General features: G+C 65.7%; 51 protein-coding genes (2 of these 51 only partly in view). 15 read left to right on the top strand and 36 right to left on the bottom strand.

The features are described from left to right. On the top strand, positions 1 to 244 hold the 3' portion of the coding sequence (locus tag ACNFBT_RS02340; protein ID WP_416746109.1) for a hypothetical protein. It extends 128 nt beyond the left edge of the window; the window shows 244 of its 372 coding nt (coding positions 129-372); its start codon lies beyond the left edge, outside the window; it ends in the stop codon at positions 242 to 244. A 67-nt stretch (positions 245 to 311) separates the two neighbouring features. Here ACNFBT_RS02340 and ACNFBT_RS02335 read toward each other — a convergent pair whose 3' ends face one another. Continuing rightward, positions 312 to 521, bottom strand: a complete 210-nt coding sequence (locus tag ACNFBT_RS02335) for a cold-shock protein (protein ID WP_015476243.1) — start codon at positions 519 to 521, stop codon at positions 312 to 314. Positions 522 to 985: 464 nt separating this feature from the next. Continuing rightward, positions 986 to 1,435 carry a hypothetical protein gene (locus ACNFBT_RS02330; protein ID WP_416746107.1) on the bottom strand — a complete coding sequence of 150 codons (450 nt, stop codon included), beginning with the start codon at positions 1,433 to 1,435 and terminating at the stop codon, positions 986 to 988. Positions 1,436 to 1,603: 168 nt separating this feature from the next. On the opposite strand from ACNFBT_RS02330, the gene plsB reads away from it, so the two are divergent. The 5 genes from plsB (at position 1,604) to ACNFBT_RS02305 (ending at position 8,044) form a co-directional block, all read left to right on the top strand. Next, positions 1,604 to 4,111, top strand: coding sequence for a glycerol-3-phosphate 1-O-acyltransferase PlsB (gene plsB, locus ACNFBT_RS02325; RefSeq protein ID WP_416746105.1), 2,508 nt, complete (start codon positions 1,604 to 1,606; stop codon positions 4,109 to 4,111). 98 nt (positions 4,112 to 4,209) lie between these two features. Further along, a complete protein-coding gene (locus tag ACNFBT_RS02320) occupies positions 4,210 to 4,656 on the top strand; it encodes a low molecular weight protein-tyrosine-phosphatase (protein WP_416746103.1) in 447 nt (148 codons plus the stop codon). Positions 4,657 to 4,946: 290 nt separating this feature from the next. Then, positions 4,947 to 6,107: a glycosyltransferase gene (locus tag ACNFBT_RS02315; RefSeq protein WP_416746101.1), complete on the top strand. Its 1,161-nt coding sequence runs from the start codon at positions 4,947 to 4,949 to the stop codon at positions 6,105 to 6,107. Positions 6,108 to 6,183: 76 nt separating this feature from the next. Continuing rightward, a complete protein-coding gene (locus ACNFBT_RS02310) occupies positions 6,184 to 7,203 on the top strand; it encodes an NAD-dependent epimerase/dehydratase family protein (RefSeq protein ID WP_416746099.1) in 1,020 nt (339 codons plus the stop codon). Between the two features lie 163 nt (positions 7,204 to 7,366). Then, a complete protein-coding gene (locus tag ACNFBT_RS02305) occupies positions 7,367 to 8,044 on the top strand; it encodes a DUF4197 domain-containing protein (RefSeq protein WP_416746097.1) in 678 nt (225 codons plus the stop codon). A gap of 413 nt (positions 8,045 to 8,457) precedes the next feature. Here the strand turns inward: ACNFBT_RS02305 and ACNFBT_RS02300 are convergent, their stop codons facing one another. Then, complete coding sequence (locus tag ACNFBT_RS02300) at positions 8,458 to 11,526, bottom strand: efflux RND transporter permease subunit (protein WP_416746095.1); 3,069 nt, start codon at positions 11,524 to 11,526, stop codon at positions 8,458 to 8,460. A 6-nt stretch (positions 11,527 to 11,532) separates the two neighbouring features. After that, positions 11,533 to 12,636, bottom strand: coding sequence for an efflux RND transporter periplasmic adaptor subunit (locus ACNFBT_RS02295; protein ID WP_416746093.1), 1,104 nt, complete (start codon positions 12,634 to 12,636; stop codon positions 11,533 to 11,535). Between the two features lie 96 nt (positions 12,637 to 12,732). On the opposite strand from ACNFBT_RS02295, the gene ACNFBT_RS02290 reads away from it, so the two are divergent. Continuing rightward, positions 12,733 to 13,365 (top strand): TetR/AcrR family transcriptional regulator, encoded by a 633-nt coding sequence (locus tag ACNFBT_RS02290; protein ID WP_416746091.1) that lies wholly within the window; start codon positions 12,733 to 12,735, stop codon positions 13,363 to 13,365. 164 nt (positions 13,366 to 13,529) lie between these two features. Here ACNFBT_RS02290 and ACNFBT_RS02285 read toward each other — a convergent pair whose 3' ends face one another. From ACNFBT_RS02285 to ppc, 7 genes are all read right to left on the bottom strand, one after another. Next, positions 13,530 to 14,315, bottom strand: a complete 786-nt coding sequence (locus ACNFBT_RS02285; protein ID WP_416746089.1) for a class I SAM-dependent methyltransferase — start codon at positions 14,313 to 14,315, stop codon at positions 13,530 to 13,532. Positions 14,316 to 14,382: 67 nt separating this feature from the next. Next, a complete protein-coding gene (locus ACNFBT_RS02280) occupies positions 14,383 to 15,225 on the bottom strand; it encodes an isocitrate lyase/PEP mutase family protein (protein WP_416746087.1) in 843 nt (280 codons plus the stop codon). Between the two features lie 75 nt (positions 15,226 to 15,300). After that, the gene (locus ACNFBT_RS02275; RefSeq protein ID WP_416746085.1) at positions 15,301 to 16,158 is read right to left on the bottom strand and encodes a DUF72 domain-containing protein; all 858 of its coding nucleotides are present in this window, start codon (positions 16,156 to 16,158) and stop codon (positions 15,301 to 15,303) included. Positions 16,159 to 16,162: 4 nt separating this feature from the next. Then, positions 16,163 to 16,510: a hypothetical protein gene (locus ACNFBT_RS02270; RefSeq protein WP_416746083.1), complete on the bottom strand. Its 348-nt coding sequence runs from the start codon at positions 16,508 to 16,510 to the stop codon at positions 16,163 to 16,165. A 66-nt stretch (positions 16,511 to 16,576) separates the two neighbouring features. Beyond that, a complete protein-coding gene (gene tsaB / locus ACNFBT_RS02265) occupies positions 16,577 to 17,251 on the bottom strand; it encodes a tRNA (adenosine(37)-N6)-threonylcarbamoyltransferase complex dimerization subunit type 1 TsaB (RefSeq protein WP_416746082.1) in 675 nt (224 codons plus the stop codon). Between the two features lie 102 nt (positions 17,252 to 17,353). After that, on the bottom strand, positions 17,354 to 18,001 hold the full coding sequence (gene adk / locus ACNFBT_RS02260; protein WP_152225102.1) for an adenylate kinase: 648 nt from the start codon (positions 17,999 to 18,001) through the stop codon (positions 17,354 to 17,356). 248 nt (positions 18,002 to 18,249) lie between these two features. Further along, complete coding sequence (gene ppc / locus ACNFBT_RS02255) at positions 18,250 to 20,886, bottom strand: phosphoenolpyruvate carboxylase (RefSeq protein ID WP_416746079.1); 2,637 nt, start codon at positions 20,884 to 20,886, stop codon at positions 18,250 to 18,252. Between the two features lie 192 nt (positions 20,887 to 21,078). Between ppc and ACNFBT_RS02250 the strand changes: the two genes are divergently transcribed. Next, a complete protein-coding gene (locus tag ACNFBT_RS02250; RefSeq protein ID WP_416746078.1) occupies positions 21,079 to 21,423 on the top strand; it encodes a pilin assembly protein in 345 nt (114 codons plus the stop codon). A gap of 150 nt (positions 21,424 to 21,573) precedes the next feature. Here the strand turns inward: ACNFBT_RS02250 and cadR are convergent, their stop codons facing one another. Then, positions 21,574 to 22,041 (bottom strand): Cd(II)/Pb(II)-responsive transcriptional regulator, encoded by a 468-nt coding sequence (cadR, locus tag ACNFBT_RS02245; protein ID WP_416746076.1) that lies wholly within the window; start codon positions 22,039 to 22,041, stop codon positions 21,574 to 21,576. 89 nt (positions 22,042 to 22,130) lie between these two features. Between cadR and ACNFBT_RS02240 the strand changes: the two genes are divergently transcribed. Next, entirely contained in the window at positions 22,131 to 24,485 is a 2,355-nt protein-coding gene (locus ACNFBT_RS02240) for a heavy metal translocating P-type ATPase (protein WP_416746074.1), read from the top strand. A 267-nt stretch (positions 24,486 to 24,752) separates the two neighbouring features. Here ACNFBT_RS02240 and ACNFBT_RS02235 read toward each other — a convergent pair whose 3' ends face one another. From ACNFBT_RS02235 to ACNFBT_RS02160, 16 genes are all read right to left on the bottom strand, one after another. Beyond that, on the bottom strand, positions 24,753 to 25,262 hold the full coding sequence (locus ACNFBT_RS02235; RefSeq protein ID WP_416746072.1) for an O-acetyl-ADP-ribose deacetylase: 510 nt from the start codon (positions 25,260 to 25,262) through the stop codon (positions 24,753 to 24,755). 39 nt (positions 25,263 to 25,301) lie between these two features. Continuing rightward, positions 25,302 to 25,625: a hypothetical protein gene (locus ACNFBT_RS02230; protein ID WP_416746070.1), complete on the bottom strand. Its 324-nt coding sequence runs from the start codon at positions 25,623 to 25,625 to the stop codon at positions 25,302 to 25,304. After that, complete coding sequence (locus ACNFBT_RS02225; protein WP_416746068.1) at positions 25,622 to 26,560, bottom strand: alpha/beta hydrolase; 939 nt, start codon at positions 26,558 to 26,560, stop codon at positions 25,622 to 25,624. The genes ACNFBT_RS02230 and ACNFBT_RS02225 overlap by 4 nt, the downstream gene beginning before the upstream one ends. After that, positions 26,557 to 27,303: a TIGR00266 family protein gene (locus tag ACNFBT_RS02220; RefSeq protein ID WP_416746066.1), complete on the bottom strand. Its 747-nt coding sequence runs from the start codon at positions 27,301 to 27,303 to the stop codon at positions 26,557 to 26,559. The genes ACNFBT_RS02225 and ACNFBT_RS02220 overlap by 4 nt, the downstream gene beginning before the upstream one ends. A gap of 46 nt (positions 27,304 to 27,349) precedes the next feature. Further along, positions 27,350 to 28,654 carry a flavohemoglobin expression-modulating QEGLA motif protein gene (locus ACNFBT_RS02215; protein ID WP_416746064.1) on the bottom strand — a complete coding sequence of 435 codons (1,305 nt, stop codon included), beginning with the start codon at positions 28,652 to 28,654 and terminating at the stop codon, positions 27,350 to 27,352. Further along, positions 28,651 to 29,214: a hypothetical protein gene (locus ACNFBT_RS02210; RefSeq protein WP_416746062.1), complete on the bottom strand. Its 564-nt coding sequence runs from the start codon at positions 29,212 to 29,214 to the stop codon at positions 28,651 to 28,653. The genes ACNFBT_RS02215 and ACNFBT_RS02210 overlap by 4 nt, the downstream gene beginning before the upstream one ends. A 105-nt stretch (positions 29,215 to 29,319) precedes the next feature. Continuing rightward, positions 29,320 to 30,036, bottom strand: a complete 717-nt coding sequence (locus tag ACNFBT_RS02205) for a TetR/AcrR family transcriptional regulator (RefSeq protein ID WP_416746060.1) — start codon at positions 30,034 to 30,036, stop codon at positions 29,320 to 29,322. A 425-nt stretch (positions 30,037 to 30,461) separates the two neighbouring features. Continuing rightward, positions 30,462 to 31,967 (bottom strand): lysine--tRNA ligase, encoded by a 1,506-nt coding sequence (gene lysS, locus ACNFBT_RS02200; protein ID WP_416746058.1) that lies wholly within the window; start codon positions 31,965 to 31,967, stop codon positions 30,462 to 30,464. Positions 31,968 to 32,083: 116 nt separating this feature from the next. Next, positions 32,084 to 33,179 (bottom strand): peptide chain release factor 2 gene (gene prfB / locus ACNFBT_RS02195; protein ID WP_416746056.1). Its coding sequence is split into 2 segments (ribosomal slippage): positions 32,084 to 33,106 and positions 33,108 to 33,179, totalling 1,095 coding nucleotides; the frame shifts between segments, so codons are not numbered across the junction. Between the two features lie 120 nt (positions 33,180 to 33,299). After that, the gene (locus ACNFBT_RS02190) at positions 33,300 to 34,310 is read right to left on the bottom strand and encodes a diguanylate cyclase domain-containing protein (protein WP_416746054.1); all 1,011 of its coding nucleotides are present in this window, start codon (positions 34,308 to 34,310) and stop codon (positions 33,300 to 33,302) included. Between the two features lie 8 nt (positions 34,311 to 34,318). Beyond that, positions 34,319 to 35,326 carry a chemotaxis response regulator protein-glutamate methylesterase gene (locus tag ACNFBT_RS02185; protein WP_416746052.1) on the bottom strand — a complete coding sequence of 336 codons (1,008 nt, stop codon included), beginning with the start codon at positions 35,324 to 35,326 and terminating at the stop codon, positions 34,319 to 34,321. Next, complete coding sequence (locus ACNFBT_RS02180) at positions 35,326 to 37,602, bottom strand: hybrid sensor histidine kinase/response regulator (protein WP_416746050.1); 2,277 nt, start codon at positions 37,600 to 37,602, stop codon at positions 35,326 to 35,328. Before ACNFBT_RS02180 ends, ACNFBT_RS02185 begins: the two co-directional genes overlap by 1 nt. After that, positions 37,599 to 38,285 (bottom strand): chemotaxis protein CheW, encoded by a 687-nt coding sequence (locus tag ACNFBT_RS02175; RefSeq protein WP_416746048.1) that lies wholly within the window; start codon positions 38,283 to 38,285, stop codon positions 37,599 to 37,601. The genes ACNFBT_RS02180 and ACNFBT_RS02175 overlap by 4 nt, the downstream gene beginning before the upstream one ends. Beyond that, positions 38,278 to 39,549: a CheR family methyltransferase gene (locus ACNFBT_RS02170; protein WP_416746046.1), complete on the bottom strand. Its 1,272-nt coding sequence runs from the start codon at positions 39,547 to 39,549 to the stop codon at positions 38,278 to 38,280. The genes ACNFBT_RS02175 and ACNFBT_RS02170 overlap by 8 nt, the downstream gene beginning before the upstream one ends. After that, positions 39,546 to 40,055 (bottom strand): chemotaxis protein CheW, encoded by a 510-nt coding sequence (locus tag ACNFBT_RS02165; RefSeq protein ID WP_416746044.1) that lies wholly within the window; start codon positions 40,053 to 40,055, stop codon positions 39,546 to 39,548. Before ACNFBT_RS02165 ends, ACNFBT_RS02170 begins: the two co-directional genes overlap by 4 nt. After that, entirely contained in the window at positions 40,030 to 41,649 is a 1,620-nt protein-coding gene (locus ACNFBT_RS02160) for a methyl-accepting chemotaxis protein (RefSeq protein ID WP_416746042.1), read from the bottom strand. Before ACNFBT_RS02160 ends, ACNFBT_RS02165 begins: the two co-directional genes overlap by 26 nt. A 190-nt stretch (positions 41,650 to 41,839) precedes the next feature. On the opposite strand from ACNFBT_RS02160, the gene ACNFBT_RS02155 reads away from it, so the two are divergent. The 3 genes from ACNFBT_RS02155 to ACNFBT_RS02145 all read left to right on the top strand — a co-directional run bounded on the left by ACNFBT_RS02155 (position 41,840) and on the right by ACNFBT_RS02145 (position 44,497). Continuing rightward, positions 41,840 to 42,277, top strand: coding sequence for a YqaA family protein (locus ACNFBT_RS02155; RefSeq protein ID WP_416746040.1), 438 nt, complete (start codon positions 41,840 to 41,842; stop codon positions 42,275 to 42,277). Between the two features lie 153 nt (positions 42,278 to 42,430). After that, positions 42,431 to 44,041 (top strand): methyl-accepting chemotaxis protein, encoded by a 1,611-nt coding sequence (locus ACNFBT_RS02150; RefSeq protein ID WP_416746038.1) that lies wholly within the window; start codon positions 42,431 to 42,433, stop codon positions 44,039 to 44,041. 63 nt (positions 44,042 to 44,104) lie between these two features. Continuing rightward, positions 44,105 to 44,497: a hypothetical protein gene (locus ACNFBT_RS02145; RefSeq protein WP_416746036.1), complete on the top strand. Its 393-nt coding sequence runs from the start codon at positions 44,105 to 44,107 to the stop codon at positions 44,495 to 44,497. A 536-nt stretch (positions 44,498 to 45,033) separates the two neighbouring features. Here the strand turns inward: ACNFBT_RS02145 and ACNFBT_RS02140 are convergent. The 3 genes from ACNFBT_RS02140 to ACNFBT_RS02130 form a co-directional block, all read right to left on the bottom strand. Next, positions 45,034 to 45,318 carry a hypothetical protein gene (locus ACNFBT_RS02140; protein WP_416746034.1) on the bottom strand — a complete coding sequence of 95 codons (285 nt, stop codon included), beginning with the start codon at positions 45,316 to 45,318 and terminating at the stop codon, positions 45,034 to 45,036. Positions 45,319 to 45,465: 147 nt separating this feature from the next. After that, positions 45,466 to 47,103 carry an MFS transporter gene (locus ACNFBT_RS02135; RefSeq protein WP_416746032.1) on the bottom strand — a complete coding sequence of 546 codons (1,638 nt, stop codon included), beginning with the start codon at positions 47,101 to 47,103 and terminating at the stop codon, positions 45,466 to 45,468. A gap of 113 nt (positions 47,104 to 47,216) precedes the next feature. Then, positions 47,217 to 48,881, bottom strand: coding sequence for a GMC family oxidoreductase (locus ACNFBT_RS02130; protein ID WP_416746030.1), 1,665 nt, complete (start codon positions 48,879 to 48,881; stop codon positions 47,217 to 47,219). A gap of 123 nt (positions 48,882 to 49,004) precedes the next feature. Here ACNFBT_RS02130 and ACNFBT_RS02125 point away from each other — a divergent pair, with 123 nt between their 5' ends. The 3 genes from ACNFBT_RS02125 (at position 49,005) to ACNFBT_RS02115 (ending at position 51,829) form a co-directional block, all read left to right on the top strand. Further along, entirely contained in the window at positions 49,005 to 49,910 is a 906-nt protein-coding gene (locus ACNFBT_RS02125; protein WP_416746028.1) for a LysR family transcriptional regulator, read from the top strand. A gap of 152 nt (positions 49,911 to 50,062) precedes the next feature. Beyond that, entirely contained in the window at positions 50,063 to 51,091 is a 1,029-nt protein-coding gene (locus tag ACNFBT_RS02120; RefSeq protein ID WP_416746026.1) for a hypothetical protein, read from the top strand. A 258-nt stretch (positions 51,092 to 51,349) separates the two neighbouring features. Next, positions 51,350 to 51,829 (top strand): Bro-N domain-containing protein, encoded by a 480-nt coding sequence (locus ACNFBT_RS02115; RefSeq protein ID WP_416746024.1) that lies wholly within the window; start codon positions 51,350 to 51,352, stop codon positions 51,827 to 51,829. Between the two features lie 55 nt (positions 51,830 to 51,884). Here the strand turns inward: ACNFBT_RS02115 and ACNFBT_RS02110 are convergent, their stop codons facing one another. The 5 genes from ACNFBT_RS02110 to ACNFBT_RS02090 all read right to left on the bottom strand — a co-directional run. Further along, the gene (locus tag ACNFBT_RS02110; RefSeq protein ID WP_416746022.1) at positions 51,885 to 52,550 is read right to left on the bottom strand and encodes a hypothetical protein; all 666 of its coding nucleotides are present in this window, start codon (positions 52,548 to 52,550) and stop codon (positions 51,885 to 51,887) included. A 570-nt stretch (positions 52,551 to 53,120) separates the two neighbouring features. Continuing rightward, positions 53,121 to 53,666, bottom strand: a complete 546-nt coding sequence (locus ACNFBT_RS02105) for a DUF4256 domain-containing protein (RefSeq protein WP_416746020.1) — start codon at positions 53,664 to 53,666, stop codon at positions 53,121 to 53,123. 92 nt (positions 53,667 to 53,758) lie between these two features. Continuing rightward, positions 53,759 to 54,241, bottom strand: coding sequence for a serine protease inhibitor ecotin (gene eco / locus ACNFBT_RS02100; RefSeq protein WP_416746018.1), 483 nt, complete (start codon positions 54,239 to 54,241; stop codon positions 53,759 to 53,761). Positions 54,242 to 54,351: 110 nt separating this feature from the next. After that, positions 54,352 to 55,116 (bottom strand): tellurite resistance TerB family protein, encoded by a 765-nt coding sequence (locus tag ACNFBT_RS02095; RefSeq protein ID WP_416746016.1) that lies wholly within the window; start codon positions 55,114 to 55,116, stop codon positions 54,352 to 54,354. Positions 55,117 to 55,314: 198 nt separating this feature from the next. Continuing rightward, positions 55,315 to 55,766 carry the 3' portion of a tellurite resistance TerB family protein gene (locus ACNFBT_RS02090; protein WP_416746014.1) on the bottom strand. The gene runs 265 nt beyond the window's last position, so the window shows 452 of its 717 coding nt (coding positions 266-717); the start codon falls outside the window, past its right edge; it ends in the stop codon at positions 55,315 to 55,317.

Raw genomic sequence — 55,766 nt, 5'->3', positions numbered from 1 at the left:
CGGCAGCATTCCGGTGACCTGGCTGCCCAAGGCCGTGGGCAAGTGGAACAGCCTGTTCCTGGACAGCGACGCCACGCCGTGGGACGACGATGTCGCCTGCGCCCGCGACGCCTGTGCAGCACTGGAAGTGGAAGTGCGCTGCGCACCGGGCAGCTGGAGCGAGGATCAGGGCGAGGAGGACGCGGACCGCTGGCTGAAGGTGACCGCCGCGGGCGTCGAAGAGATTACCTGGCGCACGGGCTGAAACCCGCCCTTCGCAAGGCTTGAAAAACAAAGGCCCGTCCATTGGACGGGCCTTTGTTTTCGGGGGCTCAGACCTTGGCGACGTCTTCCGCCTGGAGGCCTTTCTGACCCTGGATCACCGAGAACTCCACTTTCTGGCCTTCGACCAGGGAGCGGTGACCATCGCCACGAATGGCACGGTAGTGAACGAAAACGTCCGGACCGCTATCGCGTTGAATGAATCCATAACCTTTGGCGTCATTGAACCACTTGACGGTTCCGACCTCACGATCAGCCATTACCACACTCTCCAACTTGCCTATTATTTTTGGGTGGCCCCCGAAATGAGGACTTCAACGGTTCGTCCGACTGAACGTTTTCCTCATCATCCGACCCGGGCCAGAGGCACGTTGGAAGGTAATTCGAATAACGCCCGAAGGCGACCGCGATCCCGAGTATATAAATCAAAAGTTACAGCTGAAAAGCACTTTTTCATCAAGTCCGCGACCCTGTGACCAATCAGGCCAAAGTGCCATTTTACGGGGCTTGCAGGGCCATTTTGGTGCTCGTTACCCTGCGTAACGAAAGTGTTTCGAACTTGGACTCCCACACAACTTTGCACGATGGTTCCGGGCGTTTTCGCAACACCCGGAACCTCTTTTCCGATCAGGATTTGCATCCCTGCAAATCAGCCACACGCCTTGCCAGAATCCCGGCTTCGGCGAAACCCTCATCCAGCTGACCTGCCCGCGAGCGCGATATCTCACTGGCTGACCTGGTAGCCCCGCCCTTGCAGGCAACTGCTGTAGGCCGAACTCTGCGTAGCCTGCTGGTTACGACGGTCCTGGCGACGATCCTGGCGCTGGCGCGAGGCCCCTACCACAGCCCCGGCAGCGGCCACTTCGCCGGCGCGGTTCTGCCGGTACTGCTGCTTGGCGTCGTCGCTGGCCCGGTCGTAGATCTCATCGTGCTGCTGACCCCGTACTTCGGCGCCGACCGCCCCGGCCGCCGCGCCTCTCGCAGCGCCACGCACCCGCCCGCCGACGTTCGGGGAGCTGGAACCGCTCGCGGCATTGGCTGCAACACCGTTGCAGTAGTCCATGTCCTGTTGCATCTGCTGGCTGCTCTGGCCGTTGAGTGGCACCACCGACTGTGCTCCCGCCGGCGTCACGCAGACCAGCGCCAACAGGCATCCAAAAGTAACTTTACGCATCGCTCCACCTCCATCGAATGGAACCCTGATTAAGCAGGATAGTCCCTGCCGATACAGCGCTCGCTGCCGCCAGGCAGGCGTCCGCGGCTTTGCCGCCCGCCCCCCGATCCGGCAAACTAGCGCCCCTGAGCAATCGCTCGTTTTATTTCTGCCAGCCATAGGGCCTGTATGCCTCGTTACCCGTTCCGCCGCTTCGGTTTTGGTGCCTTGCGCCGCCTGCTTTACCTCTGTGTGCGCTCGGAAACCATCAACCAGTCGTCCTTCAGCCTGAAGATCGACCGCAGCAAACCGGTCCTCTACGTCCTGCAGCAGCCCTCGGTCAGCGACCTGGCGGTGGTCGACACCGAGTGCCGCAAGGCCGGCCTGCCGCGCCCGGTGATGCCGGTCGCCGTGGGCGAGTCCATCGAGCCCGCGGCCTTCTTCTACCTGACCCCGGAACCCGACTGGCTCGGCCGCCAGGACAAGCGCGGTGCGCCGCCAGCGCTGGTGCGCGCGCTCAACGCAATCGGCCAGAACGGCATCGATGACGTGCAGATCGTCCCCGTCAGCGTGTTCTGGGGACAATCGCCGGATAGCGAAAAGAGCGCCTGGAAGCTGCTGTTCGCCGACAACTGGGCGGTGACCGGCCGCCTGCGCAAGCTGGCGCGCATCCTGATTCTCGGCCGCAAGACCCGCGTGCAGTTCTCCGCGCCCATCCACCTGCGCGAGCTGGTCGAACAGGACAAGGGCCACGCGCGCACCCTGCGCATGGTCCAGCGCATCCTGCGGGTGCACTTCCGCAACCAGAAGACCGCGGTGATCGGCCCGGACCTCTCCCATCGCCGCACCCTGGTCAAGGGCCTGCTGCGCGCGCCGCTGGTGCGCCAGGCGATCCAGGAAGAATGCGAGGCCCAGAAGATCTCCCAGGAGAAGGCCGAGGCCACCGCGCTGCGCTACGCCAACGAGATCGCCGCTGACGTCTCCTACCCGGTGATCCGTTTCCTCGAAGTGACCCTGACCTGGTTCTGGAACAAGCTCTACGAGGGCGTGAAGGTCAACCACATCGAGCGCGTGCAGGACGTCGCCCAGGGCCATGAGATCGTCTACGTGCCCTGCCACCGCAGCCATATCGACTACCTGCTGCTGTCCTACCTGCTGTTCCGCAACGGCCTGACCCCGCCGCACATCGCCGCCGGCATCAACCTCAACATGCCCATCGTCGGCTCGATCCTGCGCCGTGGCGGCGCCTTCTTCATGCGCCGCAGCTTCAAGGGCAACCAGCTGTACACCGCGGTGTTCAACGAATACCTGCATACCCTGTTCAGCCGCGGCTTCTCCACCGAGTACTTCGTCGAAGGCGGCCGCTCGCGCACCGGGCGCATGCTGCATCCGCGCACCGGCATGCTGGCGATCACCCTGCGCAGCTTCCTGCGCGACTCGCGCCGGCCGATCGTCTTCGTCCCCGTGTACATCGGCTACGAGCGCGTGCTCGAAGGCCGTACCTACCTGGGCGAGCTGCGCGGCGCGGCGAAGAAGAAGGAGTCGATCTTCGACATCTTCAAGGTCATCGGCGCGCTGAAGCAGCGCTTCGGCCAGGTCTGGGTGAACTTCGGCGAACCGATCCACCTTGAGCAGTTCCTCGACCAGCAGCAGCCGGACTGGCGCCAGCAGGAACTCGGCCCGGAATTCCGCCCGGCCTGGCTGTCGGGCGCCACCAACCACCTGGCCCGTGACGTCGCCCGGCACCTCAATGACGCCGCCGCGATCAACCCGGTGAACCTGGTGGCCCTGGCGCTGCTCTCCACGACCCGCCTGGCGCTGGACGAAACCGCCCTGGCGCGGGTGATCGACCTCTACCTCGGCCTGCTGCGCAAGGTGCCTTACTCCCCCAGCGCCACGCTGCCCGAGGGCGACGGCCAGCAGCAGATCGAGTACGTAAAGAGCATGAACCTGCTCAGCGAGCAGAAGGACGCCCTGGGCCGCATCTGCTACCTCGACGAGCAGAACGCGGTACTGATGACCTACTACCGCAACAACGTGCTGCACATCTTCGCCCTGCCGGCGCTGATCGCCTGCTTCTTCCAGAACAGCGGACGGATCAGCCGCGAGCAGCTGCTGCGCTACACCCGTGCCCTCTACCCCTACCTGCAGGCCGAGCTGTTCATCCGCTGGAACCTGGACGAGCTGGACGCCGTGGTCGACCAGTGGCTGCAGGCCCTGGTGGCCGCCGAACTGCTCAAGCAGGAGAACGACACCTTCATTCGTCCGGCGCCCAGCTCGCGCCAGTACGTGCTGCTGACCCTGCTGGCGCGCGCCATCGCCCAGACCCTGCAGCGCTTCTACATGGCCATCTCGCTGGTGCTCAACGCCGGGCAGAAGCAGCTCACCGCCGAGGAACTGGAAAACCTCTGCACCGTCATGGCCCAGCGCCTGTCGATCCTGCATGGCCTGAATGCCCCGGAGTTCTTCGACAAGAGCCTGTTCCGCCATTTCATCCAGACGCTGCTGGACGAAGACGTGCTGCGCAAGGACGAGCACGGCAAGCTGAGCTTCCACGAGCTGCTCGGCGAGCTGGCCGAGGGCGCAGCCAAGCGGGTATTGCCGGCGGAAATCCGGCTTTCCATCCGCCAGGTGGCGCTGGAGCAGCCGAACCCAACAACGCCGGCCGAACAGCCTGCGGGCATGCCGGGGAACTGACCGGCAGCGGCCGGCTGATACCGGCCGCTTGACGCCTGCGGATCGCGGCCGATAGATTTTTGACTGTCAATCCATCGGCCCCGGTCAGGAACGCTCTCGTGTTCAACAGTATTCTGATCGTCTGCGTCGGCAACATCTGCCGTAGCCCCACCGCCGAGCATCTGCTGCGCGAGGCCCTGCAGGGCAGCGACATTGCCGTCGGCTCCGCCGGGCTTGGCGCGCTGGTCGGCTGCCCCATCGACAGCACAGCCCTGGCGACCCTCCAGAACCACGGCCATCGCCCGCAATCGCACTGCGCACGCCAACTCACTGCCGAGCTGGCCCTCGAGGCCGATCTGATCCTGACCATGGAGCAGGGCCAGATTCAGAGCCTGATCCAGCGCCTGCCCGAGGCACGCGGCAAGATCTTCCTGCTCGGCAAGTGGCAAAGCGAGCAGGAGATCCCCGACCCCTACCGCCAGGGGCCGGAGGCCTTCGAGCACAGCTACGGCTTGATCGAGCGTGCCGTGGCGAGCTGGGCAGACCGGCTACTGACGCGCCGCTAGTTACACGGCCGACAAGCGTAGCGTCGGATCTTCCACGACCGCGTAGCAAAAAGGCTACGCTGAGGTTCTGCCCGACCATATTCCGCAGTTTGGTCTCTCCAGGTAGTCGCTTAACTGACTCGGAGCCTGCGTCAGAATATGAAGCGTCCTCACATCACAGATGTCTTTCGGCAACGGTCTCCTCATCTCCGTGCCAGATGCGGCCACGCATGGGCTGCCAAGCTTCGCGGGAGCCAGTCGTGTGGCACGCCTGTTACCCGCTCAACCTCTTCGATCAAGAGGCCCGCCTGATGAAAGTCGCAATAATCCACTATTGGTGGCTGAGCAATCGTGGCGGCGAGGCTGTCTGCTCTGCTATCGCGGAACTCTATCCTGAGGCAGACATCTTCATTCACGTCTGCGATGAGCAGGTGGTGCGCCAGGCGCTGCCGGGGAACTTCCAGGGAAAGATATACACGACATTCATTTCAAGACTTCCAAAAGCGCGGAGGCACTATCAGAAATACTTGCCCTTCATGCCACTTGCGCTCGAACAGCTCGATCTCACCCAGTATGACCTGATCATCAGTAGCGAATCGGGCCCCGCCAAGGGCGTCATTACCCGCCCGGACGCCGTTCACATCTGCTATTGCCACTCCCCCATGCGCTATGTGTGGGACATGTACCATGAGTACCTGTCCGGCGCGGGACGTCTTGTTCGAACACTTTTCCCGGTCATCGCCCATTGGCTGCGGATGTGGGACAGGCTCTCGGCGGATCGGGTCGACTACTTCATCGCCAACTCGACCTTCGTTGCAGCGCGTATCCGCAAGTTCTACCGACGCGAATCAGAGATCATCTATCCCCCCGTCAACGTCTCGGACTTCAATCCGCGACTGGAGCGAAGTGATTTCTATCTATGCCTGGGGCAGTTGGTCGCTTACAAGCGCGCCGACATGGCCGTTGAAGCCTTCAACAGACTGGGGCTGCCCCTCGTCGTGGTCGGCGAAGGTGAGTTGTTCGAGTCGCTGCAGAAGATCGCCGCACCGAACGTCAAGTTGATGGGGCGCCAACCTTTTTCTGTCATCCAGGATCTCTTGCAGCGTTGCCGCGGTTTGATTTTCCCGGGGCTTGAGGATTTCGGCATCGTCCCGGTCGAAGCCATGGCGGCAGGCGCTCCCGTGGTGGCCTACGGCAAGGGCGGCGCCCTGGACACCGTCATTCACGGCAAGACCGGCATTCTGTTTCACGAGCAAAGTGTCGAGGCGTTGATCGAGGCCGTGGGTCAGCTCGAGCGCGGCGAATTCGACTTCTCGCCGGCGGAAATGCACCTGCATGCGCAGCGTTTCGCAAAGCCCGTCTTCCAGCAGCGCATCAAGGCATTCGTGAATCAAGCACTGACCATCAGCCATGCCCCCTCGACGGAAAGACACGAACCCGGTTCGCCGCACGAAGTCAGGCAGCACTCTTGAAGACGAACACGGACGGACTGACCGCCATTCCATCAACTGATCGCCCACCTCACTACTCACCCATGGCAGGCCCACTATGCGCTGCGCCGTCATCTTCGGAGGCTCCGGCTTCATAGGCGTCTTCTTTGCCAGGCACCTGCTTTCGACGGGTGCCTTTGAAAAGGTCTATCTGTTCGACAAGGAGCAGGTTTCCGACAAGCCCTTCCCCTATCGGACCAAGCTGGTGCGGGAGTCTGCCGGAATCGTCGAGATTCCCGGTGATGTTCGCCAGCCTGTGGACTGGACACCTGCGGAGTCGATTTCGCTCATTGCAAATTTCGCCGCCGTGCATCGCGAACCCGGGCACGACGATTTCGAGTATTACGAAACCAACCTCCAGGGCGCCCAGCACGTTTGCGCCTGGGCCGAGCGCGTGGGTTGCAACGAAATCATCTTCACCAGTTCGATCTCCCCCTATGGGCCGAGCGAAGAACAAAAGGATGAGCGCTCGCTGCCGGTGCCGATGACAGCCTATGGCGGATCGAAACTGGTGGCGGAGAAGATGCACCAGGCCTGGCTCGCGGCAGACCAGAACAGGCGGCATCTGGTGATTGTCCGGCCCGGCGTGGTGTTCGGCCCCGGCGAGGGCGGCAATGTCTCGCGCCTGATCAAGGCGGTGCTGCGTCATTACTTCTTCTACATGGGTAACCGCGATACGCGAAAAGCCGGCACCTACGTGAAGGAGCTGTGCAATGCCATGTGGTGGATGCTCGAACGGCAGAAGGCCCAGGGTGAACATTTCTCGCTGTTCAACATGTCGATGAATCCCGGTCCGTCGATCCAGGACTATGTCGATACCGTCTGCCAGGTGGCCGGGGTGAAACGGCGCGTACCGGAGATCCCATTCGCCGTTCTGCTCAGCGCAGCCCATTGCATCGATCTGGTCGCCCGCCCGCTGGGCATCCGCCACCCCTTCAGCCCAGTTCGCATCCGCAAGCTGGTGCGCTCCAACAACATCCATCCCGCCCGCCTCGTCGAACTAGGCTATCCCTATCAGTTCGACTTGAAGTCGGCCTTCAGCGACTGGAAAACCGCCGCACCCGAAGAATGGCGCTGACGAGGGAACCCACCTCACCCAGCATGTTCCGATGCGTCGACCCCATGCGCTGATTCACCACACCGCCGGGTTTTCTCCGGCGGCCCCAGTCCGTTACTCTCCCCGCCTCATTCTCCACCTCGACGGCCACTCCAGCCGTCGAGCTCCGCTCAAGGAAGTCTCGATGTTGCGAATTCCCGCCCTGCTGGCCGGCGCCCTGCTCTCGGTCAACGCCTTCGCCCTGTCCCTCTCCGATCTCAGCCAGAGCGATGCCTCCGCCGGCCTGAAGGATGCCCTGACCCAGGGCGCCCAGGTCGCCGTGCGCCAACTCAGCCAACCCGGCGGTTTCAGCAATGACCCGCAGCTGCGGATCGAATTGCCCGGCAAGCTCGGCAAGGCCGCCAAGACCATGAAGCAGTTCGGAATGGGCGCCCAGGTCGACCAGTTGGAAGCGAGCATGAACAAGGCTGCTGAGGCCGCCATGCCGCAGGCCCAGGCACTGCTGGTGGACGCGGTGAAGAAGATGACCGTGACCGACGCCAAGGGCATTCTCCAGGGCGGTGAGCACTCCGCCACTGATTACCTGAACCGCAGCAGCCGCGATCAGCTGCGCGCCAAGTTCCTCCCGATCATCAAGCAGGCCACCGACCAGGTCGGCGTGGCCAAGCAGTACAACGCCTTCGCCAGCCAGGCCGCCGCCTTCGGCGTGGTCGACGCGAAAAGCGCGAACATCGAGAACTACGTGACCGAGGAAGCGCTGGACGGCCTGTTCAAGATCATCGCCGAGCAGGAGCAGACCATTCGCCAGAACCCGACCGCCGCGGCCACCGGGATGGCGAAGAAGGTGTTCGGCGTACTCTGAGTTCGTCGGCGAAGGACAAAAGAAAAAGCCCGGCATCTGCCGGGCTTTTTTGTATGGCACGAATCACGACTTGTAGGAGCGGACCTTGTCCGCAAAATCCATCGCGGCGGGCTGGTTGCCACCAGGGAATCACCTCGGCATGGCGCCCGATCCGTCCAGAGCACTGATCCTTCAACGCTGACCTGGCGGCGGGACTTCGCGGACAAGGTCCGCTCCTACGAGATCAAAAGCCCCTCACCCTAACCCTCTCCCGCACGCGGGAGAGGGGACCGACTGGTACAGGATGAAACCGTCGCGTCAGCCGGTACGAACGGCGCCCTCTCCCTTGGGAGAGGGCTGGGGTGAGGGGGAATGCTCAGGCACAGACTGTCAGGAGGAAGACAGTTGTCCCCGCCGATGCATGCCGGCGTTCGTCAGGCTTCCTTCTTCACCCTGAACCACGCCGCGTAGAGCGCCGGCAGGAACAGCAGGGTCAGCGCCGTGGCGACGATCAGGCCACCCATGATGGCCACCGCCATCGGCCCGAAGAACACGCTGCGCGACAGCGGGATCATCGCCAGCACCGCCGCCAGCGCGGTCAGCACGATGGGACGGAAGCGCCGCACCGTGGCCTCGATGATCGCGTGCCAGGTGTCCAGGCCGTGGCTGCGGTCCTGCTCGATCTGGTCCACCAGGATCACCGAGTTGCGCATGATCATCCCCGCCAGCGCGATGGTGCCGAGCATCGCCACGAAGCCGAAAGGCTTCTGGAAGATCAGCAGGAACAGGGTCACGCCGATCAACCCCAGGGGCGCGGTGAGGAACACCATGATCATCCGCGAGAAGCTGCGCAGCTGGAGCATCAGCAGGCTGAGCACCACCACGATGAACAACGGGACGCCAGCGTTCACCGAATTCTGGCCCTTGGCCGAATCCTCCACCGTGCCACCGATGTCCAGCAGGTAGCCGTCGGGCAGCTCGGCGCGGATCGGGTCCAGGGTCGGCGAAATCTGCTTCACCAGGGTGGCCGGCAGCGAGTCGTCGTAGATGTCGGCACGCACGGTCACGGTGGGCAGGCGGTTACGCCGCCAGATGATGCCTTCCTCGAAGCCGTATTCCAGGGTCGCCACCTGCGACAGCGCCACGCTTCGGCCGCTGCTAGTCTGCATCGACAGGCTCGGCAGCTGCGACAGGTCATGCCGCTCGCGCTCGTCGCCGCGCAGGAGGATTTCGATCAACTCGTTGTCCTCGCGGTAGTAGCTGACGGTAGCGCCGGTCAGCGAGCCCTGCAGGAACTGCGAGATATCCGCCGTGCTCACCCCGAGGGCGCGGGCGCGCTCCTGGTCGATGTCGAGGAACACCGCCTTGCTCGGCTCCTCCCAGTCAAGGTGCACGTTCACCACGTGGGGGTTCTCGCGCATCTTCTCGGCAACCTTGCGCGCCAGCGCGCGGACTTCCGGGATGTGCTCACCGGAAACGCGGAACTGCACCGGGTAGCCCACCGGCGGGCCGTTCTCCAGGCGGCTGATGCGGGTGCGCAGCGTGGGGAAATCCTCGTTCATGTGCTTGATCAGCCACTGGCGGACTTCCTCGCGGGTCTCCAGGTTCTTCGCCAGCACCACGAACTGGGCGAAGCTCGCCGCCGGCAGTTGCTGGTCCAGCGGCAGGTAGAAACGCGGCGAGCCGGTGCCGACATAGGCCACGTAGTTATCGATGCCCGGATGCTCGGCCAGCATCTTCTCCAGGCGCTTGACCTGTTCGGTGGTGGCGGTGAGCGAATCGCCCTCGGCCAGCTTCAGGTCCACCAGCAGCTCCAGGCGCGCCGACGGCGGGAAGAATTGCTGCGGCACCAGGCGGAACAGCATGATCGAGCCGATGAAGGCCAGCACGGTGAGCAGGATCACCGTCTTGCGGTAGCGTACGCACCACTCCACCACGCGGCGGAAGCGCTGGTAGAAGGGCGTCGAGTACGGGTCGTGGCCCTTGTCGGTGCCGCCGTGTTTCTCCGCGTGGCGCTTGGCCAGATCCGGCAGCAGTTTCTCGCCCAGGTAGGGCACGAAGACCACGGCGGCAACCCACGACACCAGCAGTGCGATGGTCACCACCTGGAACAGCGAACGGGTGTATTCGCCGGTGCCCGACTGCGCGGTGGCGATGGGCAGGAAGCCGGCAGCGGTCACCAGGGTGCCGGTGAGCATCGGGAAGGCGGTGCTGGTCCAGGCGTAACTGGCCGCCTTCAGGCGGTCGTAGCCCTGCTCCATTTTCACCGCCATCATCTCCACCGCAATGATCGCGTCGTCCACCAGCAGCCCCAGCGCCAGCACCAGCGCGCCGAGGGAAATCTTGTGCAGGCCGATGCCGAAGTAGTACATGCTGGCGAAGGTCATCGCCAGCACCAGCGGAATCGACAGCGCCACCACCAGGCCGGTGCGCAGGCCGAGGGAGAAGAAGCTCACCAGCAGCACGATGATCAGTGCCTCGGCCAGCACGCGGACGAACTCGCCCACGCCCTCGCGCACCGCCGCCGGCTGGTCGGACACCTTGCGCAGCTCCATGCCCGCCGGCAGGGTCTGCTGCAGGCGTTCAAACTCGGTGTCCAGCGCCTTGCCCAGCACCAGGATGTCGCCGCCGTCCTTCATCGCCACGGCGATGCCGATGGCGTCCTCGCCCATGAAGCGCATGCGCGGCGCGGGCGGGTCGTTGAAGCCACGATGCACGTCGGCCACATCGCCGATGCGGAAGGTACGGTCACCGACGCGGATCGGGAAGGCGCGAATCTCCTCCACCGAATCGAAGCGGCCGGAGACACGCAGTTGCACGCGATCGGTGGTGGTCTCGAAGAAGCCGGTGGCGGTCACCGCGTTCTGATCTTCCAGCGCCTTCTGCACCGCCGCCAGCGGCAGGCCGAGGGTGGCGAGCTTGGTGTTGGACAGGTCGATCCAGATTTTCTCGTCCTGCAGGCCGACCAGGTCGACCTTGCCCACGTCCTTGATCCGCTGCAGCCGCAATTGCAGGCGGTCGGCGTAGTCCTTGAGCACCGCGTAGTCGAAGCCCTTGCCCGACAGCGCGTAGATATTGCCGAAGGTGGTGCCGAACTCGTCATTGAAGAACGGCCCCTGGATGCCCTGCGGCAGGGTGTAGCGGATATCGTTGACCTTCTTGCGGATCTGGTACCAGAGCTCGGGAATGTCGCGGGAGCGGAAATCCTCGCGGGCGATGAAGGTCACCTGGGATTCGCCGGGACGGGAGAAGGAGATGATGCGGTCGTAGTCGCCGGTCTCCATCAGCTTCTTCTCGATGCGTTCGGTCACCTGCCGCGAGACTTCCTCGGCAGTCGCCCCCGGCCAGTTGGTCTTCACCACCATGGCCTTGAAGGTGAACGGCGGGTCCTCGCTCTGCCCCAGCTTGGTGTACGACAGCGCACCGACTATGCCCAGCAACAGCATGAGGAACAGGACGATCTGACGGTTCTGCAGCGCCCAGGCGGAAAGGTTGAATTGCATCGGGCGTTACTCCTTCGCCACCAGCTTGACCGAACGGTTTTCCCGATCGACCGGCCGTACCTCCTGCCCTTCACGCAATACCTGCACCCCCGCGGCCACCACCCAGTCATCGCTGTTCAGCCCTTCGAGCACCGGCACGCGGTCCTCGGCGAAGGGGCCGATGCGCACCGGCCGGCGGTGCAGGGTGGAGCTCTTCGGATCGACCACCCAGACGAACGGCTGGCCGCCCTCGGCGGTCACCGCCGCCAGTGGTACCGCCAGCGGCACCGAGCCTTCGGCCTGGATGTAGACCCGCGCACTCTGGCCCAGCTCGGCGGGCACCTTGGCGTCATTGAACGCGACCCGCGCGGCAAAGGTGCGCGACTGCGGATCGGCGGCCGGCGACAGCTCACGGATCTTGCCGCTGAAGCGCTTGTCGCGCTGCGACCAGAGCTCGACGCTCACCGACTCGCCGATACGGAAACGGTCGATGGCATGTTCGGGGAAGCTGATCAGCACCTCGCGGTCGCCGTCGGCGGCGAGGGTGAAGACGGTCTGCCCGGCGGCGACCACCTGCCCCACTTCCACCCGGCGGGTGGCGATCACGCCGTCCTGGGGCGCACGCAGAATCGCGTAGTCCGCCTGGTTGCGGGCCACGTCGTACTCGGCGCGAATCTGTTTCACCCGCGCCTCGCCGGCGCGGTAGGTGTTCTCGATGTTGTCGAACTGCGACTGGCTGACCAACTGGCGTTCGAGCAGCGTCTTGTAGCGGGTGTATTCGGAGCGGACGGTCTGCAGGTTGGCCTCGGCAGCGGCCACCTGGGCGCGGGTGGCTTCAAGCTGCAGACGGACGTCTTCCGGATCGAGTTCCGCCAGGGGCTGGTCCTTCTTCACCCGCTCGCCGGTTTCCACCAGGCGCTTGCTGACCTTGCCACCGATGCGGAAGGCCAGCTCCGGCTCATGCCGGGCATGTACCTCGCCGGGATAGGCTTCGGTAACATCCCGGGCCGGCAGCGGCTGCACCACCATCGCCGGGCGCACCGCCGGCTTGGGCGGCTCGCCGGTACCGCAGGCGGTCAGGGACAGGGAAAGGACGACAGGAAGCGCGACAGACAGAGCATGGCGGAACATGATGTGTGACCTTTCGCAAAGCGCGGTTGAATTCTTATACTCCCCGGTATAGTAAAAATACAGAACCCACCAGTCCAGTATTAGAAATGTAAAATCATGTCACTCACGACTTCCTCCAATGGGCCGGGTCGCCCCAAGGACCCCGCCAAGCGCAAGGCCATCCTCGAAGCCGCGAAGGAGCTATTCATTCGCTACGGCTATGACGGCAGCAGCATGGAAGCCATCGCCGCCGAGGCAGGCGTGTCGAAACTCACCGTCTACAGCCACTTCACCGACAAGGAGACGCTGTTCGTCGAAGCGGTGCAGGCCAAGTGCGCCGAGCGCATGCCGGAGCTGTTCGCCGAACCGCCGGCCGACGAACCGCTGGAAAGCCTGCTGCTGGCCCTGGCGCGCGGTTTCAACCAACTGATCAACAGCCCCGAGGCCATCTCCCTGAGCCGGCTGATGGTTGCCCAGGGCGCGGGGAACCCGCACCTGTCGCAACTCTTCTTCGAGGCCGGTCCGCAGCGCGTGCTGGACCAGATGGAGCGCCTGCTGGAGCAGGCCCGTCAGCAGGGCAAATTGCAGATGGAGAGCCCGCGCCGGGCCGCCGAGCACTTCCTGATGCTGGTGCAGGGTTGCGTGCACTTCCGCCTGCTGATCGGCTGCGAAACGCCGCCCACGGAAGAGGAAGCCGAGGCGCACGTGCAGGAAGTGGTGGTGTTGTTCCTCAAGGCGTTCCGCCCCTGAAGGCGAACGGCGGACTACCCCTGTAGGAGCGAGCTTGCTCGCGAACGGATTTCCCGGCAGCTCCGATGCTGGGCGGGTTCGCGAGCAAGCTCGCTCCTACAAGTACGACTCGCCGGCAGGCGCGGCGCTCGTAAATCGCATTCGAAGGTCGCGCCCGAAAAGCCTCAGCCCTTCAGGCTCTTCAGCGGATAGATGTCGTAGCGGCTGGACTTGCCTTCCAGGCTGTAGCTCGGCTTCTGCCCCTCGATGATCGGCGCCTTGCGCGGGCGCTTGACCACCACGCGGTGGCTGGCCAGCTTGAGCGCGGCTTCCAGCAGCGCCGGGGCGTCGAGGTCATCGCCCACCAGCGGGCGGAACAGACGCATTTCCTTCTTCACCAGCGCACTCTTGTCGCGGTGCGGGAACATCGGGTCGAGGTAGATCACCTGTGGCGCCTCCCCTTCCCAGGCCGCCATGCGCTCGATGGCGTTGCCCTGCAACAGGCGCATGCGGGCGACGATGGCGCCCACGTCGAAATCCCCCGCCGCGCGGGCAAGGCCGTCTTCCAGCAGCGCGGCGATGATCGGCTGGCGCTCGGTCAGGTGCATCTCGCAGCCCAGGGTCGCCAGCACGAAGGCATCGCGCCCCAGCCCGGCGGTGGCGTCCAGCACATGGGGACGCACGCCCGGCTGGACACCGACGGCCTTGGCGATCATCTGCCCGCTGCCGCCGCCGAACTGCCGGCGATGGGCGGTGGCGCCTTCGAGGAAGTCCACGCGCACCGGGCCGGGCGAGTCCGGCCCCAGTTGCAGCAGTTGCAGACCGTGCTCGCCCAATTGCAGGGCGAAGTCCGCATCATCGCCCTGCCCCATCGGCAGCCCCAGGCGCTGCGCCCACTGCTCGGCGGCGGTCTGCCAGGCAGGCTCCAGTGCCTGGACGACGATACGCGGCGGAGTGAGGGTTTCGGTCATGACGGGGCGATCCTGGAAAAAACCGCGATTCTAGCGCAGCGGGCCTTCCAACGGGCTCAACGGCGGATCAGCCGCGAAACAGCTGATTGATCCGGTCGAACGGCATCGCTCCGCCCATCGGTTTCAGATCCCCCTTGGCCAGCGCCTCGGCAGCGCTGAAGAAGGCGCCGAAGGCCACGCGGGCCAGGTTGGAACCGACGCTCACACGCTTCACGCCCAGCTCGGCCAGTTCCTCCAGGGTCACCTGCAGCGCCGGCGACCCCACCAGCACGTTGACCGGGCGAGGCTTCACGGCGCTGACCACCGCGGCGATCTCCTCCCTTGTCTTCAGTCCCGGCGCGTAGAGCACATCGGCGCCGGCCTCGGCGAAGGCCACCAGGCGGCGGATGGTGTCGTCCAGGTCGTTGCGACCGTGCAACAGGTTTTCCGCCCGCGCCGCCAGGGTGAAGGGGAACGGCAGCGCGCGAGCGGCCTGCACCGCGGCGCTGATCCGCTCCACAGCCAGTTCCAGCGGGTAGATCGGCGCATCCGGGCGGCCGCTGGCATCCTCGATGGAACCGCCGACCAGCCCACAGGCGGCGGCGAGGCGGATGGTTTCGGCGCAGTCCTCCGGCGCGTCGCCGTAACCGTTTTCGAGGTCGGCGGCCACCGGCAGCGGCGTTGCCTCGATGATCGCCCGGGCGTTGGTCAGCGCCTCCTCGCGGCTTATCGCACCCTCCGCATCGGGCCGGCCGAGGCAGAACGCCAGTCCCGCACTGGTGCTGGCGAGCGCTTCGAAGCCCAGGTGAGCGAGCATCTTCGCCGAGCCGGCATCCCAGGGATTGGGCAGAACGAACAGGCCGTCGCGCTGGTGCAGCGCTCGAAACGCTTCGCCGCGCTGTTGTTGGGTGCTTGTGTGCTGGGCAAGCATGGCTATCTCCTTGCCAATTGGGGGAAGGAGCAGGTTAGTCCTGTCACCAACGGCGTGCCATGTACAGTTGGCCGCTCAGAGCAGGCCGAGCTGTTCCACTTCCGGCTTCGGTTCGACCAGCGCCGGCAAGCCCGGCAGGCGCTCGCGCAGCAGGGCGTGGAAGCGCTGCGCCTGTTCGGCGGCGCGGTGGTTGTCCGGGGTGTGCAGAAAAACGTGGGGCGTCAGACCCTGTTCGATCCACTCGGCCACCTTGGCGATCCAGGGCGTGAGGTAAGAGGCGTTGGCCTCCAGGTCCGGCCCGCCAATGAAGCGCACCTGCGGGCTGTCGCTGAAGGCCGCCGGGCGCACCGGCACCTTCGGCTTCTTCGATTGTGCATGCAGCACCGCGGGGTCATCGGAGCGGCAGGCGAACAGCGCCCGCGAATCCAGGCAGATGCGCTCGACGCCGCGATCCAGCAGCAGCCGGTTCAGCGCCCGCTCCTCCTCGCCCTTGGCGAAGAACGCCGGGTGCCGCACTTCCACCGCCAGCCGGCGTTCGGCGAAGGCATCCAGCCAGGCCGCCAGCTCGCCGAGGCGATCCGGGCCGAAGCTGGCGGAGACCTGCAGCCACAGCGGCGCGACCCGCTCGCCCAGCGGCGCCAGCAGGTCGAGGAAGTCCTGGGTGTTTTCCAGCTGTCCGCGCAGGTCGCCTTCGTGGCTGATGTCGCGGGGCAGCTTGGCGCAGAAGTGGAAGTTCGCCGGCATGGTCTGCGCCCAGCGCTTCAGGGTCTCGGCATTGGGCCGGGCATAGAAGGTGGTATTGCCTTCCACCGCGTTGAACACCTGGGAATAGAAGCCCAGCGTCTCGGCGGCGCGCAGATCGGCGGGGTAGAAAGTACCGCGCCAGGCCGGCTCGTTCCACGAGGGACAGCCCAGGTAGTACGGCAGGCTCATGGAGTCAGGCGTAGAGGTCGAGACCCAGGACTTCCTGGCCCTCGTACTGGCCGCCCATGCTGGCGGTGCTGGCATAGCTCGCAAGCGCCTGGGCAGCGCGGGAGCTCAGCGGGCGCTGGTATTCGAGGTTGTCGCGCAGGGTGGCCGGCACGCTGTAGCTGCTGGCGCTGCCGGCTTCGACGCGGCGCGCCTGCGGCTGCTGTTCGAGGCCCTGGCTGGCCGAGGTCGGCGCGGGCCGTTCGCGGCGGGATTCGACGTCACGCTGCACTTCCCGATAGGGCGTGACCGCAGTGCCCGTGCGGGCAGTGCGCTCAGGCGCCTGGGAGGTGGAAACGAGACCGTCGATACGCATGGTGAAAACTCGGTGGGAATACAATCACTCTAGCGAGCGGTTGCAATCCGGGTCAATTGGCTTGGATCAGGCTTTCTTGGGGGTCGCCACGTTGTCGCGCAGGTAAACCGGCTGGGCCTGCTCTGCGTCAACCGCCTCGCCGCGCGCCCAGGCGAATTCGGCCAGGGTCAGCAGGTCCTCGGCGTGAGGCAGCAGGCTGGCGTCGTGGGCCGCGACCTTCACCGCCAGGCGCGCTTCGAAGCCCCAGCCGGTGCCGGAGCCGAACCATTCGCCCTGGGCGTCGCGCGGCAGCTCCACGCGCTCCGGCGGCAGCACCGCCTCGGCGCCGGCCAGGCGCATCTCGCCCTGCTCCAGTCGGTAGCAACCCCAGTACACCTCGTCCATGCGCGCGTCGATGGCCGAGGCTACCTGGCTCGCGCCATGTTCGCGGTGGGCGCGCTGGGCCAGCACGGCCAGGTCGGAGATCGGCAGCACCGGTTTCTGCAGCGCGAAGGCCAGCCCCTGCACCACGCCGATGGCGATGCGCACGCCGGTGAAGGCGCCGGGGCCGCGACCGAAGGCGATGGCCTCCACGGCGGACAGCTCGATACCGGCTTCGCCGAGGATGTCCTGCACCATCGGCAGCAGGCGCTGGGCGTGCAAGCGCGGGATCACCTCGTGGCGAACATACCGGCGGCCGTCATGCAGCAGCGCGACGGAACAGGCTTCGGTCGAGGTATCCAGGGCCAGCAGCGTGGGCATGGTGCTTTCCTTAAACGATAAAAAGCAGGGGCGATGAAAAAGGCGGGCATTATAAACGCCAAAGGCCCGCATTGTGCGGGCCTTTGGCATTGCGCGGGGCAATCAGCTGAGGGCGGCGAGCACCTTGGCGGTGATCTGCTCCACCGAGCCGACACCTTCGACGCAGGTGTACTTCGGGGTGCCTTCGACGGCGGCCAGCTTCTGGTAGAAATCGACCAGCGGCTTGGTCTGCGAATGGTAGACCGACAGGCGGTGACGCACGGTTTCTTCCTTGTCGTCTTCGCGCTGCAGCAGGTCTTCGCCGGTCACGTCATCCTTGCCTTCCACCTTCGGCGGATTGTGCTGGATGTGGTAGACGCGGCCCGAAGCGGCGTGTACGCGGCGACCAGCCATGCGGCCGACGATTTCCTCGTCGTCCACGGCGATCTCGACCACGTTGTCGATGGTGACACCGGCTTCCTTCATGGCTTCAGCCTGGGGAATGGTGCGCGGGAAGCCATCGAACAGGAAACCCTTGGCGCAGTCGGGTTGAGCGATGCGCTCTTTCACCAGGTTGATGATCAGGTCATCGGAGACCAGACCGCCGGCGTCCATCACGCTCTTGGCCTTCAGGCCCAGTTCGGTGCCGGCCTTGACCGCCGCACGCAGCATGTCGCCGGTGGAGATCTGCGGAATGCCGAACTTCTCAGTGATGAAGCGAGCCTGGGTACCTTTTCCGGCACCGGGCGCCCCGAGCAGAATCACACGCATCGATATGCTCCTTAATACTTGTTAAGCGAAATCACGGATCCGCCTCTTGGGGCCAATCTCATCATGCTTTGAATGGCGCAGATGCGCGCCGAAAGGTTGCCAACGATACACAGCGGCCCCCCACCATACAAGCCGCCCTCGGCGACCGTACAGGCCGATCGCGGGCCAACAAATCACCCCCGATCAGCCTTCAAATTACCCCTATTTCGCCCTCGCGCAATCCGCCATTGGTGGGGGGTGGCAGAGCCTCAGCCGGTGTTGCGAAGGCCGGCGGCGATACCCGCCACCGTGACCAGCATGGCCTGCTCCAGACCGCCGCAGGCGTCGCCCGTGCAGCGTCGTGAGCGGGACAGGAGTTCGGCCTGGAGCAGGTGCAGCGGATCGAGGTAAGTGTTGCGCACGCCGATGGATTCCCGCGTCTCGGCGGCGTGGGCGAGCAGCTGGGACTGACCGGTCAGACCCAGCACCACGCGCACCGACTGCGACAATAGGTCGCGCAAATGCGCACCTAATGGTCGCAGTTCCGATTGCACAAGACGCTCGTCGTAGAGTTGGGCGATTTCCCGGTCGGCCTTGGCCAGCACCATCTCCAGCATGTCGATGCGGGTGGTGAAGAACGGCCACTCCTTGCGCATGCGGCCCAGCAGCGCGCCTTCGCCGCGCTCGATGGCCTTGAACAGGGCGTCTTCCCAGCCCAGCCAGGCTGGCAGCATCAGGCGCGTCTGGGTCCAGGCGAAGATCCACGGAATCGCCCGCAGGCTTTCCACCCCGCCCTCGCGGCGCTTGGCCGGACGGCTGCCCAGCGGCAGGCGGCCCAGTTCCTGCTCCGGCGTGGCCTCGCGGAAGTAGTCGACGAACTGCGGGTTCTCCCGCACCACCGCGCGGTAGGCCACGAGGCCATCGGCGGCGAGCCGGTCCATCTCCTCGCGCCAGGCCGGCTCCGGCACCGGCGGCGGCTGCAGCGTGGCTTCCAGCACCGCGGCCAGGTAGAGGTTGAGGTTCTGCTCGGCGATGCCCGGCAGGCCGAACTTGAAGCGGATCATTTCGCCCTGCTCGGTGGTGCGGAAACGCCCGGCCACCGAACCCGGCGGCTGCGAGAGGATCGCCGCATGGGCCGGGCCGCCGCCACGGCCGACGGTACCGCCACGGCCATGGAACAGCAGCAGCTCGACGCCGTGGTTGCGGCAGATTTCCACCAGCGCCTCCTGCGCCCGGTACTGCGCCCAGGCGGCAGCCAGGGTGCCGGCGTCCTTGGCCGAGTCGGAGTAGCCGATCATCACTTCCTGCGGGCCGGCCAGGCCGGTGCGGTAGCTGTCCAGGCTGAGCAGGCGGTCGATGCAGGGGCCGGCGTTGTCCAGGTCGTCGAGGGTCTCGAACAGCGGCACCACGCGCATCGGCCGCTGCAGCCCGCATTCCTTGAGCAGCAGTTGCACGGCCAGCACATCGGAGGGATGCCCGGCCATGGAGATGACGTAGGAGCCCAGCGAGGCCGCCGGCGCCTCGGCCACCGCCCGGCAGGTCGCCAGGACCTCGGCGGTCTCCGGCGATGCCGTGTAGTTCGCCGGGAGCAGCGGGCGACGGCTAGCCAGCTCTTCCAGGAGAAACTCCTGGCGCACGGTTTCGTCCCACTCGGCGTAGTTGCCAAGGCCCAGGTATTCGGTGATTTCGCTCATCGCCCTGGCGTGGCGCGTGGAGTCCTGGCGCACATCGAGGCGCACCAGGAACAGGCCGAAGGTGGCAGCGCGGCGCAGGGAATCGAGCAGCGCACCCTCGGCGATCACGCCCATGCCGCAGTCCTGCAGCGAGCGGTAGCAGAGCTGCAGCGGTTCGAGCAGTTCGCGGTTGTCCGTCAGTACCTCCGCGCACGGCGCCTCGCTACTGTGGATGGCCCGCTCGGCCCAGGCGCGGGTGGCGCGCAGGCGTTCGCGCAGTTGCTTGAGCAGGGCGCGATAGGGTTCGGCGACCGCCCCCACTTCGGCGCGCAACTCGTCGCTGGCCTGCTGCATGGACAGCTCCGAGGCCAGGCTGTCGACGTCGCGCAGGTACAGGTCGGCGGCCATCCAGCGCGCCAGCAGCAGGACTTCGCGGGTAATGGCGGCGGTGACATTGGGGTTGCCGTCGCGGTCGCCGCCCATCCAGGAGGCGAAGCGGATCGGCGCGGCGGACAGCGGCAAACGCTCGCCCAGCGTCTGTTGCAGGGTAGCGTCGACGTGACGGAGGAAGGCCGGCAGCGCCTGCCATAGCGAATGTTCGATGACCGCGAAGCCCCATTTGGCTTCATCCACCGGCGTCGGCCGGGTGCGGCGGATCTCCTCGGTGTGCCAGGCCTCCGCGACCAGCCGCTGCAGACGTTGGCGCACAGCTTCACGCTCTTCCGGCAGCAGGTCGGTGTGATCGCCGGCGGCCAGCTGGGCGGACATGGCGTCGTACTTCTGGATCAGGGTGCGGCGCGCCACCTCCGTGGGGTGCGCGGTCAGCACCAGCTCGATCTCCAGCTCCGCCACCTGCCGCGCCAGCCCTTCGGCGCCGAGGCCGGACTTGCGCAGGCGGCTGAGCAGTTCGCCCAGCACGCGGTTCTCGAAGGGCTCCGGCTCCTTGGGCGTGCGCCGGCGGATGCGGTGGTACTGCTCGGCGATGTTGGCGAGGTTGAGGAACTGGTTGAAGGCCCGCGCCACTGGCAGCAGTTCATCCTCGCCCAATGCGTCGAGGGTCGCCGTCAGTTGCCGGGCGCCTTCCGCCGAACCACGCCGGGCGGCCTTGGCGCCGGTGCGGATGAGTTCGATCTTATCGAGGAAGCCTTGGCCGTACTGGGCGCGGATGGTCTGCCCCAGCAATTCGCCCAACAGGTGAACGTCCTCGCGCAGGCGCGCATCGATATCCGGCATGACGGGTCTCCTTCTGCTGAGGGTTTTACAGTGCCGCTGACGACACCCACTGACAAGCGTGCGACGAACGCCAGCCATCCAGCTCGGACAGCGACTAGGCTCAAAGTGATCCCGAGGCGATCGGGAAAACCTGCCGGCGGACCCACGAGGCCCGTCCCACACGCCCGCCACGAACGGGCTACAGAGGTGAACATGAAAATCCGCGATCTGGTACGCCATTGGGAACAGAACGCCAGGGGGCGCCTGACCAAGCATCACTACAGCATCCCGCTGGACGTGGAAACCGCCGCGCGGCTGGCCGCCTTGCACGACATGTATCCCAAGCGCAGCGTCGAGGAGATCCTGGGGGAACTGGTCGGCTCGGCGCTGGAGGAGCTGGAGGCGAGCTTCCCTTACGTAAAGGGCCAGAAGGTGGTGGCGCAGGACGAACAGGGTGACCCGATCTACGAGGACATCGGCCCGACGCCACGCTTCCTGCAGCTCTCGCGCAAGTACCTGCATGAGCTGACGGCGGCCGAGGAGTCGAACCACTCCTGAAGGGTGGCCCGTGCGTAGGGCGTACAACCGTTCACGGTTGTACGCCGATACACCGAACTATGTTGCTGGCGCCAGTGCTGAGCTCGAAGTGCCCTGAAACCAAGGCCAATCGGCGTATAACGCGGAGCGTTATACGCCCTACGTTCTGCATCAGTGCCGGCCATGGACACCCGGCACGTGCAGATGCCCCGCCTCCGCGCAGGCCTCCGGAATCACCGACGGCTCCGCCGGCTGCTCCAGTTCACGCAGGATGCCGCAGTCCTCGCTGCTGCCATCGCCGCTGCAACGGGCGCGCAGGTCCCGCAGTTGCTGGCTGAGCGATTGCAGTTCGGCGATCCGTACCTCGACATGGTGCAAATGCTCGTCGATCAGCCGGTTGGCGGTGCCGCAGTCGGATTCGGGGCGGTCACGCAGCCCCAGCAGGATGCGGATTTCCTCCTGGGTCATGTCCAGCGAACGGCAATGGCGGATGAACGACAGGCGCTCCACGTGGATGGCGTCGTACTGCCGGTAGTTGCCCTCGCTGCGCGACGGCTCCGGCAGCAGGCCTTCGCGCTCGTAGTAGCGGATGGTCTCCACCGGGCAACCGGTCAGTTTCGCCAGTTCACCGATCTTCATCTTCGACCTCCTGGTTAAAGACAGGCTTGACTCTGTAGTTACTACAGGGTGTGCAATCAGCAGCAACTCGTCAAACAGGAACGGACGACATGACTGCCAATCGCCAGGGGCCGATCATCCAGGGCCCCGTCCAGGATCAGGAACACAGCGACGCCGCTGGTTGCTGCGGCTGCGACAAGGGCGCGCTGCTGCGCGCGCCGGCGGCCGCACCTGCGCACCACGCACATGATCACGATCACGATCACGATCACGATCACGATCACGATCACGATCACGATCATCAGCATGAGCGCATCGATCCGGCGCAGGCCGCAAGCGCGGTAGCCGGCGCGGCGGCGGGTGAGCTGCGCTGGACCAGCCTGCGCATCGAAGCCATGGACTGCCCCACCGAGGAACGCCTGCTGCGCGGTGCCTTAGGGCGCGTGTCGGCCGTGGAAAACCTCGACTTCAACCTGATGCAACGACTGCTGCGCGTGCAGCACCGCTTCGACAGCATCGAACCGCTGCAGAAGCTGGTGGCCTCGCTCGGCATGCAGGCCGAGCCGCTGGACGACGGCGCCCCGACCGCAGCACCCGCCGCCCGGCAAAAACCCTGGTGGCCGCTGGCGCTGGCCGGCGTGGCGGCGGCAGCGTCGGAGTTCTTCGAGTGGTTCGCCATCGGCCCGCAGTGGTTGGTGGCGGCGCTGGCGGTGGCGGCCATCCTCGGCGCCGGCCTGCCGACCTACCGCAAGGGCTGGATCGCGCTGAAGAACCGCAACCTGAACATCAACGCGCTGATGAGCATCGCCGTGACCGGCGCCATGCTGATCGGCCAGTGGCCGGAAGCGGCGATGGTCGCCGTGCTGTTCGCCATTGCCGAGCTGATCGAGGCCAAGTCTCTGGAACGTGCGCGCAATGCCATCCGTGGACTGCTGCAACTGGCGCCGGAACAGGCCACGGTGCAGGTGGACGGCGAATGGAAGGAGCTGTCCGCCAAGTCCGTCACCCTCGGCGCGCGAGTGCGTGTACGCCCCGGCGAACGCATCGCGCTGGACGGTGAAGTGCTCGACGGCCGCTCCAGCGTCAACCAGGCGCCCATCACCGGCGAGAGCCTGCCGGTGGAGAAGCAGGCGGGCGATCCGCTGTTCGCCGGCACCATCAACGGCGAGAGCGCGCTGGAATACCGCGTCACCCGCATCGCCGACGACAGCACCCTGGCGCGGATCATCCACGCCGTGGAAGAAGCCCAGGGCTCGCGGGCGCCGACCCAGCGCTTCGTCGACCAGTTCTCGCGCATCTACACGCCGGTGGTGTTCCTCATCGCCATTGCCACCGCCCTGCTGCCGCCGCTGCTCTTCGGCGCAGCCTGGCTGGACTGGGTGTACCGCGCCCTGGTGCTGCTGGTGATCGCCTGCCCCTGCGCCCTGGTGATCTCCACCCCGGTGACCATCGTCAGCGGCCTCTCGGCGGCGGCGCGCCTGGGCATCCTGATCAAGGGCGGAGTGTTCCTCGAACTGGGCCGCTCGCTGGACTGGATCGCCCTGGACAAGACCGGCACCCTGACCGAAGGCCGCCCGCGCCAGACCGACTTCACCGCGCTGCGGGAATCCGCTGCCGGTGAGGTACGCGCCCTGGCCGCCAGCCTGGCCGCGCGCTCCGACCACCCGGTTTCCCAGGCCGTGGCGCAAGCGGCCGAGGCGGACAACGTCGCCCTGTACGGCGTCGGCGAGCTGACCGCCCTGCCCGGCCGTGGCGTGAAGGGCGAGATCGACGGACGCCTCTATCACCTGGGCAACCACCGTCTGGTGGAGGAGCTCGGTCTCTGCTCGAAGGAACTGGAGGCCCGCCTCGACGCCCTCGAACAGCAGGGCAAGACGGTGATCGTGCTGCTCGATGCCGAGGGTCCGCTGGCCCTGTTCGCGGTGGCCGACGCGGTCAAGGAAACCAGCCGCGAGGCGGTTGCGCAGCTGCACGAGCTGGGCGTGAAAACCCTGATGCTCACCGGCGACAACCCGCACACCGCCGCCGCTATCGGCGCCCAGGTGGGCATCGATGCGGCGCAGGGCAACCTACTGCCGGAGGACAAGCTCCATGAAGTGAAGCAGCGCCAGGAAGGCGGCGGCCGCGTCGGCATGGTCGGCGACGGCATCAACGACGCCCCCGCCCTGGCCCGCGCCGATATCGGCTTCGCCATGGGCGCGGCGGGAACCGACACGGCCATCGAGACCGCCGGCGTGGCGCTGATGGACGACGACCTGCGCAAGCTGCCGTCCTTCATCCGCCTGTCGCGCCAGACCCACCGCGTGCTGATCCAGAACATCAGCCTGGCGCTGGGTATCAAGGCGGTGTTCCTGGCCCTGACACTGGCCGGCGAAGGCACCCTGTGGATGGCGGTGTTCGCCGACATGGGCGCCAGCCTGCTGGTGGTGTTCAACGGGCTGCGGCTGTTGCGGCATCAGGGCTGAAGAGCATCCGGGATTTTCGAACGCACCTGCTGGCGGACCGCGGACGGAGTCCGCTTCTACAAGAGCCCCTCACCCTAACCCTCTCCCGGAGGGAGAGGGGACCGTTCGATGCAGGAGGAAACCTTGCCCTCAGCCGGCACGGACGGCTCCCTCTCCCTTTGGGAGAGGGCTGGGGTGAGGGAAAGTACTGGCACCGACTTCAACCTGTAGGAGTCGCGATGCTTTGGCCCGGAGCCTCTATGGGGCACTCCTGCAAGCGGATAAGCCTCAGCCCAGCAGTCGCCGGTACAACTCCGCCATCTCCCCCGAGAACGCCACCAGCACCAGTACCTTTAGCGAGCTCCCCGCCGGACGGGCACGGCGCAGCTCATCGACGGCAATCTGCGCCGCTGCTTCGGCGGGGTAACCATAGATACCGGTGCTGATGGCCGGAAAGGCGATGCTGGCGAGGTTGTCGTCCTCAGCCAGTTGCAGGCTGCTGCGGTAGCACTGGGCGAGCAGTTCCGGCTCGCCGTGCCCGCCGCCGCGCCAGACCGGCCCGACAGTGTGGATGACGAACCGCGCCGACAGGCGGAAACCGGGGGTGATCTTCGCCCCGCCGGTCCGGCAGCCACCCAGCGGGCGGCAGGCGGCGACCAGTTCGGGGCCGGCGGCCCGGTGGATGGCGCCGTCGACACCGCCGCCGCCCAGCAGCGAGCTGTTGGCGGCGTTGACGATGGCATCGAGGTCCAGGCGGGTGATGTCGCCCTGCCAGACGCGGATTTCGGGGTAGCTCATGGTGCTTCCTCCCTTGTCAGCGGCGCCAGGGCTCTCCCGTCACTTCACTTGCTGGGGAGTCTCCTGACCCATGCAGCGTACGGCGCGCTTGCGGTTGTCGACCAGCACGCCGGTCAGGCCCTTCTGGGTCATGTCGAACATCACCAGCACGCCGTCGATGCACTGCGCCTGCTGGTCGGCCGGGTCGAGCGAGAGCTTGGTGTCCTGGCCGGGAATGCTTTTCAGCATGGTGAACTGGCTCAGTTCCAGCGCGTCCTCGGGCTTGGCGAAGTGCAGATAGCCGTAGTACCAGAGCGTGCCGACCGAGACGAAGATGGTGGCGATGACGGTGAGGATGTACGAGATCGGATTGCGGTCGTTCATGGCTTGCCTTGTTCTGGGGAGTCCGCCTTGGCGGAGGCTGCTTTAGCAGGTTCTGGCGTTGACGAGTTCGGGACTTCGGCCAGCCGGCGCAATCCGGTGAAGTGCTGCGGATCGTCGAGGAAGCGCAGCATCACTTCGCGCCAGACCGGTTCGCCGAAGGTTTCCACGTGGTTGCCACGGGTCAGCTGGAAAACCTTGGGCGGCGGCGCGGCCCTGTAGAGGCTCAGGCCGTTGTCCAGGGGCACGATGGTATCGTCGATGCTGTGAAAGAACAGCACGGGTGCGCCAGAAAGTCGCGGCATCGAACGAATCGCACTGTCGCCGTCGGCCACTACCCACGACAGCGGCACCTGCAGCGGCCAGGTCAGCCAGGTATTGCCCAGGGTGTAACGCGCCACGCTGCGGTAGCTGGCCGGCACGCCGTCGAGCACCACGGCGTGCAACTGCTTCTGCCGCTCCGGGTGCATCCCCAGGTAATGCACCGCCATGGCGCCACCCAGGCTCTGGCCGAGCAGGGTCACCGGCTTGCCCTGCACCTCCGGCGCCTTGTCCAGCCAGGCGAAGGCGGCGTCGATGTCCTGGTAGACCGCCGGCAGACTCGGCGCGCCCTCGGAGTGGCCGTAACCACGGTAGTCGACCATCAGCACCTGATAGCCCTGCTCCGGCAGCCACCAGGTACCGCCCAGGTGCCAGGCCATGTTGCCGCCGTTGCCGTGCAGGTGCAGTACGGTGCCCTTCACCGGTACGCCGGCCTTGGCCGGCAGCCACCAGGCGGCGAGCTTCACGCCGTCGGCGGTGGTCAGCCTGACGTCGCGATACTCCAGCTTGGCGCGCGTGGGCGTAATGGCAACATCGGAGCTGGGATAGAACAGCAGCGAGCTGCAGCCGGCGAGCAAGGCCAGGCAGGCGACGAGGAGGAGACGCACGGCGCTCATTCCGGGTTGGTCCTTACCTCTTCACGGGCGCGGTAGGTGGCGTCGTAGATGCGTTCGGCCAGGCGCGAGAACGGCAGGCTCTGCAGCCAGACCGTACCAGTGCCCTTGAGGGTGGTCAGCAGCATGCCCTCGCCGCCGAACAGCATGCTGCGCAGGCCGCCGGCCAGCTGCACGTCGTAGTCGATGTCATCGGTGAAGGCCACCAGGCAGCCGGTATCCACCCGCAGCGTCTCGTCCTTCAGCTCGCGGCGGATCACCGTGCCGCCCGCGTGGACGAAGACCAGCCCATCACCCTCCAGCTTCTGCAGGATGAAGCCTTCGCCGCCGAAGAAGCCCGCACCCAGGCGCTTGGCAAAGGCGATGCCGACCTTGGTGCCGTAGGCCGCGCAGAGGAACGAATCCTTCTGGCAGATCAGCGTGCCACCGACTTCGCCGAGGCGCACCGGCACCACGCTACCCGGGTAGGGTGCGGCGAAGGCCACGTGCTGCTTGCCCTGGCTCTCGTTGGTGAAGTGGGTCATGAAGACCGATTCGCCGCTGAACTTGCGCTTGCCGGCGCTCCACAACTTGCCCAGCAGGTTGGAGTCAGAGCCGTCCCCCATGCGCGCGGCGAAGTGGATGCCGCCGGTCATGTAGTTCAGCGCCCCGGCTTCGGCGATCACCGTCTCGCCGGGGTCCAGTTCGATCTCCACGGTCTGCATGGATTCACCGAGGATGCGGTAGTCGAGCTCATGGCTGGGCATAGCGGGCACTCCTGGCCGCCCGTGCGAATCCGTGCGGGCGCGCCGTTCAGAGGATGTTGGCGTAATCCGCCTCGATGCGGTCGAGGCTGAGGTGGTTGAGGAAGTTGGAGAAACACATCCACGCCGACAGTGCGTTGAGGTCGCGGAACTGCGGCGGCAGGTACTTGGGCGGCACCACCAGGCCCTCGTCCACCAGTTGCCGCAGGGTGCGCATGTCTTCCAGGGTGGCCTTGCCGCAGAACAGCAGCGGGATCTGCTCCAGCTTGCCCTTGCGCACGGCGAGCTGGATGTAGTTGTAGATCAGGATGAAGCCCTTGAGGTACGACAGGTCCTTGGTGAATGGCAGGCCCGCAGGCGTGGAGCCACGGAACACCCGGCTGGAGTTCTGGTAGCTGCTCTCCATGCTGTAGCCCTGCTCGCGGTAGAAGTGGAACACCTCGAGGAAGTCCGCGCCCTCCTCCGCCATGTGGATGGCGCGGGTGCGGTTGGTGAGCTTGCGCAGGCGCGTCGGGTAGGAGGCGAAGGCGATCACTTCCATCAGGATCGCCAGGCCTTCCTGGGTCACGGTGGAGGACGGCGGGCCCTTGGCGAGGAAGGTGCAGATCGGCTGGTTGAGCCCGTTCAGGGTGGTGCCGACGTGCACCAGGCCCTCGTGGACTTCCAGTGCGCGCACGTCACGCTCGTTGAACAGCGCGTCGGCGCGCACCTTGATGTAGTCGGCACCGGCCGCAGCGTCGGCGACTATGCCGTCGGACTCGAACACACGGATGGTGTCTTCCTTGTCGTCGAACACCTTGTTCAGGCGCTCCTGCAGCATCCCCACCACTTGCGTGGCGGTGAGCGTCTTGGGCTCGTCCTTGAGGTCGCCACGGTCGGCGATGTTGTTCAGGTAGTCCGAGAGCATCAGGCCGAGGTCGGCCAGGGTCGGGTCGCCGGCGTGGAAGGCGTCGGAAGCCGAGCCGTAGAGCTCCTGGGAGATCAGGCCGAAGTCCTGGGTGCCGCGCGCTTCGAGCATGCGGATGACCATGCGGTATTCCTTGCACATGCGCCGCATGATCTGCCCGACCGGGTTGAACTGCCCCAGGTGGCGGGTGATGTCACGCTCGATGTTCTGGAATTCCTGCTTCTTGGCGCTGGCGTCGAAGGCCAGCGGGCGCCCGTCGTAGTAGCTGCGGTCGACCTTGGGCGCGTGCTTGCCGCGCCCCTTGAGGAAGTCGTCGCGAATACCGTCGTCCCACTTGATGGCGTCGAGCACGCGGATTGGCGTCTGCGCCTCGACGATGCGGTCGGACAGGCCACGGATGATCTGCTGGTATTCGGTGGGCGAGGTCTGCTTGCGGCGCGGCGTCATTGCCGTTCTCCCGGAGTCACGCGCGAATAGCGCAGGGCTTCGACGAACACGTCCGAGTTGGCCGGGTCGTTCAGGTAGGCGATCACCTGGGTCAGCGGGCTGGTCACCAGGGCACCCTCGCCCTGCTCGGTGTCCACCTTCTGCCCTTTCAGCGCGCCTTCGCCCATGTCCTGCAGGATGTGCTCGACATCCAGGTTATAGATCACCAGCTCGTCCTTGTCGGTGATCTCGAAACCGGCCAGGGCGAAGTTGCCGCCCAGGCTTTTCGGCAATCCGGCCGAGAGATACCAGCGCTTGCCGTGGTGTGCGACGGTGAAGCCGAAGTCCTCGACGCTTTCGGTGTTGTCCTTGCTGTCGAGGTAACTGATCGCGCGATAGACGTTGGATCCGGAACGGGTGACCTCGAGGAACTGCTCCTCGCCGTACTCGTTCACCCGCGACCACTGGCCCAGCAGATGGGCCGGCGCAGCCTCGTTGGCCGGAATCGGGTCCTTGAACGTCACCAGGCAGCCACTGAGCAGGCAAATGCTCAACAGCAGCAGTGCACGCCAGACTTTCATCACGCCCTCCTTAGGTCCCGCCGCCCCTCCCATGGGAGAGATAATGGCGTCGGGAGTTCCGATACGAAAACCCCGCCGGATGGCGGGGTTGCACCTTTGCTGCGCTTACAGGCCCATCACCAGGTCGAGGTAGCGGCTGAGGATGGCACGCATTTCGTCGACCTGCAGGTGCTCGGCCCCGTCCAGCAGGCCCTGATACTCCATCTGCAGGATGATGGCCGTCAACACCTTGGCGTCCTGCTCCGGCTGCTTGGAGCCGAGCACTTCGAAGAAATGCACGACGCCCAGGGAGAGGATGCGCCGGTGCCGCTGCGCCAGCTCCACCAGGCTGGGGTTGAGCAGCGCCTCCTGGCGGAACGCCTGCTCGGCCAGCAGGTGCTCGCGGCGCTCGGTGAGCTGCACCTGCACGTACTTGATCGCCAGCTCGACGATATTGTCGGTGAGCGCGCGGCGCGCGCCGGGGGCGTCCTGGCCGAGGCTCGCGGCCATCGCCTGCAGGTCCCCCTCGACGCTGGTCCAGAAGGCCGAGAGCGCCTCGGCGCTGCGTTCGACGAAGAGCGCGAAGGTGTCGGTGATGAGGTCCTGGATATCCTTGAAGTAGTAGGTGGTGGCCGACAGCGGCACACCGGCCTCGGCGGCGACGGCGCGATGGCGCACGGCGCGTACGCCGTCGCGGACGATGATCCGCAGCGCGGCGTCGAGGATTGCCTGGCGGCGCTGCTCGCTGCCCTGGCGGCTGGCCTTGCGGCCCTGGTACTGAACACTTTCTGCGATGGCGCTGGCGACTTGCGCGGCGCTGTCTCGCGGGGACACTGGGGTCACTGGCATTACCTCCGGCGGCGCGGCCTGATGGCGCATTGTTCGGGCTTTTCGATGGGGAATCAATCGCCGCTCCGCGCTTGTTTCAATGCAACAGCACGGGGCTGGCATGGCAGTGCGGGCGGCGGGAAGTCCGGCCTGGGGTGTATGACGTGCTACAGGGCGTTCGAGCCACGTGTGCGAGCGCACAGCTCGTCGGCTGGAGCAGCCGTAGGGCGTACAACCGTTCGCGGTTGTACGCCGATACACCTGATGCCGTCGCCGGTGCCAAGACCAGGTCCGGAGCGCCTTGGGACCAAGGTCAAACGGCGTATAACGTCGAACGTTATACGCCCTACGTTCCTGCACCATTGCGGGGCTCCTACGGGGACGCCCGCGACAACGAAAAAGGCCGCCCGAAGGCGGCCTCTTTCACGCAGTTCCAGCGCTTACGCCTGCGGGCGCATGTGCGGGAACAGGATCACGTCGCGGATCGACGGCGAGTTGGTCAGCAGCATCACCAGGCGGTCGATGCCGATGCCTTCGCCGGCGGTGGGCGGCATGCCGTATTCGAGCGCGTTGACGAAGTCGGCGTCGTAGTGCATCGCCTCGTCGTCACCGGCGTCCTTCTCCTTGACCTGCAGCATGAAGCGCTCGGCCTGGTCTTCGGCGTCGTTGAGCTCGGAGTAGGCGTTGGCGATCTCGCGGCCACCGATGAACAGCTCGAAGCGGTCGGTAACGCTCGGGTCGTTGTCGTTGCGGCGCGCCAGCGGGGACACTTCGAACGGGTACTGGGTGATGAAGTGCGGCTGCTCCAGCTTGTGCTCGACCAGCTCCTCGAAAATCATCACCTGCAGCTTGCCCAGGCCTTCGTGGCCGAGGACCTTGGCGCCGGCCTTCTTGGCGATGGCGCGGGCCCTCTCGACGTCGTTCAGGTCAGCCGCGGTGAGTTCCGGGTTGTACTTGAGGATGGCGTCGAACACGGACAGGCGGGCGAACGGCTCGCCGAAGTGGAAGACCTTGTCGCCGTAGGGCACATCGGTGCTGCCGAGCACGGCCTGGGCCAGTTCGCGGAACAGCTCCTCGGTCAGATCCATGTTGTCTTCGTAGTCGGCGTAGGCCTGGTAGAACTCGAGCATGGTGAACTCGGGGTTGTGCCGGGTCGAAACGCCTTCGTTACGGAAGTTGCGGTTGATCTCGAAGACCTTCTCGAAGCCACCGACCACCAGGCGCTTGAGGTACAGCTCCGGGGCGATACGCAGGAACATGGCCATGTCCAGCGCGTTGTGGTGGGTCTGGAAGGGCTTGGCTGCCGCGCCGCCGGGAATGGTCTGCAGCATCGGGGTTTCCACTTCGAGGAAGCCGCGATCGGACAGGAAGCGACGGATGTGGGCGATAACCTGGGAACGCACGCGGAAGGTGTGGCGGGTTTCCTCGTTGACCATCAGGTCGACGTAACGCTGGCGGTAGCGCTGCTCGGTGTCGGTCAGGCCGTGATGCTTGTCCGGCAGCGGGCGCAGGGACTTGGTCAGCAGGCGCACGCTGGTCATCTCGACGTACAGGTCGCCCTTGCCGGAACGCGCCAGGGTGCCTTCGGCGCCGATGATATCGCCCAGGTCCCAGGTCTTGATCTCGGCCAGGGTCTCTTCCGGCAGGGTCTTGCGGTTGACGTAGGCCTGCAGGCGGCCGCTGCTGTCCTGCAGGACGAGGAAGGAACCGCGGTTGAGCATGATGCGACCGGCGACCTTGACCGGGATGGCTGCGGCTTCCAGCTCTTCCTTGGTCGCGGTTTCGTACTGTTTCTGCAGGTCCGCGAAGTAGTCGGCGCGGCGGAAGTCGTTGGGGAAGGCGATGGCCTTGGCTTCACGCACGGCGGCAAGCTTTTCCTTGCGCTGGGCGATCAGCTTGTTTTCTTCCTGTTGCAGTTCGTGCTGGTCGAGTTGTTGGTCGCTCATGGTCGTTCTATCTGCCTGGCGTCTTAATCAAATGGGGGTACGTGTAGGAGCGAACCTGCTCGCAAAGCTCTTCGACGGGTTCGCGAGCAAGCTCGCTCCTACAATGGGGCTCCGCGTCAGAGCCCTTGTTTGAGGCTGGCCTCGAGATACTCGTCCAAATCGCCGTCGAGCACCTTGTCGCAATCGCTGCGTTCCACGCCGGTACGCAGGTCCTTGATGCGCGACTGGTCGAGCACGTAGGAACGGATCTGGTGACCCCAGCCGATATCGGACTTGGTGTCTTCCAGCGCCTGCGAGGCGGCGTTGCGCTTCTGCATCTCCTGCTCGTACAACTTGGCCCGCAGCATCTTCATGGCGGTGTCCTTGTTGGCGTGCTGGGAGCGTTCGTTCTGGCACGCCACCACGGTGTTGGTCGGCACGTGGGTGATACGCACCGCGGAGTCGGTGGTGTTCACGTGCTGACCGCCCGCGCCGGAGGAGCGGTAGGTGTCGATGCGCAGGTCGGCCGGGTTGATCTCGATCTCGATGTTGTCGTCGATCTCGGGCGAGGCGAACACCGCGGTGAACGAAGTGTGGCGACGGTTGCCGGAGTCGAACGGGCTCTTGCGTACCAGGCGGTGCACGCCGATCTCGGTGCGCAGCCAGCCGAAGGCGTACTCGCCCTTGATGTGCACGGTGGCGCCCTTGATGCCGGCGACTTCGCCCTCGGACAGTTCGATGATCTCGGCGTCGAAGCCGTGCTTGTCGGCCCAGCGCAGGTACATGCGCAGCAGCATGTTGGCCCAGTCCTGGGCCTCGGTGCCGCCGGAGCCGGCCTGGATGTCCAGGTAGGCGTTGTTCGGGTCCATCTCGCCGCTGAACATGCGGCGGAACTCGAGCTTCTCGAGGATCTCGCGCAGGCGCTGGACTTCGCTCTCGACGTCGCCGACGGCGCCTTCGTCATTCTCCTCGACCGCCATGTCGAGCAGGTCGCGGGAATCGGCCAGACCGCCGGTGAGCTCGTCGAGGGTCTCGACGATCTGCGCCAGCATGGCGCGCTCGCGGCCCAGGTTCTGGGCGTATTCGGGCTTGTTCCAGACCGCCGGGTCTTCCAGCTCGCGGTTTACTTCGATCAGACGATCATGTTTCAGATCGTAGTCAAAGATACCCCCGAATGGACTGGGTACGGTCGGAGAGGTCCTTGATGCTGTTGAGGATCGGTTGGATTTCCATGACGGGCATCTCTCACGGGTAAAGGGCATAGAAAAGCCGGCAAGTATACGTGATTTTTCGCAAGCCTTTCAGGCTTTACGACAAAGCACCGCCGTCCTTTCCACGCCCCTCCAGCCTCGCTCAGCCCGCGATCCCCACCTGGTTGCGGCCGCCATGCTTGGCGTTGTAGAGCGCCTCGTCGGCCATCTCGATCAACTGCCGGTAAGGCTGGCCGGCCTGCGGCGTCACCGTGGCCACGCCGATGCTGATGGTCAGCGGCGCGCCGGGATGCGGCAGTTCGTGGGCTATCCCCAGGTCCTCCACCGAGCGCCGCAGCTTTTCCGCCAGCAGGCGCGCGCCGCCTGGCGAGGTGCCCGGCAGCACCAGGACGAACTCCTCGCCGCCGTAGCGCGCCGGCAGGTCCGACGGACGGCTGCAGCTGGCACGGATCGCGCCCGCCACCTGGCGCAACGCCTCGTCGCCCTGCACATGGCCGAAGGTGTCGTTGTAGGGCTTGAAGTGGTCCACGTCGATCAACAGGATCGACAGCTGGGTCTGCTCGCGCTGGGCGCGGCGCCATTCCATCTCCAGGTATTCGTCGAAATGGCGGCGGTTGGACAGCCCGGTGAGGCCGTCGGAGTTCATCAGCCGCTGCAGCACCAGGTTGGTTTCCAGCAGCTGCTGCTGGCTTTCGCGCAGCGCGCGGTAAGCCTCGTCGCGTTGCAGCAACGCCAGGTACGAGCGCGAGTGGTAGCGGATGCGCGCCACCAGCTCGATGGCGTCCGGCAGCTTGACCAGATAGTCGTTGGCCCCGGCGGAGAACGCCGCGCTCTTCACCGACGGCTCCTCCTTGGTCGATAGGACGATGATCGGGATGTCGCGGGTCGCCGCGTTGGCCCGGTAGTCGCGCACCAGCGCCAGACCGTCGGCGCCGGGCATCACCAGGTCCTGGAGAATCACCGTCGGCTTGATCTGGATCGCCAGGGCGATCGCCTGCTGCGGGTCGGCGCAGAAATGGAAGTCGATGCTGGGGTCATCCGCCAGGGCGCGGCGCACGGCCTCGCCGATCATCGGCTGGTCGTCGACCAGCAGCACCATCACGGCGGAATCGCCTGGAGTGGTCACGGGGTAGTTACTCTGTGTCGGGTTCATGAAAGCTCCTAGCCGCAGACGTCGGCGAGACGGCGGGCGATGTCGCCCAGCGCGCGTATCTCCACGGCGGCTCCGATCGCCGCTGCGGCCTTTGGCATGCCGTAGACGGCACTGCTGCCCTGATCCTGGGCCAGGGTGAAAAAGCCACGCTCGCGCATGTGCTTGAGTCCTTCGGCGCCGTCGCGGCCCATGCCGGTGAGCAGCACGCCCACGGCATCGCCGCTCCAGTTCTCCACCACGCTGTCGAAGAACACGTCGATGGACGGACGGTAGATATGGCTGCTCGGCTCGGCGGTGTAGGCCAGCTCGCCGTTGCCCAGCAGACGGATATGGTGGTTGGTGCCGGCCAGCAGCACGCAACCGGGCTGCGGCGGCTCGCCCTGGCGGGCCAGGCGCACCGGGATGCTAGCCTGGGTCGAGAGCCATTCGGCCATGCCGGCGGCGAACACCTCATCGACGTGCTGCACGACCACGACGGCGGCGGGAAAGCTCGCCGGCAACCGGCTGAACAGCTCGGCCAGCGCCGCCGGTCCACCGGCGGAAGAGCCGATGGCCACCAGCTTGCGCGCGCCACTGCCCTTGCGCACCGGCTCGATGGCAGTGGGCGGACGGGTATCTCGCGGGGCATTGAGCCAGGCCAGGTTCTGCAGCTTGCGCAGCAGCGGGCGGGCCGCCTCCAGGGCATCGCCGGTGCCCATGGCCGGCGTGTTCACCGCGTCCACCGCGCCATGGCCCATCGCGTCGAACACCCGGGTCATGTTCTGTTCCAGATCGACGGTGACCACGATGATCGCGCAGGGGCTCTGGGCCATGATCCGGCGGGTGGCCTCGACGCCATCCATCACCGGCATCAGCAGGTCCATCAGCACCACATCGGGTTTCTGCGCGGCGCACATCTCGATGGCTTCCGCGCCGTTGGCGGCGACCCAGATCACCCGGTGCGCCGGCTCGAAGGCCAGCGCACGGCGCATCGCCTCCACTGCCAGGGGCATATCGTTGACAATCCCTATCCGCACTATGCACCTCCGATCAGGTCGACCACCGCATCCAGCAGGGCCTCATCGTGGAAGCTGGCCTTGGCCAGATAATAGTCGGCGCCAGCGTCGAGCCCACGCCGCCGGTCCTCTTCGCGGTCCTTGTAGGACACCACCATCACCGGCAGCGACTGCAGGCGGCTGTCGCGGCGGATCAGGGTCACCAGCTCGATACCGTCCATGCGCGGCATGTCGATGTCGGTGATGACCAGGTCGAAATGCTCCGAACGCAACGCGTTCCAGCCGTCCATGCCATCCACCGCCACCGCGACATCGTAGCCGCGGCCGAGCAGCAGCTTGCGCTCCAGCTCGCGCACGGTGAGCGAGTCGTCCACCACCAGCACGCGCTTGCGCGCCGCGCCACTCAGGCGGCCGCTGGAGTCGATGCGCTCCAGGCGGCCGGTGGCCAGCAGCTTCTCCACCGAGCGCAGCATGTCCTCGACGTCGAGAATCAGAACCGGCGTGCCGTCGTCCAGCAGGGCGCCGGCGGAAACATCCTGCACCTTGCCCAGACGCGGATCGAGCGGCAACACCACCAGGGTCCGCTCGCCGATGAAGCGCTCCACCGCCACGCCGTAGGCCATGTCGCGCTCGCGAATCACCACCACGGCGATCTCGTCGTCGCCGGTGTTCCCTTCGGGGCGTTGCAGCAGCTGGCTGGCCGAGACCAGGCCGAGGTGCCGGCCCTCGTGCCAGAACTGCTGGCGGCCTTCGAGCTGGACGATCTCGTCCGGCGCCAGGCGGCGCATACGCTCGATGTGCGCCAGCGGGAAGGCGTAGGCCTCGCCGCCGATGGTCACCACCAGGCTGCGCACCACCGAAAGGGTCAGCGGCACTTCCAGGTGGAACCGCGAGCCCTGCCCGCTCACCTGCTCCATGCGGATGCCGCCGCGCAGCTGGCGCACCATGTGCTGCACGGCGTCCAGGCCTACGCCACGGCCGGAGACCTCGGTGACCTGCTCGCGCATGCTGAAGCCGGGCAGGAACAGGAAGGTCAGCAGCTCGTCCTCGGTCAGCCGAGCCACGGTCTCCTCGGTGGACAGCTGGCGGCGGACGATCGCGTTGCGCAGACGCTCGAGGTCCACGCCGGCGCCATCGTCCTGCAGCTCCAGCACCAGCATTCCGGCATGGTGCCGGGCCAGCAGCTGGATGGCCCCCTCCTCCGGCTTGCCGGCCTGGCGGCGCACCTCGGGGGACTCGATGCCGTGGTCGACGGCATTGCGCAGCAGGTGGGTGAGCGGCGCTTCGAGCTTTTCCAGCACCTCACGGTCGACCTGGGTGGAAACGCCCTGCACGTCCAGGCGCACGCTCTTGCCCAGCGAGCGGCCGAGGTCGCGGACCATCCGGGTCTGCCCGCTGAGCACGTCGGAGAAGGGCCGCATGCGGCAGGCCAGCGCGGTGTCGTAGAGCGACTGGGCGCGCTGGCCGGCCTTGAAGCTGAATTCGTCGAGCTCGGCGATCTGCTCGCTGAGCAGTTGCTGGCACTCGCCGACCAGCCGCCGCGCGTCGGCCAGGTACGCCTGGGCCTCGGGGTCGAAACCGGCGCTGCCGACAGCATCGCGGGCGCCATCGAGCACGCGGCTGGCGCTGGCCTGCACGCGTTTCAGACGCTGCAGCGAGTCGAGCAGCGGCTTCAGGCGCTGGGATTCCACCAACGCCTTGCTGGAGTAGTCGAGCAACTGGTTGAGGCGCTCGGCGGTGACCCGCAGGACGCGGTCGCCAACGTCATCACCGTCGCTGGAGCGGCGACGCGGCGTCGGCTCGACCGTCACCTCGGGCTCGGCCGGCGGCGCGGGCGGCGGCGCTTCCTCGGGCAGGGGTGCCGGCGGCGGCACGAGGGGCGCGGCGCGGACCGGAGTCTGCCCGCTCACCAGTGCCTGCAGGCGTTCCACCATGGCCGGGACCTGCTCCTGTGCCCGCTCGGCGCGCTCGGCTTGGGCGTCGGCGATGTGCAGCAGGATGTCGGTGCCGGCCAGCAGCGCATCGATGTGCTCCGGCGCCAGCACCAGGCGCCCTTCCTGGGCGCCTACCAGGCAATCCTCCATCACGTGGGCGACCTGCACGCCGGCGTCCAGCCCGACGATCCGCGCCGCGCCCTTGAGCGAATGGGCCGCGCGCATGCAGGCTTCCAACTGGTCGGCTTGGGTCGGGTTGCGCTCCAGCGCCAGCAGGCCCTGGTTGAGTACCTGCGTCTGGGCCTCCGCCTCCAGGCGGAACAGCTCCAGCATCGAGGCATCCTTCATCTGATCCGGCGTCATGCGAGGCTCCGGGTGGCGGCTTCGAGCAACGCCTCGGGGTCGAGCAGGCGGACACTGCGCCCGCTCCACTGCAACACGCCATGGGTGAAGCGGTCATTGGCCGCCAGCGACTGCCCGGAGGCGGCGACCACGGCGGCGCTGTCCAGGGCGTGAATGCCGTCCACCTCGTCCACCGGCGACAGCACCGGACCGCTGGGCGCCGCCAGGATCAGCATGCGCGGCACCACCCGCCGGCCTTCGGTGGCGACGGCGCGCCGGTCGAGGCCGAGCAGTTCGCCCAACGAGATGCAGGCCACCAGCGTGCCGCGCACGTTCGCCACGCCCAGCAGCGCCGGGGAGCGCTGGTGCGGCAGGGAGTGCACCGCCGACTCGGAGGCGACCTCAGCCAGGGCGCGGGTCGGCAGCCCCAGCCATTCATCGCCGAGACGGAAGATCAGGTAGGCGCAGCCAACCTCGGGTGCCGCCTCATCGGCCTGCGGAGCACGCACGGCGGACTCGTCGCCCAGCGAATAGCGGTCCAGCAGGCGAATGGCCGCCGCCGCATAGACCTGGCAGTTGCGGCAATGAATATGCTCGGCGAGCTGCGCGCAGGACTTGTCGCCGCGCACGCCAATGCGGTTCCAGCAGTCGTCCACCGGTTCGGCGCGGGCATCCAGTTGCAATTCGTAGTCGTGCTCAGGCATCGCGCTTCACTCCTCGCGCGGCGCGTTCCTGCAGGCGCCGGGCTCCCTCCGCGTCGCCCTGGGCGGCGAGCAGCGCGGCCAGATGCAGGAGGCTTTCCTGATGATCGGGTTGCAGGTACAGCGCCTTGCGGTAGTAGCCCTGCGCCTGAGCTCCCTGGCCCTGGGCGTCGCTGAGCAGCCCCAGCCAGTAGAAGGCTTCGGCGCTGGGGCCCTGCTGCGCGAGCAGCGCCTCGCAACGCTGCCGCGCCTCGGCGGTCTGGCCGGAATTGGCCAACCGGGCGATGTCCGCCAGGCCGGCGCTGGCCGGCACGACGTGCGGGGCCGAGGCCGGCGCGGGCAGCGGGGCGTTCGGCTTCGGGTGGCGCGGGCGGACCGGCGCGACGCTGGGCTTGGTTGGCGCAGGGGCATGGCGGGGAGGCGGGGCATGCCTGGGCGACGGCGAAACGAAGGCCGGACGTGCCGCCGGCGCCTGGCTGTCCAGCGGGAAAGCGAAGGACTGCGCCACACCCAGCGGCCGCAGCCCCTGGCGGGACAGCAGGCTGGCCTCGGCGGGGCCGATGAACAGCACCCCGTCCTCGCGCGCCAGGCGACGCAGCACATCCACCACCCGCTCCTGGGTCACGCGGTCGAAGTAGATCAGCAGGTTGCGGCAGAACACATAGTCATAGGGTGCTTCGTCGGCCAGCAGCGCGGGCGCCAGCAGGTTGCCCAGCCGGAACTGCACCTTCGCCCGCACCGTCTCGCTGATCTGGAAGTCACCGTCCTCGCCGCGGAAATGGCGGTCACGGAAACCCAGATTCTCGCCACGGAAGGAATTGCGGCCATAACGGCCTTCCTCGGCGCGTTCGAGCACCAAGCGGCTGACATCCAGCGCGTCGACCTGGAAAGCCGAAGGTGCCAGCCCCGCATCGAGCAGCGCCATGACCATCGAATAGGGCTCCTCGCCCGACGAGCACGGCAGGCTGAGCAGGCGCAGGGGACGCGCTCCGGCCAGTTCGCAGACGCGGCGACCGGCCAGCTGGGCCAGCGCGGCGAATGACTCCGGATAGCGGAAGAACCAGGTCTCCGGAACGATCACCGCCTCGATCAGCGCCTGTACCTCTTCGGCGGACGCCTGCAGGCGCTCCCAGTAAAGCCCGACATCGCCCCCGGCGACCTTGCTGCTGCGCTGGCGTATGGCGCGGCCGATCACCGCATCGCCGACGGACTCGGCGTCCAGGCCGATGCGCTCCTTGAGCAACTGGGCGATGCGCGCATCGGTCATGCCACGCTCCCCGCCTCGCGCAGCAGACGCTCGCGAGCCTCATCGGTGAGCAACTGGTCGACCCGCACGCGCTGTAACAGCCCCTGTTCGTCCTCCAGCACCGGACCGAGGTAACGGGCGTTGCCGTTGTCCATTTCATAGTCGCGAAACGCCGCCGGATCGCGACGCAGGGTGTGGGTGGCCTGCTCCAGGATCAGCCCCAGATGCTGCTCGACAGCCTGCGCGTCCACGCGATAGCGCACCAGCACCAGCCGCGTGCTGGTACGCCGGGGGGCGCTGTGGCCGAAGGCGAGCTGGTTGAGGTCGAGCACCGGCAGCAGCTCGCCGCGATGGGCATACAGCCCAGCGACCCAGGCCGGTGCTTCGGGCAGGCGCTTGAGCGCCGGCAACGGCAGCACTTCGATGACGTCGTGCACGTCCAGCGCATAGCGGTCCGCGCCGAGGCGGAACTGCAGGTAGAGCCTGCCCGCCACCGCCGCGTCAGACCTTGAAGCGGGAGACGCCATTGCGCAGTCCGTTGGCTACCAGGTTCAACTCATCGATGGCGAAGCTGGCCTGGCGCAGGGATTCCACCGTCTGCCCGGTGGCCTCGCCCAGTTGCACCAGCGCCTGGTTGATCTGCTCGGCACCGGTGGCCTGGGCCTGCATGCCTTCGTTGACCATCTGCACGCGCGGCGCCAGCGCCTGCACCTGCTGGATGATCTGCGAAAGCTGCTCGCCGACCTGGCCGACTTCGGCGATGCCGCGGCGTACTTCCTCGGAGAACTTGTCCATGCCCATCACCCCGGCGGACACGGCGGACTGGATCTCGCGCACCATCTGCTCGATGTCGTAGGTGGCCACGGCGGTCTGGTCGGCCAGGCGGCGCACTTCGGTGGCCACCACGGCGAACCCGCGGCCGTACTCGCCGGCCTTCTCCGCCTCGATGGCGGCGTTGAGCGAGAGCAGGTTGGTCTGGTCGGCGACCTTGACGATGGTGGTGACCACCTGGTTGATGTTGCCGGCGCGCTCGTTGAGGATCGCCAGCTTCGCGTTGACCAGCTCGGCGGCGCCCATCACGTGGTGCATGGTCTCTTCCATGCGCGCCAGGCCCAGCTGGCCGGAGCCGGCCAGGGTGGAAGTCTGTTCGGCGGCGGAGGACACCTCGGTCATGGTGCGCACCAGGTCGCGGGAGGTGGCGGCGATTTCCCGCGAGGTGGCGCCGATCTCGGTGGTGGTGGCGGCGGTCTCGGTGGCGGTGGCCTGCTGCTGCTTGGAGGTGGCGGCGATCTCGGTGACCGAGGTGGTCACCTGGATGGCCGAGCGCTGCGCCTGCGACACCAGGCCCTTGAGTTCCTCGGCCATGCCGTTGAAGCCGGTCTCGATCACGCCGAACTCGTCGTTGCGCTCCAGCGCCAGGCGGGTGGTCAGGTCGCCGCCGCCCATCGAGCCCAGCCCGCGTACGACCTGGCGCACCGGCTCGGTGATGGCGCGCATCAGCAGGAATCCGCAGATCGCCGCCGCGACCAGGGCCAGTAGCATCGACACCAGCATGATGAGCTTGGCCCGGTGCACTTCGACGACGATATCGGCCGCCGCCGCGTCGGCGATCTCCTTGTTCAGGTCAATCAGGTCGTTGAGCGTCCGGCGGCCGTTCTCCCAGGCCGGGTCCAGCTTCTCCACCACCATCTGGCGCGCCGCGCCGCGGTCCTTGGTGTACTGGTCCAGCACCTGGGTCAGCAGCTCTTCGTAGACCTGCGCCTGCTGCTTGAAGCGGTCCAGCATCTGCCGGTCGCGCGCCTCATGGATGGTCACTTCGTACTTGGCGATGCGGTCGAACAGCACGTCATGGTTGGCGTTGAATGCCTGGCGGTCCGTTGCGTCGAGCGGCTTGTCCTCGTTCAGGCCGACCAGCATGTGCACCATCAGGATGCTGTCGGTCCAGGCCGAGCGTACGGTGGTCAGGGCATAGGTGCCCGGCATGGCGTCGTCGCTGACCCGCTTCGTACTGTCTTCGACGTCCAGCAGGCGGATATAGGAGATCACCACCATCAGCAGCATGATCGTGATGACGACAGCAAAGCTGGCCAGGATGCGTTGGCGTAGAGTCCAGTTCTTCACAGCGTTCCCCAGAAATGATCGAGACATGCCGACGGAAGTGCACTCGAAAGAGCTTAGGCTCGCAAATGCAAATTCCTACTAATTCCTCAGCAAGATAAGACATATAGTATCTGGAGACGCATAAAGCTCACTCCCTTATTCCAAATTTCCAGCACATTTTTCCTCCCCGCAAGGTCGCCCCATTCCACCCATGCTGCCCCTCGCCCTCGCCGCCCACGCCGGCCTGTTCCTCTCGGCCTTCGGCGCCGCCACCCTGCTGCCCCTGCAATCGGAAGCCGTGCTGGTCGGCCTGCTGCTTGGCGGGCAGTACCCGCTCTGGTCGCTGCTGCTGGCCGCCAGCCTGGGCAACGTGCTCGGTTCGCTGGTCAACTGGGTGCTGGGACGCGGCATCGAGCGCTGGCATGAGAAGCGCTGGTTCCCGGTCAGCCGGCAAGCGCTGGAGAAGGCCCAGACGCGCTACCGGCGCTTTGGCAGCTGGTCACTGCTGCTGAGCTGGGCGCCGCTGATCGGTGATCCGCTGACCCTGATCGCTGGCGTGATGCGCGAGCCGCTGTGGCGCTTCCTGCTGCTGGTGACCCTGGCCAAGGTCGGCCGCTATGCCGTGCTGGCCTGGCTGACGCTGGGCTGAAACGCCCGTCTGGCGCAGGCTTTCAGCATTTTCTGTCCGTTCGTCTTGTTGTGCCGTCGCCCCAAGGAAAGGCGTCAATAATGTCACTGCGCCACTATTTTGTGCCAGAACACACAGCCAACGACAGAAAGGGAATTCGCTATGTACAGAAGCATGAGTATCGGTCGCCGCGCCTCGCTGGGCTTTGCCATCATGGGCGCGTTGCTGGTGTTCCTCGGCGCATTCTCGCTGCTCAAGCTTTCCACCCTGCGCGCCGCCTCGGAAGAAATCGAAAGCAACTGGCTGCTGAGCCTCAACCACATGACCCAGCTGTCCAACGACATCGCCCGCATCCGCCTGGAATCGATGCGCCTGCTGGTCAACCAGGACGCCGCCATCCGCCAGCGCAGCCTCGACCTGATCGCCGATGCCCGGCGGGACAAGGAAAACGTGCTGCGCGACTACAGCCGCCTGATCCTCAGCGCGGAAGAACAACAGCACACCGACGAACTGACGCGCGCCCTGGATACCTACCTCGGGCACGTTGACCAGTTGCTGGAGAAGGTCAGCCGCGACGACCGCGACGGCGCGCTGCAGGTGCTCAATGGCAACATCGCCCAGCAGGGCAAGGAGCTCAACCAGCGCCTGACCGCGCTGATCGAATTCAACCGCCACGGCGCTGCCGCCGCTGCCGAGCGCGCCGTCGAGCAGTACCGCAACAGCCGCCTGGTGGTCGCCGGCATCCTTTTGGTGAGCATCGTGCTGACTGTGGTGCTGGCCTGGCAGCTTACCCGCAGCATCGTCGCCCCGATCAGCCAGGCGGTGCGGGTGGCGCAGACCATTGCCGGTGGCGACCTCAGCCAGCGCTTCAGCGTCGAAGGCCGTGACGAGCCGGCACAGCTGCTCAGTGCGCTCGCCGACATGCAGGGACAACTGCGCGAAACCATCCGTGGCATCAGTAACTCGGCCAGCCAGCTCGCTTCCGCCGCCGAAGAGATGAGCAGCGTGATGGAACAGAGCAGCCGCGCGCTGCAGCAGCAGAGCGACCAGATCGAGATGGCCGCCACGGCGGTCAACCAGATGACCAGCGCCGTCGAGGAAGTGGCCAACAACGCCGCCTCGACCTCCGCCGCCTCCCGCGATGCCATCGAGGCCGCCCGCTCCGGGCAAGGCCGGGTGTATGAAACCTCCACCTCCATCGGCGCCCTGGCCGGCGAGGTGGGCAGCGCCTCGCAACAGGCCGAGACCCTGGCCAACCAGGCCCAGGACATCGGTAAGGTGCTGGAAGTGATCCGCAGCGTCGCCGAGCAGACCAACCTGCTGGCGCTCAACGCCGCCATCGAAGCGGCGCGGGCCGGCGAAGCCGGGCGCGGTTTCGCGGTGGTCGCCGACGAAGTCCGCTCGCTGGCGCAGCGCACCCAGAGCTCCACCCGCGAGATCGAGGAGCTGGTGTCGGCCATCCAGACGGGCAGCGACCAGACCGTCGCCGCCCTGCTCAGCAGCAGCGCCCACGCCGAGCGCACCGTGGCCCGCACCGGCGAGGCCAGTGCCTCGCTGGAAGTGATCCTGGAGCGCATGTCGCAGATCAACGAGCGCAACCTGGTGATCGCCAGCGCCACCGAGGAGCAGGCCCAGGTGGCCCGCGAGGTAGACCGCAACCTGCTGGCGATCCGCGACCTGGCCACCCAGACCTCCGCCGGCGCCACCCAGACCAGCGCGGCGAGCCAGGAGCTGTCCCGCCTGGCGGTGGACCTGAACGGCATGGTGGCGCGATTTGTGGTCTAACCAGGGAATTTTTCCTACGCTGGCGTATCCAATGGCCATCATGGAACGCCACGGGGTGGATAGATGAACGTATTGAAATTGTCGGCCGTACTGGCTGCCGCTGCGCTGCTGAGCGCCTGCGGTGGCGGCAACCAGGCCAAGGTCTGCGGGTCGGATGATGTGAAGAACCAGTTGGTGAAGATCTTCCTCAGCGGGTCGCTGTCCAGCCAGGCCGATGCACTGACCAAGGCCGAGCTGAAGGACGTGGCGATCATTGAGAAGGACCCGGACAGCGGCGTGCTGGAATGCGTCGGCACGCTGTCGGTACCGGTGGTTGGACAAGTGGCGTCCGGCACCCTGAAATACCGCATCGCCCCGGCGGCCAAGTCGGACCACGACTACCTGCTGCTGCTCGCTGACGGCGACCTGGCCAATGCCTTTGCCAAGCGCATCGAGGGGATGGTCCCGCGGCAGTGAGGGTTATCCACAGGCAATGAAAAAACCGGCCCGCGTGGCCGGTTTTTTATTGGGCGCGTTTTATCGCTCTCGATTCGGTAGAGCATCGCGGGCGCACGACGCCGGTATTCGCCTGGGGATACCGCGTCATCCGCAATGGATTTCGCGGACAAGGTCCGCTCCTACGAAAGAGTCCCCTCCGCTCAAGCTCTTAGAAGACTTCCAGCGAAACGTCCGCGCACTCCGGACCGCCCCTTTCAGGAGGCCTCGTTGAATTGGAGTTTCTGGGGTTGAGCGACATGGATGTCGCGAGAGCTGCGATGGGCCAGGGATGGCCCTTCGCAGCGTGCCCCTGAAACTTCAATTCAACGAGGGAATTTTTCGCCTAAGCGAAAAACCGGATGGAGGGGCAAGACCTTTGCCCACTTTGGGTCGTCTGCCAAAGTGGGTCGCCCGAGGGGGCGAAACAAAATCTCTCAGCACACACCGAAGCGGCGCAGAAACACCAAACCCAGAAGAGCATCGCGGACAGAGTCCGCTCCTACGAGAGCTGCGTCTCAGAACCCTTCCAGATCGATCAGCTCCCCCTCGAAGGTGATCCAACCACCCTTCTCATTCGCCGCCCCATCCCGGATCTCACCGTAGTAGGACAACCCATTGTCCAGCGTCACGCAGACATGGGTGGGCTCCTCCGGCGCATCCAGCTGACCGTCGAAACTCAGCTTGATGATGCCCGGCTCCGGAGCGCTCAAGCTGGCCGGCACGCGCGCGTTGTCCACCGCCTCGGTTTCACGCCCCCAGTGCTCGGCGCTGACGGTAACGGTGAGGAATGCCTGACTCATGTTCGCTGGATCTCCGCAAAAGGCCCCGGAGCAACGCGCACCGGGCAATGGCGCAAGGGTATTCCAGCAGCGCCGCCCAGGCGAGCCCGGATCGCGCCGAATGAACACGAAGGGCGCCCGCAGGCGCCCTTCGTGACTGCTCCTCGATCAGTCAGCGTGGATATCGTTGTGGCGCGTCTCGCGCAGGAACAGCAACGCGCAGACCAGGCTCACCGCCGCGATCAGCACCGGGTACCACAGGCCGTAGAAGATATCCCCGGTGTACACCACCAGCGCGAACGACAGGGTCGGCAGCAGGCCACCGAACCAACCGTTGCCGATGTGGTACGGCAGCGACAGCGAGGTGTAGCGGATGCGGGTCGGGAACAGCTCCACCATCAGCGCCGCCAGCGGGCCGTAGCAGAGACAGGAAATCAGCACCAGTGCCACCAGGATGGTGATCACCATGCCCTTGTTGACCATCGACGAGTCCGCCTTGGCCGGGTAGCCCGCGTCCTTCACCGCGGCGCTCAGGGCGGCGGCATCGAAGCCTTCGATACGCTTCTCGCCCACCGTCACCACCACCCCGCTGCCGGCCGGCGCGGCCTCGCTGCTGTAGGGCACGCCGCTCTTCACCAGCAGCGTCTTCACCTGGTCACAGGGGCTGTCGAATTTGGCCTTGCCCACCGGATCGAACTGGAAGGTGCAGGTCGCCGGGTCCGCCATCACGGTGATCGGCGCGGTGCGCGTGGCCTGGTCGATCTGCGGGTTGGCGTAATGGGTCAGCGCCCCGAATAGCGGGAAGTAGCCCACCGCCGCCAGCGCCAGGCCCGCCAGCAGCACCGGCTTGCGGCCGATCTTGTCGGAGAGCCAGCCGGCCACCACGAAGAACGGCGCACCGATCACCAGGGCGACGATCAGCAGTTCGTTGGCAAGGGCGCCGTCCACCTTCAGCACCTGGGTTAGGAAGAACAGTACGTAGAACTGCGCGGTATAGAAGGTCACCGCCTGCCCTGCGTTGATGCTGAACAGCGCGGTGAGGACGATGCGCAGGTTCTTCCAGTTGGTGAAGGACTCCTTGAGCGGCGACTTGCTGGTCTTGCCCTCGGCCTTCATCTTCAGGAAGGCCGGCGACTCCTGCATCGACAGGCGAATCCAGGTGGAGATGCCCAGCAGCACGATCGACAGCAGGAACGGCAGGCGCCAGCCCCAGGTCTCGAACTCATCACCGGTCAACTGGCGGCAGGCGAGGATCACCAGCAGCGACAGCAGCAGGCCGCCGGTGGCGGTGGACTGGATCCAGCTGGTGTAGCTGCCGCGCTTGTTCGCCGGCGCGTGCTCAGCCACGTAGATCGCCGCGCCGCCGTACTCGCCGCCCAGCGCCAGCCCCTGGAGCATGCGCAGCGCGATGAGGATGATCGGCGCGGCCACGCCGATGGTGGCGTAGGACGGCAGCAGGCCGACGGCGAAGGTCGACAGGCCCATCAGCAGGATGGTGGCGAGGAAGGTGTACTTGCGCCCGATCATGTCACCCAGGCGGCCGAACACCAGCGCGCCGAAGGGCCGGACCAGGAAGCCGGCGGCGAAGGCCAGCAGGGCGAAGATGAAGGCGGTGGTGTCGTTCACCCCGGCGAAGAACTGCTTGCTGATGACCGCCGCCAGCGCGCCGTAAAGGAAGAAGTCGTACCACTCGAACACCGTGCCGAGCGACGAGGCGAAAATCACCTTGCGCTCTTCGCGGCGGGACGGCACCTGCCGCTCGTAGGACCTGCTCTGTGTCGCACTCGTCACTGCTGGATCAGACATTGCGGGCTCTCCTGCCCCTTCTGGGGCTCTTATTGTTGTTTCAGCCTCGACTGCCGCGGCGCTGCCGCGCGATGCCACTCACTTCACGCCAAAAATGGGCGACGGGATCGCCGTCACGCCACGGGAGCTTGCTGCTGCGCTTGCGCAATAGAAGGGATGACCTCCGGGTTGCGACTGGGTTCGCTCAAAATCATCTGCGCCGCCTTCTCGGCGATCACCAGCACCGGCGAACAGCTGTTGCCGGAGGTCAGGCTGGGCATGATCGAGGCGTCGGCAATGCGCAGGCCGGGAATGCCGTGCACGCGCAGCTGGCTGTCCACCACGGCCCCGGCGCCCTGCCCCATGCGGCAGGTGCCGGCCGGGTGGAAGATGGTGGTGCCGATCTCGGCGGCGGCACGGTGCAGGTCCTCTTCGGTCCGGTAGTCCGGACCGGGCTTGAACTCCTCAGGCTTGAAGCGCGCCAGAGCAGGCGCGGCGGCGATGCGCCGGGTCAGGCGGATGGCATCGGCGGCCACGCGCAGGTCTTCCGGGTGGCTCAGGTAATTGGGCTGGATGATCGGCTTGTCGCGCGGGTCCAGCGAGCGCAGCGCCACAGAACCCCGGCTCAACGGGCGCAGATCGCAGACCGACGCGGTGAACGCCGGGAAGCTGTGTAGCGGCTCGCCGAAGCGCTCCAGCGAGAGCGGCTGCACGTGGTATTCGAGGTTGGCCGAGCGCTGGTTCGGATCGGACTTGGCGAACGCGCCGAGCTGGCTGGGCGCCATGGACAGCGGGCCGCTGCGCTTGAGCAGGTACTCCAGGCCCATGCCCATCTTGCCCCACAGCGTGGAGGCGATCTGGTTCAGCGAAGGTGCGCCGCTCATGCGGTAGATCAGGCGCAGTTGCAGGTGGTCCTGCAGATTGCCACCGACGCCGGACAGCTCATGGCGCACGCCGATACCATGCTTCTCCAGCAGGTCGCGCGGACCGATGCCGGAGCGTTGCAGCAGCACCGGCGAGTTGATCGCGCCCGCGCAGAGGATCACTTCGCGCCTGGCCCGCAGCTCACGGCGCGCACCCTGCCAGTTCACTTCCAGCCCGGTGGCGCGGCCGTTTTCCAGCAGCACTCGGTGGGCCTCGACGTTGGTCAGCACAGTGAGATTCGGGCGGTTGGAAATGGGCCGCAGGAAGGCCTTCGACGCATTCCAGCGCACGCCGGAACGCTGGTTGACTTGGAAGTAGCCGCAGCCTTCGTTGTCGCCGCCATTGAAGTCCTCCACCGCCGGAATCCCCGACTGCGCCGCCGCCTCGCGGAAGGCATCGAGGATCGCCCAGGACAGCCGCTGCTTCTCCACCCGCCACTCGCCGCCGGAGCCATGCAGTTCGCTGGTACCGGCGAAGTGGTCCTCCATCTTCATGAACAGCGGCAGCAGGTCGTTCCAGCCCCAGCCGGGATTGCCCTCGGCGGCCCAGCCGTCGTAGTCCAGCGCCTGGCCGCGCATGTAGATCATGCCGTTTATCGAGGAGCAGCCGCCGAGCGTGCGGCCACGGGGGTACTTGATGGAACGGCCATTCAGGCCCGGCACCTGCTCGGTGTCGAAACACCAGTCGGTGCGCGGGTTGCCGATGCAGTAGAGGTAGCCGACGGGGATGTGAATCCAGGGGTAGTTGTCCGGGCCGCCGGCTTCGAGCAGCAACACGCGGTTGGCGGGGTCGGCGGACAGACGATTGGCCAGCAAGCAACCGGCGGGGCCCGCGCCGACGATCAGGTAGTCATAAGCATCCAGTGCCTGAGGCATGGAAAGTCCCTCGTCGTGCTTGTTCTTTTTGTATGAGGACCGAGCCTAGTCGTTCGTTCGTGATAAAAGAACACTCGTTTCGAGTCACCTGCTGTGCGTTTTCTAACAACAAGGACTGCCGAGATGTTCGACTGGAATGACCTGCGCTACTTCCTGGAGCTGCACCGCAGCGGCCGTCTGCTGACCACCGCCAAGCGCCTGGGCACCACCCACGCCACCGTGGCGCGGCATATCGAGAACATCGAGCGCGACCTCGGCACCCAGCTCTTCGCCCAGCACACCGGCGGCTACCAGCTCACCCCGGCGGGGCAGGCGCTGCTCAAGCACGCCGAGGCCATGGAAAACACCGCCCTGCTCGCCCAGGAGGAAATGAGCCAGGCCATCTCGCCGCTGGGGCAGATCCGCATCGGCGTCACCGAGGGCCTGGGCACCATGTTCCTGGCCCCGCGCATGGGCGAACTGATGCGCCGCTACCCGGGGCTGGAAGTGGAACTGGTCTCGGTGCCGCGCTTCGTCAGCATCACCAACCGCGAGGCGGACATCGCCATCACCCTGGAGCGCCCCAGCGCCGACCTGGTGATCAGCCGCCGCCTCACCCGCTACCGCCTGAGCCTGTTCGCCAGCCCCGCCTACCTCGCCTCCGCCCCGCCCCTGCGCGACCGCGAGGACCTGAGCCGGCATCCGTGGATCGGCTACGTCGACGACCTGCTGTTCAGCCAGGAACTGCTGTTCCACCACAGTTTCTGCCGCCACCCGCAGGTGGTGTTCCGCAGCACTAGCGTGGTCGCCCAGCAGCAGGCCGCCCATTCAGGGATCGGCATCGCCATCCTTCCGCAGTACATGGGCCTGAATGACCCACTGCTGGTGCCGGTGCTGCCGGAGGAATTCATCGAGCGCGAATACTGGATGTGTACTCGGCGGGAATTGCACCGGTCGGTGCGCCTGCGACTGGTGTGGGATTTCCTGGTGGAAGTCTGTGGGCGGGAACAAGGGATTCTGGTGGAAGGGAAAACCGGAGTACTCGCGTAGGGCGCATAAAGCGGAACGCTTTATCCTCCGATGGGATGGCGAATAACGCTTGGGGCGTTATGCGCTCAATGCGCCGCTCATGGACACATAATGATTGCATATAGCCATCACTATTTATAATATTCACATAAATCACCTTGAATGGAAGTCATGTGAAAACCATAAGATACCCGTCCGCCTGCACAGTTGACTCTATATTTTCTTTCTGCAATGCAATCAATGAAAGCGATGATGAAAAAGAAATAGTCATCGATTTTTCCGGCATGGGTCGAATAGAGCCATTCTCGATGGTATACATTGCAAAATTTATTAGAGACTTCACAAGTAGAAACCGTGAAACTCAGGTTAGGTGCAGCGGATTCAAAGAGAAAGAATATGCGGCAAACATGGCCTTCTTTCGCGCCTTTGGTTTAAAACACGGGAGAGAGCCAAACTGCGTTGACGGCAACGAACGTTTTGTCCCATATACAATCCTCCGAATCCAAACCATTGTTGATGAAGCCTCAAAAGAATGGGAAGTAGAGCAGGAAATTATTGAGCGACGCTCTGCACATCTGGCAAGTATTCTTACCCAGCAGAGAAATGGCAATCTGGTAGACGCCTTAACGTTCTCAATCCGCGAAATAATGCGCAATGTTTACGAGCATAGCGAATCTAAACGAATTGACTACTGCGCTCAGTACTGGCCATATTACAACAAGGTAGAGATTGCGATAACCGACAGCGGAATCGGGCTCAAAAGTTCACTTCAGGCCAATCCATACATAGAGATTGCATGTCATAGCGATGCAATTCAACAAGCATTAATGCCCGCCATTTCGAGTAAAAATTTCAAAGGAAAAAAGATAGACAAAAACAACCCATGGCACAACTCGGGATTCGGCTTATACATGATCAGCAGAATATGCCGACTAGGAGGGAGTTTTTTAATTTGCTCCGGCGATCATGGCATAAAACTTGATGAGAATGGAAAAGAGCACATCCATCTTCCTCATATATGCCGCGGCACCGCGGTAAGAATGGTATTGAACACTGACAGGCTAACAGAACTGGCTCCGATGCTGGCAAAATTCAGGGAAGAGGGATACGAAATCGCGAGACAAATAAAGGATGTCGGGGTTTACGAAGCCTCCGCGGCCTCACAAATGCTCTCCCGAGATTTTCAAGGAAGAATGGAATAACCCCAAATTGACGCCAAAGGTGTAAACGACTAAATTCCGCCCCGGTGCTGAACACACCCTCTCACAGCGGTACGACGCATGCCCGAAAGCATGCGCACTAGGCGGCTATAGCCTTTGCTATGGCCGGGTAGCGCGCAGCTATACAAAACCCGAAAGGGGAAATCTGCGGGCCGTCTGTGAGCGGTGTTCAAGTACCCGGCCACCCCCTTCTGAACAAAGGGTGTGCTTTGAACAATCTCACAGGAAATCACTATGTCCATGGACGCTTTCACTGCCTCAGGGCAGCCATCCTCGCCTCTTTTCCCCACCCTCTTCTTCCGCCACAAACGCCGCCTGCGCGCCCTGTTGATCGAAGGGCAACCGTGGTTCGTCGTGCACGATCTGGCCAAGCTGATGAACGCCTTTCTGGAAGACCGCGTCGGGCGCAATCTCGATGCGGATCAGGTGTGCCGCTCGATGGTCCAGGGCGACCACGGGTTGGCCGAAGAAATGGAGCTGATCAGCGAGTCGGGCCTGTATGCCTCGCTGATCTACTTCCACCATCCGGAGAATCGCTGCATCCGCCAGTGGATCACCCACACCGTGGTGCCGAGCCTGCGGGCGGAGACTCAGGCGCCGGATGAGCGGCCACAGCGACGGCTGCTGCGCTGGGAGCGCCAGCAGTTGAGCGTGCTGGATTGGCAGGGGCAGGTCTGGGTGCCGTTGCCGGAGCTGTCGCAGGTGTTGCCGCCGAGTTGAGGTCGGGCGCCCCGCAGCCAGTGCTGCGGGGCGCTTCAGCCGCCGAGGCAGCGAGTTAGGCGGCGGCTTTCACGGTGGGAGCAGTGCCGCCGGCGACGTGCAGGATGTGCGGGTTGTCGTCGAGATAAGCCTGGATTCGTTTGGCGCTGCGCATGTCCTCGTAGGCCTTGCCGACCCACCGTGCGGCCAGGACGGACAGCAGGAAGCCGGCGGCGCCCAGGAGGAATCCATAGATCGGCATTTTCACGATCAGCGCTGCCCAGACGAGTGCGCCGCTCAGCGTGAGTGCGACGCTGACGATCAATGCGCACCACGCTTCCCAGGCATCCACCGGCTCGAAGTGAATCCGGGGGTATTGCCCGAGCGGCAACATCTTCAGGTACCGGGCCGCCGCGCGAACCTCTTCCGGCTCCCAGAGGCCGGCCCGGAACAGCTTGATGAGCACCAGCATCTGCTTTCGGTTGGCGCGTACACCGGACACCACGCGGAACTTCTCCAGCTCCAGTTCGCCGTCCAGGTAATTCGCCAGTTCACCCTCCGTTCCGGCGTCGGCGCGCATCTCCGCAAGGGACTTCAATCGCCCTCTGGCGAAGTATCCCGGTTCGAAATCGGAGGCCCTGCGCAGCATGATCAGGGCCCTCACCAGTGCAGCCGCCACGCCGACGAAGGCCGCAACGCCCGCCAGCCCGGTCAAGAGTAAATCCCACCAATTGGCCGCCATTTCCGCTCCTCCCACGACAAGAAAGGGCGCACCCTGCCATGGCAGAAGTTGCGGTCTCCATAGGCGACCCAGCGGATAAGAAAGTCCGCTGCGAACTACGGAAATGGCATACACGTGGGTCGGCGAAATGCCAACGTTCTGAGGGGTGCACTGGCGAGCTTTCGTGGGAGCAATTGTCTTCTTCTGGGGAGTCCGTGCCGATGCATCCCCCTCACCCCAGCCCTCTCCCTTAGGGAGAGGGGGCGGTCCGAGCCGACTGACGCTAAGGCTTATCCTGCACCAAACGGTCCCCTCTCCCCCTGGGAGAGGGTTAGGGTGAGGGCCGCCGCAAGCGCAGATGCATCTCGTAGGAGCAACTGTCTTCTGGGCTCCCGCGTTCGCGGGAGTGACGATGTCATGCACCGCACTCCGCACGCGTCTTCCCCGCGAACGCGGGGACCCAGAAAACAACGTACAAGCGGACCTTGTCCGCTCCTACAGGAAGCCCGCGCGGGGATTACTGCCGCGCTGGCTCAGCCATTCGTGGCGCATTGCAACGTCACGGCTCGCCCCTACGACGAGCAATCCGCATCAGACCCGCAACACACCACGGAACCCGCGCGCGGCGTAATAGGACTGTGCGCCGTTGTGGTAGACGAACACGGTGTCGTAGCGGCGGTCGCAGAACAGCGAGCCACCGAGCTTGCGAATGGCCGGCGGGGTCTGCACCCAGCTGGAGGTCTTGAGGTCGAACTCGCCGAGTGTCTGCAGCTCGCGGTATTGCGCCTCGCTGAGCAGTTCGATGCCCATCGCCGCGGCCTGTTCCAGGGCGCTGCCGGTGGGTTTGTTTTCCTTCCGGGCGTCCAGCGCCTCTCGGTCGAAGCAGAGGCTGCGACGGCCGGCGGGGCTTTCCGGGGAGCAGTCGACGAAGAGGTATTCGCCGCTGGCCTCGTCCTGGCCGACCACGTCCGGTTCGCCGCCGGTGTTTTCCATTTCCTGCAGCGAACGCAGCTTCTCCGGGCTGGACTCCAGCCGGGCCTGGACCTGGGCCCAGTCGATGCCGGGATGGCGGCTGGCGTGCTTGTCGAAACGTGCTTGCAGCACGCTCACCAGGTCGGTGCGTTGTTTGGCGTTCATCGGGTTCTCCAGTCGATCCTTCGAGTGCGCCGATCGAGCGTAGCGGCAACGCTCTATCGACGCATGTGGGTGGAAGCCCGGTAGAAGGCGGGTTACTCGGCGCGGGCGCGTTCGACCTTCTCGGAGGCCGACCAGATGCGATAGCGCACTTCCACATCCTTCGGCGCGTAGATCACGATCGGCAGCTTGCTGTTGTAGCGCAGCACGAAGCCATCGCCGACCACCGGCACGAAGTCCTTGCGGGTCTTGCCGTCCGGGCAGGCCATCAGGGTGCTCGCCGGGCCGCTGACCTTGTCCAGGCGGTAGTAGGAGTAGCCCCAGCCTTCCAGGGTCTTCTCTTCCAGGGTGCCGCCCAGGCGCTGGCGGTTGCAGTCGACGGTCAGCGTCTTGCCGGCCAGCACCTCGACCTTGAGGTCGTCTTCGCGAGCCTGCTTGGGCAGGTGGATGACCTGGCGGACGAAGCCGTCCTCGGCCTTGGGATAAGGCGCGACGTCTTCGAGCTTGGCGGCATTGGCCAGGGTGGCGGTGGCGCTAAGCAGCAGCGCGGTGGGGAGGGTAAATCGAACGAACGGCATGAAGCCTCCTTGCAGAATTGAAGAACGAACGCACCGCCTGGATGCGTTCGTCCGAGTCCTTTTGACCGCGAAACTGTACGAATACTCCTACAGACGGGCTTGAAGTTGTATCAAGCTACTTCACCGCCGGCCTTCGCCTGCTGCTCCAGATGCGCCTGCAGCTCGGGATCGAGGTTGAGGTTGTAGGCGAGTTCGTCGAGGTAGGTTCGTTCGGCATCCTGCTGGTCATCCACCAGCATCACGCTGACCAGGTACATCTCCGCGGCCACGGCGGGATCACCCTGAGCGGCCTGGGCGACGTCGGCGGCATCCAGCGGCTTGCGCATCTCGGTGTCGATCCATGCTTGCAGTTGTGGCTCGCCGGCATGGCGCTGCAACTCGGCCTGGATGGCGGCCTGCTCACGCTCGTCGATGCGGCCGTCCGCCTTGGCCGCCGCCAGCATGGCCTGCAGGATGGCGTGGCTGTGGGCCTCGGCCTCTGCGCCATCGAGCTGGTCGACAGTGGTCAGCGACTGCTGCTGGGAAGCATTGGCACTCTGCTGGCGTTGCCAGTTCTGGTAGGCCTGGAACGCCATCATGCCCAGCGAGGCGAGCATGGCGTAGTTGACGCCTCCGCCGCTGGAGCGTCCTTGCGGCATGCCACCACCGCTGTTGCCGCCGCCGAGCATGCTGCCCAGCACGCCACCCAGGCCGCCGGCGCCACCGCCGCTGCCAGCACCGAGGATCGAGCCCAGGCCACCGCCTGCGCCGCCACCCAGCAGCCCGCCAAGCAGACCACCCAGGCCACCCAACGGGTCCGCGCCGCCCTGTTGCTGTTGCGCCGCCGAGCCCTGTCCGGCCCGCAGCAGTTGTTCCAGTAGATCGGTTGTGTTCATGACCAGTCCCTCGCCTTCGCGCGGTGTGCGTTGGGCAACGATAGTCCTGCCACACCGATGCGCCAGCGCTGTCCGCCGGCCGGCCCGCGGTGGTCGGGACGCCCGGCGACGGAGCCTATCGGGCCGCTGCGCTCAATACCGGAGCAATGCGCCCCGGCGCGCCGCCTTTGCGGCCGATTGCGAGGGGTGTCACGCCTTTCATGCAGGCACGGCTTGCAGGGCCTTGTTAGCCTGGGCTTCCAGCTCGGCCTTGAGGCCGACGTCGAGGCTCAACTGGCGGGCCAGTTCGTCGAGGTAGGCGCGCTCCATGAAGTTGGTTTCGTCGATCATCAGCAGGCTGGCCAGGTACATCTCGGCGGCCATCTCCTCGCTGGTGGCGGCGCGGGCGACTTCGGCCGGGTCCAGGGGCTTGGCCAGTTCGCGGTCGAGCCAGCCCTGCAGCTCGACGTCGCCGGTGAGCCTGGCGATCTCGCCGTCGATCAGCTGGCGTTCGCGATCATCGAGATGCCCGTCGGCCTTCGCGGCGGCAACGATGGCCCGCAGGATGGCATGGCTGTGCTGTTCGGCCTGGGCCGGCGGCAGGCGGTCGACGGTCTGCGGCTCTCCGCGCGGGGCGCTGGCCTGTTTCTGCTGCCAGTCGCCATAGGCCT

This window comes from Pseudomonas sp. NY15181 (assembly GCF_048068055.1).
GTDB lineage: Bacteria > Pseudomonadota > Gammaproteobacteria > Pseudomonadales > Pseudomonadaceae > Pseudomonas.
This window is presented reverse-complemented; position numbering and strand designations above follow the sequence as displayed.

Coding starts and splice junctions, on each gene's coding strand:
- ACNFBT_RS02215 (WP_416746064.1), bottom strand. CDS start 28,654: ATGACGCCGCGCCGCAAGCAGACCTCGCCCACCGAATACCAGCAGATC.
- ACNFBT_RS02150 (WP_416746038.1), top strand. CDS start 42,431: ATGAGTATCGGTCGCCGCGCCTCGCTGGGCTTTGCCATCATGGGCGCG.
- ACNFBT_RS02300 (WP_416746095.1), bottom strand. CDS start 11,526: ATGCAATTCAACCTTTCCGCCTGGGCGCTGCAGAACCGTCAGATCGTC.
- adk (WP_152225102.1), bottom strand. CDS start 18,001: ATGCGTGTGATTCTGCTCGGGGCGCCCGGTGCCGGAAAAGGTACCCAG.
- ACNFBT_RS02230 (WP_416746070.1), bottom strand. CDS start 25,625: ATGAACGACCGCAATCCGATCTCGTACATCCTCACCGTCATCGCCACC.
- ACNFBT_RS02250 (WP_416746078.1), top strand. CDS start 21,079: ATGAAAATCCGCGATCTGGTACGCCATTGGGAACAGAACGCCAGGGGG.
- ACNFBT_RS02155 (WP_416746040.1), top strand. CDS start 41,840: ATGCTGCCCCTCGCCCTCGCCGCCCACGCCGGCCTGTTCCTCTCGGCC.
- ACNFBT_RS02220 (WP_416746066.1), bottom strand. CDS start 27,303: ATGCCCAGCCATGAGCTCGACTACCGCATCCTCGGTGAATCCATGCAG.
- ACNFBT_RS02115 (WP_416746024.1), top strand. CDS start 51,350: ATGGACGCTTTCACTGCCTCAGGGCAGCCATCCTCGCCTCTTTTCCCC.
- ppc (WP_416746079.1), bottom strand. CDS start 20,886: ATGCCGGATATCGATGCGCGCCTGCGCGAGGACGTTCACCTGTTGGGC.
- ACNFBT_RS02310 (WP_416746099.1), top strand. CDS start 6,184: ATGCGCTGCGCCGTCATCTTCGGAGGCTCCGGCTTCATAGGCGTCTTC.
- ACNFBT_RS02335 (WP_015476243.1), bottom strand. CDS start 521: ATGGCTGATCGTGAGGTCGGAACCGTCAAGTGGTTCAATGACGCCAAA.
- ACNFBT_RS02130 (WP_416746030.1), bottom strand. CDS start 48,881: ATGCCTCAGGCACTGGATGCTTATGACTACCTGATCGTCGGCGCGGGC.
- ACNFBT_RS02235 (WP_416746072.1), bottom strand. CDS start 25,262: ATGAGCTACCCCGAAATCCGCGTCTGGCAGGGCGACATCACCCGCCTG.
- ACNFBT_RS02110 (WP_416746022.1), bottom strand. CDS start 52,550: ATGGCGGCCAATTGGTGGGATTTACTCTTGACCGGGCTGGCGGGCGTT.
- ACNFBT_RS02105 (WP_416746020.1), bottom strand. CDS start 53,666: ATGAACGCCAAACAACGCACCGACCTGGTGAGCGTGCTGCAAGCACGT.
- ACNFBT_RS02175 (WP_416746048.1), bottom strand. CDS start 38,285: ATGCCTGAGCACGACTACGAATTGCAACTGGATGCCCGCGCCGAACCG.
- ACNFBT_RS02170 (WP_416746046.1), bottom strand. CDS start 39,549: ATGACCGATGCGCGCATCGCCCAGTTGCTCAAGGAGCGCATCGGCCTG.
- ACNFBT_RS02210 (WP_416746062.1), bottom strand. CDS start 29,214: ATGAAAGTCTGGCGTGCACTGCTGCTGTTGAGCATTTGCCTGCTCAGT.
- ACNFBT_RS02125 (WP_416746028.1), top strand. CDS start 49,005: ATGTTCGACTGGAATGACCTGCGCTACTTCCTGGAGCTGCACCGCAGC.
- ACNFBT_RS02305 (WP_416746097.1), top strand. CDS start 7,367: ATGTTGCGAATTCCCGCCCTGCTGGCCGGCGCCCTGCTCTCGGTCAAC.
- ACNFBT_RS02280 (WP_416746087.1), bottom strand. CDS start 15,225: ATGCTTGCCCAGCACACAAGCACCCAACAACAGCGCGGCGAAGCGTTT.
- ACNFBT_RS02240 (WP_416746074.1), top strand. CDS start 22,131: ATGACTGCCAATCGCCAGGGGCCGATCATCCAGGGCCCCGTCCAGGAT.
- ACNFBT_RS02285 (WP_416746089.1), bottom strand. CDS start 14,315: ATGACCGAAACCCTCACTCCGCCGCGTATCGTCGTCCAGGCACTGGAG.
- ACNFBT_RS02180 (WP_416746050.1), bottom strand. CDS start 37,602: ATGACGCCGGATCAGATGAAGGATGCCTCGATGCTGGAGCTGTTCCGC.
- plsB (WP_416746105.1), top strand. CDS start 1,604: ATGCCTCGTTACCCGTTCCGCCGCTTCGGTTTTGGTGCCTTGCGCCGC.
- ACNFBT_RS02290 (WP_416746091.1), top strand. CDS start 12,733: ATGTCACTCACGACTTCCTCCAATGGGCCGGGTCGCCCCAAGGACCCC.
- ACNFBT_RS02095 (WP_416746016.1), bottom strand. CDS start 55,116: ATGAACACAACCGATCTACTGGAACAACTGCTGCGGGCCGGACAGGGC.
- ACNFBT_RS02165 (WP_416746044.1), bottom strand. CDS start 40,055: ATGGCGTCTCCCGCTTCAAGGTCTGACGCGGCGGTGGCGGGCAGGCTC.
- eco (WP_416746018.1), bottom strand. CDS start 54,241: ATGCCGTTCGTTCGATTTACCCTCCCCACCGCGCTGCTGCTTAGCGCC.
- ACNFBT_RS02330 (WP_416746107.1), bottom strand. CDS start 1,435: ATGCGTAAAGTTACTTTTGGATGCCTGTTGGCGCTGGTCTGCGTGACG.
- ACNFBT_RS02225 (WP_416746068.1), bottom strand. CDS start 26,560: ATGAGCGCCGTGCGTCTCCTCCTCGTCGCCTGCCTGGCCTTGCTCGCC.
- ACNFBT_RS02315 (WP_416746101.1), top strand. CDS start 4,947: ATGAAAGTCGCAATAATCCACTATTGGTGGCTGAGCAATCGTGGCGGC.
- cadR (WP_416746076.1), bottom strand. CDS start 22,041: ATGAAGATCGGTGAACTGGCGAAACTGACCGGTTGCCCGGTGGAGACC.
- ACNFBT_RS02145 (WP_416746036.1), top strand. CDS start 44,105: ATGAACGTATTGAAATTGTCGGCCGTACTGGCTGCCGCTGCGCTGCTG.
- ACNFBT_RS02190 (WP_416746054.1), bottom strand. CDS start 34,310: ATGAACCCGACACAGAGTAACTACCCCGTGACCACTCCAGGCGATTCC.
- ACNFBT_RS02270 (WP_416746083.1), bottom strand. CDS start 16,510: ATGCGTATCGACGGTCTCGTTTCCACCTCCCAGGCGCCTGAGCGCACT.
- tsaB (WP_416746082.1), bottom strand. CDS start 17,251: ATGCCCACGCTGCTGGCCCTGGATACCTCGACCGAAGCCTGTTCCGTC.
- ACNFBT_RS02140 (WP_416746034.1), bottom strand. CDS start 45,318: ATGAGTCAGGCATTCCTCACCGTTACCGTCAGCGCCGAGCACTGGGGG.
- ACNFBT_RS02135 (WP_416746032.1), bottom strand. CDS start 47,103: ATGTCTGATCCAGCAGTGACGAGTGCGACACAGAGCAGGTCCTACGAG.
- lysS (WP_416746058.1), bottom strand. CDS start 31,967: ATGAGCGACCAACAACTCGACCAGCACGAACTGCAACAGGAAGAAAAC.
- ACNFBT_RS02275 (WP_416746085.1), bottom strand. CDS start 16,158: ATGAGCCTGCCGTACTACCTGGGCTGTCCCTCGTGGAACGAGCCGGCC.
- ACNFBT_RS02295 (WP_416746093.1), bottom strand. CDS start 12,636: ATGTTCCGCCATGCTCTGTCTGTCGCGCTTCCTGTCGTCCTTTCCCTG.